This window comes from Streptomyces sp. NPDC047014 (genome assembly GCF_040644195.1).
Lineage (GTDB): Bacteria > Actinomycetota > Actinomycetes > Streptomycetales > Streptomycetaceae > Streptomyces.
In genome coordinates, this window is sequence record NZ_JBEYVX010000035.1 from 1 (window position 1) to 56133 (window position 56133).

The 56133-nt window shown below is 73.7% G+C and carries 51 protein-coding genes (1 of these 51 only partly in view); 19 read left to right on the plus strand and 32 right to left on the minus strand.

Annotated elements, in window-relative coordinates:
• Nucleotides 1–50: 50 nt before the first annotated feature.
• Entirely contained in the window at nt 51–731 is a 681-nt protein-coding gene (locus tag ABZ873_RS19820) for a response regulator transcription factor (protein ID WP_360873410.1), read from the minus strand.
• 135 nt (nt 732–866) lie between these two features.
• Between ABZ873_RS19820 and ABZ873_RS19825 the strand changes: the two genes are divergently transcribed.
• The gene (locus ABZ873_RS19825; protein ID WP_360873413.1) at nt 867–1520 is read left to right on the plus strand and encodes a hypothetical protein; all 654 of its coding nucleotides are present in this window, start codon (nt 867–869) and stop codon (nt 1518–1520) included.
• Nucleotides 1521–1542: 22 nt separating this feature from the next.
• On the opposite strand, the gene ABZ873_RS19830 is transcribed toward ABZ873_RS19825, so the two are convergent.
• Nucleotides 1543–3489: a hypothetical protein gene (locus ABZ873_RS19830; RefSeq protein WP_360873415.1), complete on the minus strand. Its 1947-nt coding sequence runs from the start codon at nt 3487–3489 to the stop codon at nt 1543–1545.
• Nucleotides 3490–4149: 660 nt separating this feature from the next.
• Between ABZ873_RS19830 and ABZ873_RS19835 the strand changes: the two genes are divergently transcribed.
• Together ABZ873_RS19835 and ABZ873_RS19840 are read left to right on the plus strand one after the other, a co-directional pair.
• Nucleotides 4150–4731, plus strand: a complete 582-nt coding sequence (locus ABZ873_RS19835; RefSeq protein WP_360873418.1) for a sigma-70 family RNA polymerase sigma factor — start codon at nt 4150–4152, stop codon at nt 4729–4731.
• A 953-nt stretch (nt 4732–5684) separates the two neighbouring features.
• Nucleotides 5685–6464 carry an IclR family transcriptional regulator C-terminal domain-containing protein gene (locus ABZ873_RS19840; RefSeq protein WP_360873575.1) on the plus strand — a complete coding sequence of 260 codons (780 nt, stop codon included), beginning with the start codon at nt 5685–5687 and terminating at the stop codon, nt 6462–6464.
• Here ABZ873_RS19840 and ABZ873_RS19845 read toward each other — a convergent pair.
• Entirely contained in the window at nt 6461–7375 is a 915-nt protein-coding gene (locus tag ABZ873_RS19845; RefSeq protein WP_360873421.1) for a tetratricopeptide repeat protein, read from the minus strand. The two genes, ABZ873_RS19840 and ABZ873_RS19845, sit on opposite strands and share 4 nt — an antisense overlap.
• Before the next feature lie 192 nt (nt 7376–7567).
• Nucleotides 7568–8398 (minus strand): ammonia-dependent NAD(+) synthetase, encoded by an 831-nt coding sequence (gene nadE, locus ABZ873_RS19850; RefSeq protein ID WP_360873424.1) that lies wholly within the window; start codon nt 8396–8398, stop codon nt 7568–7570.
• A gap of 231 nt (nt 8399–8629) precedes the next feature.
• Between nadE and ABZ873_RS19855 the strand changes: the two genes are divergently transcribed.
• Both ABZ873_RS19855 and ABZ873_RS19860 read left to right on the plus strand, forming a co-directional pair.
• Nucleotides 8630–9469 (plus strand): dienelactone hydrolase family protein, encoded by an 840-nt coding sequence (locus ABZ873_RS19855; RefSeq protein ID WP_360873427.1) that lies wholly within the window; start codon nt 8630–8632, stop codon nt 9467–9469.
• Nucleotides 9470–9768: 299 nt separating this feature from the next.
• On the plus strand, nt 9769–10608 hold the full coding sequence (locus tag ABZ873_RS19860; protein WP_360873430.1) for a class I SAM-dependent methyltransferase: 840 nt from the start codon (nt 9769–9771) through the stop codon (nt 10606–10608).
• A gap of 17 nt (nt 10609–10625) precedes the next feature.
• On the opposite strand, the gene ABZ873_RS19865 is transcribed toward ABZ873_RS19860, so the two are convergent.
• The 3 genes from ABZ873_RS19865 to ABZ873_RS19875 all read right to left on the minus strand — a co-directional run bounded on the left by ABZ873_RS19865 (nt 10626) and on the right by ABZ873_RS19875 (nt 12659).
• Nucleotides 10626–11525, minus strand: a complete 900-nt coding sequence (locus ABZ873_RS19865; protein ID WP_360873433.1) for a hypothetical protein — start codon at nt 11523–11525, stop codon at nt 10626–10628.
• Nucleotides 11522–11863 carry a PadR family transcriptional regulator gene (locus tag ABZ873_RS19870; RefSeq protein WP_360873436.1) on the minus strand — a complete coding sequence of 114 codons (342 nt, stop codon included), beginning with the start codon at nt 11861–11863 and terminating at the stop codon, nt 11522–11524. The genes ABZ873_RS19865 and ABZ873_RS19870 overlap by 4 nt, the downstream gene beginning before the upstream one ends.
• A gap of 70 nt (nt 11864–11933) precedes the next feature.
• Nucleotides 11934–12659: a hypothetical protein gene (locus ABZ873_RS19875; protein ID WP_360873439.1), complete on the minus strand. Its 726-nt coding sequence runs from the start codon at nt 12657–12659 to the stop codon at nt 11934–11936.
• Between the two features lie 9 nt (nt 12660–12668).
• Here ABZ873_RS19875 and ABZ873_RS19880 point away from each other — a divergent pair, with 9 nt between their 5' ends.
• Entirely contained in the window at nt 12669–12935 is a 267-nt protein-coding gene (locus ABZ873_RS19880) for a hypothetical protein (protein WP_360873442.1), read from the plus strand.
• Here ABZ873_RS19880 and ABZ873_RS19885 read toward each other — a convergent pair.
• Nucleotides 12893–13801: an MBL fold metallo-hydrolase gene (locus ABZ873_RS19885; RefSeq protein ID WP_360873445.1), complete on the minus strand. Its 909-nt coding sequence runs from the start codon at nt 13799–13801 to the stop codon at nt 12893–12895. The two genes, ABZ873_RS19880 and ABZ873_RS19885, sit on opposite strands and share 43 nt — an antisense overlap.
• Before the next feature lie 187 nt (nt 13802–13988).
• Here ABZ873_RS19885 and ABZ873_RS19890 point away from each other — a divergent pair, with 187 nt between their 5' ends.
• Nucleotides 13989–14543 (plus strand): TetR/AcrR family transcriptional regulator, encoded by a 555-nt coding sequence (locus ABZ873_RS19890; RefSeq protein WP_360873578.1) that lies wholly within the window; start codon nt 13989–13991, stop codon nt 14541–14543.
• Between the two features lie 241 nt (nt 14544–14784).
• Here ABZ873_RS19890 and ABZ873_RS19895 read toward each other — a convergent pair whose 3' ends face one another.
• The 4 genes from ABZ873_RS19895 to ABZ873_RS19910 all read right to left on the minus strand — a co-directional run bounded on the left by ABZ873_RS19895 (nt 14785) and on the right by ABZ873_RS19910 (nt 17933).
• On the minus strand, nt 14785–15216 hold the full coding sequence (locus ABZ873_RS19895) for a VOC family protein (protein WP_360873448.1): 432 nt from the start codon (nt 15214–15216) through the stop codon (nt 14785–14787).
• A gap of 218 nt (nt 15217–15434) precedes the next feature.
• Nucleotides 15435–16058 carry a ScbR family autoregulator-binding transcription factor gene (locus ABZ873_RS19900; protein WP_360873451.1) on the minus strand — a complete coding sequence of 208 codons (624 nt, stop codon included), beginning with the start codon at nt 16056–16058 and terminating at the stop codon, nt 15435–15437.
• A gap of 262 nt (nt 16059–16320) precedes the next feature.
• Nucleotides 16321–16977, minus strand: a complete 657-nt coding sequence (locus ABZ873_RS19905) for a response regulator transcription factor (RefSeq protein ID WP_360873454.1) — start codon at nt 16975–16977, stop codon at nt 16321–16323.
• Nucleotides 16974–17933, minus strand: coding sequence for a HAMP domain-containing sensor histidine kinase (locus tag ABZ873_RS19910; RefSeq protein WP_360873457.1), 960 nt, complete (start codon nt 17931–17933; stop codon nt 16974–16976). Before ABZ873_RS19910 ends, ABZ873_RS19905 begins: the two co-directional genes overlap by 4 nt.
• Before the next feature lie 256 nt (nt 17934–18189).
• On the opposite strand from ABZ873_RS19910, the gene ABZ873_RS19915 reads away from it, so the two are divergent.
• Nucleotides 18190–18660, plus strand: coding sequence for a TrkA C-terminal domain-containing protein (locus tag ABZ873_RS19915; RefSeq protein ID WP_360873459.1), 471 nt, complete (start codon nt 18190–18192; stop codon nt 18658–18660).
• A 4-nt stretch (nt 18661–18664) separates the two neighbouring features.
• Nucleotides 18665–19900 (plus strand): cation:proton antiporter, encoded by a 1236-nt coding sequence (locus ABZ873_RS19920; RefSeq protein ID WP_360873462.1) that lies wholly within the window; start codon nt 18665–18667, stop codon nt 19898–19900.
• 35 nt (nt 19901–19935) lie between these two features.
• Here the strand turns inward: ABZ873_RS19920 and ABZ873_RS19925 are convergent, their stop codons facing one another.
• Nucleotides 19936–20157, minus strand: a complete 222-nt coding sequence (locus ABZ873_RS19925; protein WP_360873465.1) for a hypothetical protein — start codon at nt 20155–20157, stop codon at nt 19936–19938.
• A 259-nt stretch (nt 20158–20416) separates the two neighbouring features.
• Here ABZ873_RS19925 and ABZ873_RS19930 point away from each other — a divergent pair, with 259 nt between their 5' ends.
• The 3 genes from ABZ873_RS19930 to ABZ873_RS19940 all read left to right on the plus strand — a co-directional run bounded on the left by ABZ873_RS19930 (nt 20417) and on the right by ABZ873_RS19940 (nt 22598).
• The gene (locus ABZ873_RS19930) at nt 20417–21283 is read left to right on the plus strand and encodes a 2OG-Fe(II) oxygenase (protein WP_360873468.1); all 867 of its coding nucleotides are present in this window, start codon (nt 20417–20419) and stop codon (nt 21281–21283) included.
• 181 nt (nt 21284–21464) lie between these two features.
• Nucleotides 21465–21701 carry a hypothetical protein gene (locus ABZ873_RS19935; RefSeq protein WP_360873471.1) on the plus strand — a complete coding sequence of 79 codons (237 nt, stop codon included), beginning with the start codon at nt 21465–21467 and terminating at the stop codon, nt 21699–21701.
• 363 nt (nt 21702–22064) lie between these two features.
• On the plus strand, nt 22065–22598 hold the full coding sequence (locus ABZ873_RS19940) for a hypothetical protein (protein WP_360873474.1): 534 nt from the start codon (nt 22065–22067) through the stop codon (nt 22596–22598).
• Nucleotides 22599–22661: 63 nt separating this feature from the next.
• Here ABZ873_RS19940 and argG read toward each other — a convergent pair whose 3' ends face one another.
• On the minus strand, nt 22662–24107 hold the full coding sequence (gene argG, locus ABZ873_RS19945; protein WP_360873477.1) for an argininosuccinate synthase: 1446 nt from the start codon (nt 24105–24107) through the stop codon (nt 22662–22664).
• Nucleotides 24108–24472: 365 nt separating this feature from the next.
• On the opposite strand from argG, the gene ABZ873_RS19950 reads away from it, so the two are divergent.
• Together ABZ873_RS19950 and ABZ873_RS19955 are read left to right on the plus strand one after the other, a co-directional pair.
• On the plus strand, nt 24473–25117 hold the full coding sequence (locus ABZ873_RS19950; protein ID WP_360873480.1) for a DUF4360 domain-containing protein: 645 nt from the start codon (nt 24473–24475) through the stop codon (nt 25115–25117).
• Between the two features lie 49 nt (nt 25118–25166).
• Nucleotides 25167–25832, plus strand: a complete 666-nt coding sequence (locus tag ABZ873_RS19955) for a DUF4360 domain-containing protein (RefSeq protein WP_360873483.1) — start codon at nt 25167–25169, stop codon at nt 25830–25832.
• 93 nt (nt 25833–25925) lie between these two features.
• On the opposite strand, the gene ABZ873_RS19960 is transcribed toward ABZ873_RS19955, so the two are convergent.
• Both ABZ873_RS19960 and ABZ873_RS19965 read right to left on the minus strand, forming a co-directional pair.
• Nucleotides 25926–26792 carry an AraC family transcriptional regulator gene (locus ABZ873_RS19960; RefSeq protein ID WP_360873486.1) on the minus strand — a complete coding sequence of 289 codons (867 nt, stop codon included), beginning with the start codon at nt 26790–26792 and terminating at the stop codon, nt 25926–25928.
• 30 nt (nt 26793–26822) lie between these two features.
• Complete coding sequence (locus ABZ873_RS19965; RefSeq protein WP_360873489.1) at nt 26823–27770, minus strand: LysR family transcriptional regulator; 948 nt, start codon at nt 27768–27770, stop codon at nt 26823–26825.
• Between the two features lie 148 nt (nt 27771–27918).
• Here ABZ873_RS19965 and ABZ873_RS19970 point away from each other — a divergent pair, with 148 nt between their 5' ends.
• On the plus strand, nt 27919–28950 hold the full coding sequence (locus ABZ873_RS19970) for a YncE family protein (RefSeq protein ID WP_360873491.1): 1032 nt from the start codon (nt 27919–27921) through the stop codon (nt 28948–28950).
• A 47-nt stretch (nt 28951–28997) separates the two neighbouring features.
• Here ABZ873_RS19970 and katG read toward each other — a convergent pair whose 3' ends face one another.
• The 7 genes from katG to cseB form a co-directional block, all read right to left on the minus strand.
• Nucleotides 28998–31187, minus strand: a complete 2190-nt coding sequence (katG, locus tag ABZ873_RS19975) for a catalase/peroxidase HPI (RefSeq protein WP_360873494.1) — start codon at nt 31185–31187, stop codon at nt 28998–29000.
• Between the two features lie 149 nt (nt 31188–31336).
• Nucleotides 31337–32902: a mucoidy inhibitor MuiA family protein gene (locus ABZ873_RS19980; RefSeq protein WP_360873497.1), complete on the minus strand. Its 1566-nt coding sequence runs from the start codon at nt 32900–32902 to the stop codon at nt 31337–31339.
• A 6-nt stretch (nt 32903–32908) separates the two neighbouring features.
• Nucleotides 32909–34996, minus strand: a complete 2088-nt coding sequence (locus ABZ873_RS19985) for a DUF4139 domain-containing protein (RefSeq protein ID WP_360873500.1) — start codon at nt 34994–34996, stop codon at nt 32909–32911.
• 64 nt (nt 34997–35060) lie between these two features.
• Nucleotides 35061–37628 carry an FtsX-like permease family protein gene (locus ABZ873_RS19990; RefSeq protein WP_360873503.1) on the minus strand — a complete coding sequence of 856 codons (2568 nt, stop codon included), beginning with the start codon at nt 37626–37628 and terminating at the stop codon, nt 35061–35063.
• Nucleotides 37629–37716: 88 nt separating this feature from the next.
• On the minus strand, nt 37717–38460 hold the full coding sequence (locus tag ABZ873_RS19995) for an ABC transporter ATP-binding protein (RefSeq protein ID WP_360873581.1): 744 nt from the start codon (nt 38458–38460) through the stop codon (nt 37717–37719).
• A gap of 186 nt (nt 38461–38646) precedes the next feature.
• A complete protein-coding gene (locus ABZ873_RS20000) occupies nt 38647–39909 on the minus strand; it encodes a HAMP domain-containing sensor histidine kinase (protein WP_360873506.1) in 1263 nt (420 codons plus the stop codon).
• 5 nt (nt 39910–39914) lie between these two features.
• Entirely contained in the window at nt 39915–40634 is a 720-nt protein-coding gene (cseB, locus tag ABZ873_RS20005) for a two-component system response regulator CseB (protein ID WP_360873508.1), read from the minus strand.
• Nucleotides 40635–40939: 305 nt separating this feature from the next.
• On the opposite strand from cseB, the gene ABZ873_RS20010 reads away from it, so the two are divergent.
• A complete protein-coding gene (locus ABZ873_RS20010; protein ID WP_360873511.1) occupies nt 40940–43078 on the plus strand; it encodes a SpoIIE family protein phosphatase in 2139 nt (712 codons plus the stop codon).
• Nucleotides 43079–43135: 57 nt separating this feature from the next.
• On the opposite strand, the gene ABZ873_RS20015 is transcribed toward ABZ873_RS20010, so the two are convergent.
• Together ABZ873_RS20015 and ABZ873_RS20020 are read right to left on the minus strand one after the other, a co-directional pair.
• Nucleotides 43136–44248: a mechanosensitive ion channel family protein gene (locus ABZ873_RS20015; RefSeq protein WP_360873513.1), complete on the minus strand. Its 1113-nt coding sequence runs from the start codon at nt 44246–44248 to the stop codon at nt 43136–43138.
• A 282-nt stretch (nt 44249–44530) separates the two neighbouring features.
• Nucleotides 44531–45823 carry a pyroglutamyl peptidase gene (locus ABZ873_RS20020; protein WP_360873516.1) on the minus strand — a complete coding sequence of 431 codons (1293 nt, stop codon included), beginning with the start codon at nt 45821–45823 and terminating at the stop codon, nt 44531–44533.
• A 223-nt stretch (nt 45824–46046) separates the two neighbouring features.
• On the opposite strand from ABZ873_RS20020, the gene ABZ873_RS20025 reads away from it, so the two are divergent.
• Nucleotides 46047–47441, plus strand: a complete 1395-nt coding sequence (locus tag ABZ873_RS20025; protein WP_360873519.1) for a serine hydrolase domain-containing protein — start codon at nt 46047–46049, stop codon at nt 47439–47441.
• A 207-nt stretch (nt 47442–47648) separates the two neighbouring features.
• Here ABZ873_RS20025 and ABZ873_RS20030 read toward each other — a convergent pair whose 3' ends face one another.
• The gene (locus ABZ873_RS20030) at nt 47649–48113 is read right to left on the minus strand and encodes a DUF2690 domain-containing protein (protein ID WP_360873522.1); all 465 of its coding nucleotides are present in this window, start codon (nt 48111–48113) and stop codon (nt 47649–47651) included.
• Between the two features lie 685 nt (nt 48114–48798).
• Between ABZ873_RS20030 and ABZ873_RS20035 the strand changes: the two genes are divergently transcribed.
• On the plus strand, nt 48799–49983 hold the full coding sequence (locus ABZ873_RS20035; protein WP_360873525.1) for a DUF4241 domain-containing protein: 1185 nt from the start codon (nt 48799–48801) through the stop codon (nt 49981–49983).
• Between the two features lie 20 nt (nt 49984–50003).
• Here the strand turns inward: ABZ873_RS20035 and ABZ873_RS20040 are convergent, their stop codons facing one another.
• From ABZ873_RS20040 to ABZ873_RS20065, 6 genes are all read right to left on the minus strand, one after another.
• Nucleotides 50004–50429: a hypothetical protein gene (locus tag ABZ873_RS20040; protein ID WP_360873528.1), complete on the minus strand. Its 426-nt coding sequence runs from the start codon at nt 50427–50429 to the stop codon at nt 50004–50006.
• Nucleotides 50430–50632: 203 nt separating this feature from the next.
• The gene (locus ABZ873_RS20045) at nt 50633–51064 is read right to left on the minus strand and encodes a pyridoxamine 5'-phosphate oxidase family protein (RefSeq protein ID WP_360873531.1); all 432 of its coding nucleotides are present in this window, start codon (nt 51062–51064) and stop codon (nt 50633–50635) included.
• Between the two features lie 152 nt (nt 51065–51216).
• Complete coding sequence (locus ABZ873_RS20050) at nt 51217–52344, minus strand: cytochrome P450 (protein ID WP_360873534.1); 1128 nt, start codon at nt 52342–52344, stop codon at nt 51217–51219.
• 477 nt (nt 52345–52821) lie between these two features.
• Nucleotides 52822–53232: a C40 family peptidase gene (locus tag ABZ873_RS20055; protein ID WP_360873537.1), complete on the minus strand. Its 411-nt coding sequence runs from the start codon at nt 53230–53232 to the stop codon at nt 52822–52824.
• Between the two features lie 479 nt (nt 53233–53711).
• Complete coding sequence (locus ABZ873_RS20060; protein ID WP_360873540.1) at nt 53712–54530, minus strand: ABC transporter permease; 819 nt, start codon at nt 54528–54530, stop codon at nt 53712–53714.
• On the minus strand, nt 54527–55576 hold the full coding sequence (locus ABZ873_RS20065) for an ATP-binding cassette domain-containing protein (protein WP_360873543.1): 1050 nt from the start codon (nt 55574–55576) through the stop codon (nt 54527–54529). Before ABZ873_RS20065 ends, ABZ873_RS20060 begins: the two co-directional genes overlap by 4 nt.
• A 200-nt stretch (nt 55577–55776) precedes the next feature.
• Between ABZ873_RS20065 and ABZ873_RS20070 the strand changes: the two genes are divergently transcribed.
• A protein-coding gene (locus ABZ873_RS20070; protein WP_360873546.1) for an MFS transporter crosses the window boundary here: on the plus strand, nt 55777–56133 show its 5' end (the start). 1032 nt of this gene lie beyond the right edge of the window; only the first 357 of its 1389 coding nucleotides appear in the window; the start codon lies at nt 55777–55779; its stop codon lies beyond the right edge, outside the window.

The window sequence follows — 56133 nt, forward strand, 5'->3', positions numbered from 1 at the left end:
GGGCGAGCCCGGCAGCCGCCCCGGCCGCCCGCCGCAGCGGGCCCGGTCGCTCAGCCACCGTCGGCCGCCAGCCGGTAACCGGCCCCGCGTACGGTCTCCAGCGCGGCCCGCCCGAACGGCGCGTCGATCTTCCGGCGCACGGCGCTGACGTGCACCTCCACGACATTGGGATCGCCGTCGAAGGCGCTGTCCCACACCTGCTCCAGGATGTCCCGCTTGGGCACCACCTCGCCGGGCCGCCGGGCCAGGCACTCCAGCACCGCGAACTCCCGCGCGGTCAGCCGGATTTCCGTACCGCCGCGGGAGCAGGAGTGCCGGGCCGGGTCGAGCAGCAGATCGCCGCAGCGCAGCACCTGCGGCCCCCGCCGCCCGCCCGCGCGGCGGCCCAGCGCGCGCAGCCGGGCGACCAGGACCAGGTAGGAGAAGGGCTTGGACAGGAAGTCGTCCGCGCCGGTGTCCAGGGCCTCGGCCTCGTCGTACTCGCCGTCCTTGGCGGTCAGCATCAGGATCCCCGACTCGTTGCCGGCCGCGCGCAGCCTGGCGCAGACCCGGTAGCCGTTCAGGCCGGGCAGCATGATGTCGAGGACGATCAGGTCGTAGGAGTGCTCGGTGGCCATCCACAGGCCCTGCGGCCCGTCGTGGGCCACGTCCACCGAGAACCCCTCCGACTGGAGCCCGCGTTGCAGGGCCACCGCCAGCCGCCGTTCGTCCTCCACCACCAGTACGCGCATGCCGAACAGGATCGCAGGGCCGCCGGACCTGCGGCTGAAGAGGTCTTCAGGTGGCTTCAGCGGGGCTTCAGCTTGCGCTCCGCATGCTCGGGAACGAGCCGGGCGCAGTGCCCGGTTGTCCCGAGGAGTGACCGTATGTCTGATTCCGTCCCGCCGTCGGATCCGTCCCGGCCGGCCGCGCGGCCCGAGCCGTCCCCGCCGCAGGTGCCGCCCGCGCTGCCCGAGAAGTCCCCCGAGGCGGGCCGGCGCGCGGCGCTGGGCCGTTTTGTGCCGCACGGCAGGACCGCCGCGTGGATCGCGGCCGGCGCGGCCGTGCTCGTGGTGGGCGGGGTGCTGACGGTGGTCGCCGTGGAGCACCACGACGGCCATGGCCGGGGCCCGCACGCCGCCGCCCGCTTCCAGACCGGCCCCGGCGGGGCCTTCGGGCAGGGGCCGAGGGGCGCCGGGCCGGGCGGTGGCGGGGGCCTCCGCGAGCGCTTCGGCCACCCGGACGGCCCGGGCAAGTCGGATACCCCCGCCAAGCCCGCCAAGCCCGCCAAGCCCGCCAAGCCCGGTGAGTCCGGTGGGCGGGCCCCCGCCCCGGTGCCCTCCCTGCCGATCGGGCAGGCGGCCGAGAAGGCCGCCGCGGCCGTGCCGGGCGGCAAGGTGGTCGGCCTCCGCGTGGTCGGGCAGGAAGGCGGCGGCAGCGCCTGGCTGGCCGTGGTCCTCGGCCCGGACGGGGTCCGCCACGCGGTCACCGTGTCCGGTACGGACGGCCAGATCACCGGGAACACCACCCGCGGCGGCTGAGCACCCGCGCTCCGGACTCCCGTCAGAGCCCCGCGGCGGCCGTCCGGAGCGCGGGTGTGGGCAGGGCGGAGCCCTGGAGGGCCAGCGCGGTCAGCACCACCAGGGAGTCCGTCCAGCCCAGGGGCGCCACCGCCGAGGGCAGCCCGGCCCCGTTCACCGTCTCGGGGAGTTCACCCAGGCCGTTCCGCTTGGACAGCACCCAGTCGAGCACCCGGACCGCCCGCGCCCGTTCGCCCGTACCGGCCCACGCGAGCGCGAAGAAGGACGTACTGGCGGTCCAGGCGTAGGAACCCCAGCTGAACGAGGGGTCGTTGCCGGGTGTGAGGCCGCCGTTGGGCAGCAGCAGCTCCCGGTACGTGGAGTCCAGCGCCTCCCCGAGACCGGGCGGGGCGGTGTTGAAGGGGGGCGCCATGAAGGCCGCCGCGCTGTCCCGGCCGTGCAGGCCGTCCACCGTCCGGCCGTAGCCCAGCGGGGCGAAGCCGGTGGCGATGCCCGCCGACAGCCGCCGGGCCGCGTCCGCCCAGCGCTCCGCGTCGCGGTGGGCGCCCGTACGGGAGGCCAGCTCGGCCGCCGCGTTGAGCCCGGCGAGCAGGGGCGCGGCCGTACCGATGTTGGTGGTCGCGGTGTCCAGCTCCCAGTAGTCCGGGGAGGCGGGCGGCAGCCCGTCCGGGCCGAGGGAGCGCGCGGCGAAGTCTGCGGCCTTGCGCACCATCGGGTAGAGCGCGCGCAGCCGCGCGTCCCTCCCGTGGCCCGGGGCGGCCCGGTACCACTGCCAGGTGGCCCACGGCACCCAGCCGTTGCCGTCGAGCTGCCAGGTCCGCGCGTCCGGCGAACCGCGGCCGTCCAGGGTGGTGCGGGCCTCCCAGGTGCCGTCGGCCCGCTGGGTGCGGGCGTCGTAGCGCAGGATCCGGTACGCCTCCTCGTCGTGCCCGGTGGCGGCGAAGGCCGCGGCCGCGAAGGCTCCGTCCCGGGGCCAGGAGTACGCCCACGCGGGCGACCAGGCGGCCGCGAAGGCGCCGTTCGGCTGCAGCAGGGCCCGCATCGACAGCAGGGCCCGCTGCGCGGCCGCCCGCTGGGTCCCGGTGGTGCCGGGGACCCGGCCCGCCGCGAGCCAGGCGCGGCTCTCGTTCACCTGGGCCGTCGCCGCGGGGTCGCCCGCCTCGACCACCACCGACGCCGAGGCGCCGTCGGGCAGATGGCGCCAGCGGCCCGACGGCAGCCGCAGGACGTTGCTGCCCTCCACATAGGAGGCGCCGACCGCGAAGGCGGGCGCCACGGCCTCGGTGGCCACGCGGTTGCTCAGCAGGCCCGAGGTGCGGGCGGCGAGCGCCGACACGGGCACGTAGCAGGGCTCGGTCTCCCCACAGCGCTCGCTGCCGGTGGGGTTGATGTGGAAGGCGAGCCGGGAGGTGGCCGCGTGCCAGCCGCCCCGGGCCGCGAGGTCGTAGTTCCAGCTGGTCAGCGCTCCGGGCTCGGGCCGCGTGGTGCCGTGCCAGGCGATCGGGGCGCTCTCGGTGGTGGCCGCCCGGAGGAAGAGGTAGTAGGTGGTGCCCGGGACCACGGCCGCGTGCAGGGGGAACTCCACCCAGCCGGCCCCGGCGCCGCCGAGGGCGCCCAGGTCCACGGTCCTGGAGGCGATCACCGAGCCCGCGTCCTCGCGCACCCGCCGGATCTCGGCGGTCACGGACCCGGTCGCCGCCCCGCTGCCCAGCCAGACGCCGACCCGGGAGAGCCGGGGGCCGTCCACCGTGAACGCCTGCGCCGCCGCGTTGTTGCCGGCCTTCACGCTGAACAGCGCGGTCTCGTGGGCGCTCTGGCTGTCGTAGGGCGGGGCGGGGGTGCCGGGGAGCGCGGCCGTGTCGGGGAGTGCGGCGGTGTCGGGGAGCGCGGGCGTGTCGGGGAGCGCGGCGGGGACGCCGGTCAGTGCCAGGGAGAGCAGAGCGGGCAGGACGGTCCTCGCGAACGCCATCGGGTACAGGGCCTTCCGTCGCTGGGCGGGCGCGGCCGGGGGTGCCGGCGCGCCGGGAGCTGCACCCACCTTGCAGGCATCCGGCCACGGGGAGGCGGGAGTCGGCACGTGTCCCCGCCGGATGGGGCCGTACCTGCATCCGTTCGTGTGACAGACCGTCTGACCGCAAGGACGGCCCGAGGGGGCGTGCGCAGGGGGAGCGGAGGGCGGCACGAGGGGGCGACCGGAGGGGCGTACGCGGGCGGGCCGGGGCGCGCGTCGATGTGGATGCGCTCACTCCGGAAGATTTCCGCGGACCGGCTTGCACGATCGGGCCCGCTTTTCGATGGGCTGGTAGTGGAGAGCGCACCTCGCTCCCCGGCAGCCCGTCAGGAGGCGGGCAGGCCGTCCCCGCACAGCCCACGGAAAGGTGCCGCACCCCATGAAGACCACCGAGAGGGCCGCCCCCACGCAGTCGGCCGCCACCGCGTTCCACGCCCGCGCCGCCGAGGCGCACCGCCCACCCGCGCGCCTGCCCGGTCCGGGCGGACGCAGAGGCAGCGGCGGCCCACCGGGCGCGCCGCGCCCAGCCGGCGGCCCGCGCCCGGGCGGTGGCCCGACCCGTCACCGAGAGGTCCCCGCCGCCCCCGCGGGCGGCGACGAACAGCTGTGGGGGAGCGTATGAACGAAGGCGAATGCGACCCGTCCTGGGACCGGGCGGCGGTCTCCAGCGAACTGGCCGGTGTCCTGCCGGTGGAGTTCGCCGCGTTCCACTCCCAGCAGCACCGCGCCTACCTGCGCTACGCCCATCTCCAGCTCGGCAACCGGAAGGACGCCGAGGAGGTCGTCGACGACGTCTTCACCTTCCTGCTGAAGGTGTGGCGCCAGGCCCTCAAGGAGGCCAGCCTGCACGGCTTCGCCTGGGCCGTGCTCCGCGAGCACGTCGAACGCCGGCTGGCCGTCCTCGGCCGGCAGGTGGCGATGGTGGAGACGGCCTGGTTCGCGGCCCTGCGCCGCTCCTCGCGGGAACGGCTGGAACTGCTGGAGTCGAAACTCGGCCTCTACGCGGCCATCGCCGGCCTGTCCGAGCGGCAGTACGACGTCGTGCTGCTGGCCTTCCTGCTGGGCAACGACTCCGACACCGTCGCCCGGATGATGGGGATCTCGCCGGCCACGGTCCGCTCGCACATCCGCGGCGCCCGCCGCACCCTGTCCCGCAAGCTCGGGGTCGAATGGGTCCCCGGAGAGGAGAAGGAGCAGTGAGCGACATGCCCCACCGCGAGATGCCCCACCGCGACACGCCCTACCGCGACGCGCCCCGGCGCGACCTGCCGCCGTGCGGACTGGACGCGGCCCTGGCGGACGCGACCGTGCTCGCGGAGGAGTACGCGGGATACGACGAGGGCGCCGCCCGGCGCCGGATCGCCCGCCGGATCGCCGCCGACCGGGCCCGGCACGGCAGCGCCTGCGCCGCGGCCCAGCCGGGCCGCGGCCGGGCCGCACCCGCCGCCTCCGACGCCCTCGTCCTCGACGCCGCCTGCCATGTACGGGCCGCCCGCGGCCTGGACGACATCACCTGGGCCCTGGTGGAGAGCCGGGACTTCGCCGCCCTCGCCCTGGACGCCGGCTGCTGGCCCCACGGCGCGGACGCCGCCCTGCTCTTCGGCTCGCTGCTGCACCTGGCCGAGCGGGCGGAGGGGGCCCGCTTCTGGTTCCAGTACGCCGCCGGGGCGGGCTCACGTACCGCCGCCCGCTGCCTGTATCTCCACCACCTGGCCCGTGCCGAGGCCGGGACCGCCCGGTACTGGCGGCAGCAGGCCCGCGCCCTGCCCGCCGAGGAGCACCTGCCCGCGCTGCCCCGGATCCCGGAGGACCTGGAGGGCGCCCTCGGGGCCTCCGTCATCTGGACCTCCCCGCCCATCACCACCCAGGACCTCACCACGCTGACCGGGGGGCCGGGCCGGGCGGAGCGGCCGCCGTGCCGGCTACCGGCCCGGCTGCGGCAGGCCGTCATGGCCCGCCCGGCGGAGGAACACCCCGATCTGGGGGAGGTGTTCACCCCCGGCCCGCTCGTCGCCGTGGCCGTCGCCCAGCACGCCCGCCTCACCCTGCCGCGCCTCTCCCTGGAGGCCGGCGCGTGGGCCCTCGAAGCGCCCCGGCGGGGCCCGTCACCCGCCTGCCGGAAGCCACCCGGGGAACGCCCCGCACCGGCGGCCCTGGAATCCGTCCACCAGGCGCTGCGGGTCCTGGAGGTGGTCGGCCGCTGCACCGGCGGAGTCAACCTCACGCAGATCGCCCGGGAGACCGGCCTGCCGCAACTCGCCCTCACCCGGGCCGTGCAGCAGCTGATCCGCGCCAACCTGGCCACCCCCGTCGGCCCGGACGCGTATGTCGCCGGGACCGCCCTGCCGCCCTTCGACCCCGTGGGCGGCGAAGGCCAGGGCCACCTGCGGGAAACCCTCGCGTGGGTACGGGACGCGGTCGGCGCCGCCGTGTATGTGGGGCGGTACACCGACGGCGAGGTGACCATCACCCAGTACGCCGACGGACCGGCCGCCCCCGTGGTGGAGGAATGGGTGGACCTGCGCGCGGCCGCCCACGCCTCCGCGGTGGGCAAGGCGCTGCTGACCCAGCTCGGCCCCGAGGACCGCCGGGAGCACCTGTCCCGGCACGGGCTCAGCCGGTTCACCGACCGCACGCTCACCAGCCGCCCGGCCCTCTTCCACCAACTCGACACCAGGCCGCCCAACGCGCCCCTGCTCGACCTCCAGGAGTACGCGCTCGGCACGCTCTGCGCGGCGGTGCCCATCACCGCCGGGCCGAATCCGGAATGTGTGGCCCTGTCCATCCCGGCGGTGGACCCGGGCCGGCTCAAGCACGCCGCCCGGATCCTCCAGAGCGAGGCGGCCGCGGTCCTGCTCGCCCTGGTCGTCGCGGGCGGCACCCACCCGCCGGTGTACGGGCCGCGCGACACGGCCCTGTCGACCACCGCCTAGCGGCCCGCACCCCGGCCGCCGTACGGGCGGCCGGGCCGGGGCCCAGCGGGTGCCGGGGTGCCGGGATGCTCGGCCGGGACCGGGGCGGCGAGCAGGGCGGCGGTGGCCCGGACATGGGGATGCCGGGCGCCCAGGACATCCGTACGCACCGCCAGCAGCTCCCGCAGCCGGGCCCGCGCCGGGGCCCGGCGGCCCGACGCCAGCTCCCAGACGGCCAGTTCGTGGCAGGTCAGCAGGGTCCCCGGATGCCGTTCGCCCTGTACCCGGCGGCGTACCGCCAGCAGCTCCGTCAGCAAGGCCACGGCCCGGGGCGGATCGCCCGCGGCACCAAGGCAGCGGGCCAGTTCGTGCCGGGAGGCGAGGGTGGCCGGATCCTCCGGCCCGAGCAGCCGGGCCCGCGCCGCGCAGACCTCGCCCAGCAGACGGGCGGCCGTCGCCGGCTCCCCGGCCTCGCCGATCCGCCGTGCCAGCTCGTGCTCCCCGGCCAGGGTGTCCGGATGGTCCGCGCCCAGCACCTCCAGCCGCAGCGCGAGCAGTTCCTCCAGGACCGCCAGCGCCGCGGCCACGGCGCCGGTCTCGGCCGTCCAGTACGCCAGGCCGTGGCGCGCCCGGAGGGTGTCCGGATGGGCGCCGCCCAGCAGCCGTTCGCGCAGCCGCGCCAGCTCCCGGTACTCCGCGACGGCCGCCACGGGCTCCCCGGCCTCGCCCGTCCACCGCGCCAGCAGCTCGCGCGTGGCGAGGCTTTCGGGGTGGTCGGGGCCCAGCCGCAGCTCGAAGGCGGTCAGCAGCCCGTCGAGGGCCCGGCGGGCCTCCCGGGGCCGGCCCGCGTCGCCCAGGGCGCGGGCCCGGTCGCGCTTCGCCGTGAGCCGGCGGTGGTCGAAGTGGTGCGCGTCGTCCCGTTCCACACTCACGTCCACTCACGTCCATGTCTCGTGACCGGCAGCTGAGAACCCGCTGTCCGAAGGCAGCGAGCAAGCCTACGAGCGGGGGCCCGCCCCGGAGAAGGGGGACTTCGGCCGCCCTCGGGGGCCACCGGCCCGGACGGCCGGCGCCCCCGTGGCCGGAAAGACCCGGTCCGGCGTCACGCGGTGGAGCAGGTGGAGTCAGGGGGCGACGGGGAGCTGCCGCTTGTGCTCGGTCATGCGGTAGCGGCGGACGATCACGGCGAGGGTGGCCTCGTCGACCGGCTTGCCCTCCAGGACATCGTCGATGTCGTCGTACGTGACACCCAGCGCGTCCTCGTCGGGCAGGCCCGGCTTGAGCGTCTCCAGGTCCGCCGTCGGGGTCTTCCGCACCAGCGAGGCCGGTGCGCCCAGGGCGTCCGCCGTCGCGCGGACCCGCCGCTTGGTGAGGCCGGTGAGCGGGACCACGTCGGCCGCGCCGTCACCGAACTTGGTGAAGAAGCCCGAGACCGCCTCGGCCGCGTGGTCGGTGCCGACCACCAGACCGTCGTGCGCGCCGGCCACCGCGTACTGGGCGATCATGCGCTGGCGGGCCTTGATGTTGCCCTGGACGAAGTCCTGGTGGTGCGCGTCGCGGAAGACGGTACCGCCCGCCACCACGGCCTCCAGGGCGGCGTCGCTCGCGCCCTTGATGTCCACGGTGAGGACCTGGTCGGCCCGGATGAACTCCAGCGCCAGCTGCGCGTCGGCCTCGTCGGCCTGGGTGCCGTACGGCAGCCGCATCGCGTAGAACGTGGCCTCGTGGCCGGCCGCGCGGACCCGCTCGACGGCCAGCTGGCACAGGCGCCCGGCGGTGGTGGAGTCCACCCCGCCGCTGATGCCGAGGACCAGCGCACGCAGGCCGGTGGAGGTCAGCCGGTCGGCGAGGAAGGCCACCCGGCGCTCGATCTCCTGCTCGGCGTCGAAGGACGCGCTGACCTGGAGATCACGGGCGATCTCCTGCTGCAGGGATATGGACGCCAGGTCGGTCACGGTTGCTCCTCGCTCGGGCCCGGACAGGATCGGTTCCGCGCCGGGGCCGGTGGCCTCGGGCGCGAAGAGGGGGCCGGAAGCACTCTAGAGGAAGGCGGCGCGCTCCCTGGTCAGGGGCTCTGCGGCGCCGGTGGTCCGCCTCCGGGTCCGCCCCCGCCGGTGGTCTGTCCAAGCGGGCTACCAGCCGGTAATTTGATCGCGATCCGGGGTGTCGAGGGAGAGGCCGGGCGCGTGGCGGACCATGACCTGAGCGGTTTCACCGCGAGCGCGTTCACCCACGAGGGGACCACCCGCCAGGTCCTGCGCAAGGGCTCGGGCCCCGCCGTGATCATCATGGCCGAGATCCCGGGCATCACCCCCAAGGTGCTGGAGTTCGCCGAGCGGGTGGCCGGCCTCGGCTGTACGGCCGTCCTGCCGGTGCTCTTCGGAGACCCCGGGCGCGACCCGGACCCCCGTACCGCCGGACCGCTGGCCGCCGGGCGCTACATGGCCTCGACCCTCTGGCGGGTCTGCGTCAGCCGGGAGTTCACCCTGCTGGCGACCGGCCGCAGCTCGCGGGTCGTCACCTGGCTGCGCGCGCTGGCCGCCGCCGAGCACGAGCGCTGCGGCGGCCCGGGGGTCGGGGCCGTCGGGATGTGCCTGACCGGCGGCTTCGCCCTGGCGATGGCCACGGACGCACGCCTCGTGGCCCCCGTACTGTCCCAGCCGTCACTGCCGCTGGCGCTCACCGCGCGCCGGGCGGGCGCGATCGACATCGCCCCCGAGGAGCTGGCTGCCGTCCGGGGGCGGTGCGAGAGGGAGGGGCTCCAGGTGCTGGGGCTGCGGTTCCGGGGCGACCGGCTGGTGCCGGGGGACCGGTTCGCGTACCTGCGGCGCGCACTCGGTGACGCCTTCGTGGCGGTGGAGCTGGACGACAGCGCGGCGAACCCGGACGCCGCCCTCGCACCGCACTCGGTGCTGACCGAGCACCTGATCGATGCCCCCGGGCAGCCGACGCGCGAGGCGCTGGACACCGTCCTCGCCCTGTTCCGCACCCGGCTGCTGGAGGAGCGCCCGGCCGCCGACGCCTGAGGTCCGCGCGCCGGCGGGCGGGCGCGTTGCGTAGGCCGGTGGGATCCTTGGTGGCAATCTGGGGCATATCGCCCAATTCGCCAAGCCTGTGACCGCTCTTTCGTTCTCACGTCTCGTGCCTATCGCCACAATCCGCCCAAACCGCCACCCCTCCCATTCCGTTGGTTTGTATATGTAGTTCACCGACGTATGGTGGGTTCGAAGATCCATCCCGACGAGGGCCGGCCACCGCATGCGGTGTGCTGGGCGCGTGGTGCCGCCTGCCGTCGGGATCCGCCCGCGACGCAGCCGGAGTGCTCATGGCCACCAGGAAGAACCTCACCGCCAACCGGGAATCCCTCGTCCACAAGGTCCGGTTCGCCGCGAGCCGCCCGCACCGCATCGCGCCGTACCTCAGGCGCGCGGCGCGCGACCGGTGGCTGGCCTTCAAGCACCCGGACCACGTGAGCTACTACCGGGCGGTCATGGCCTCGGACACCCGCCGCAACCCGGAGGCGGCCGTCGGCAGCCAGACGCACGACCGGTGGCTGGCGCTGGGCAAGATGCAGTTCGACTACCTGCTCACGCACGGGATGCGGCCGGAGGCGCGCATGCTCGACATCGGCTGCGGCAACCTCCGCGCCGGCTGGCGCTTCATCGACTACCTCGACGCCGGCCACTACTACGGCATCGACATCTCCCCGGACATCCTCATCGCGGCGAAGAAGACCCTCACGGACCGCGGCCTCCAGGCGAAGGTCCCGCATCTGACCCTCACGAAGAACCTGACGCTGGACTTCCTCCCCGACGGCTACTTCGACGTGGTCCACGCGCACAGCGTGTTCTCGCACTCGCCGATCGAGGTCATCGACGAATGCTTGGCGCATGTCGGCCGGGTCCTGGCCCCCGGCGGCCACTTCGACTTCACCTTCGACCGTACGACGGGCACCGAACACCAGGTCCTGCGCGAGGACTTCTACTACCGCACCCAGACCCTCGTCGACCTGGCCACCCGCCACGGCCTGACGGCCCGCTTCATGGACGACTGGGAGGAGCTGGGCCACGGCCAGTCGAAGATCCGTATCAGCGTGGCTGTCCCCGCGGGCGGGGAGGGGGACGGGGTGGCCGACGGCACGAGCAGCGGGGTCGGCGTGAGCTGAGGCGAGGCCCGGCTCGCTCAGGCCCGGTCCGGGGTGTCCGAGGGGGTGCGGCGGTGGCGCACGTGCAGGGCCGCTGCCGTGGCCGTGAGGAGGGCGAGGAGGGTGTAGGTGGCGTTGTTCTCACCCAGGACACCGGAGAAGTAGCCCGTCAGGAGGAACGGCGTCGCGGCCAGGGCCAGTCGGCCGGGGGTACGGATCTCCGCCAGGGCGGGGCGGCCCGCCAGGGCGAGGGCGGCGGCCACGGAGACGGCGTAGCGCCAGGATGTGACCATGCCGAGTCCGCCCGCGTCGAGCAGCGCCAGGATCACCACCGCCAGGGGGGTCCAGAGCAGCAGGGCCGCCCGACCGGCGGCGGTTTCGATGCGGGGAGGCGGACGCAGGTCCGGTGGGCAGAGGAGGGGGAGGGCGGCGATGGCCAGGGGTGGGAGCAGGTACGCCGCGTGCGCCAGCGGCAGGTCCAGTGCGCCGGGCCAGGCGGCGGCGAGCAGGCAGGCAGCCGTGCCCGCCGCCCCCGCGAAGGCGCAGCGGGAGCCCGTGGCGTAGCGGCCGGCCAGGGCCATGACGGCGCCGAGCAGGGTCAGCAGGTAGGACCCGAGGAGGGCCAGGCCGAACAGGCCGTCCACGTCGGGGCGGCCCGTGACGTACGCGTGGTTGAGCGTCGACGCGAGGAGGAAGGCGGCGCGGGCGCCCTCCGCCGCCAGAGCGAAGGGTGCGGCGGCGGCGAGCAGGCGACCGCCGGGCTGCGCGGAGCCCACCCGTAGCCGCAGGCGCAGCGCGTGCGCGGCGATGTCACCGGCCTCCCGCAGCCGGGTCAGCGGACCCGCGCCCTCCGTGGCCTCGCGGTACGCCTCGGCCAGCTCCTCGCCGAAGGCGCGGCGGAAGTCCGGGGGATAGAGCCGCAGCAGGCGGGTGCTCATGAGGCCGTGGCCGTCTCGCCGGACAGGCCGAGGCGGCGGGTCGCCTCGTGCGCGGTGGCGGCGATCCGCCGCGCCTCGGCGGCCAGGGTCTCGCGGCCGGTGGCGGTGAGGGTGTAGGTGCGGCGCAGCCGGCTGTCGACGATCTGCTCCTCGTGGACCTCGATCAGCCCCTGCCCCAGGAGTCGTTCCAGGGCCCCGTAGAGCGTGCCGGTCCGCAGGGTGACCCGCCCGCCCGAGATCAGCTCGACCTCGCGGGCGATGGCGTACCCGTGCCGGGGCTCGTCCGCGAGCGCGGTCAGGAGGAGGAGGGTCGGTTCCTGCATCGCACGATCACTCATGCGGGCATGGTAGGTCACCTACCGGCATATGTCGTCCGGGGGAATTGCTGCTCGGCTTCTGTGGCGCGGGTCAGGAGATCGCGTACCACTGGCTGGCCCAGCCGGTGTTGATGGTGCTGGTGGACTGGTCGGCCAGGTTCACGGTCGCCGGGAGCGAGGTCTGGCCGGTCAGGAGGTTGCTGTAGCGGAGGTTCGGGGGTGTCAGGCCCGCGTTGACGGAGATGCCGGCGCCGGTGGACTTGAGGGTGAGGAGGTTGGTGGACCAGTTGCCGTTGAGGAGCAGGGCGATGAAGTACGTGCCGGGGGGAGCCGTGAAGGGCTTGGAGAGCGCGAACGGCTTCGCGATGGCGTCGGTCATCAGCTGCGGGGAGACGTCGGGGGTGGAGCCGACGAGGGTGCCCTTGGCGTCGTACACGCCGAGGTAGCAGTTCGACAGCTGGGCGTTCGGGTCGATCCCGGCCAGGCCGAGCCAGATGTTGGACCAGGTGATCTGCTCGCGCAGGACGATCCGCACGAGGGTGACCCGTCCGCCGACCCCGGCCGTGGACTGGGCGGTGACGTGGCCCGCGTCATTCGGATCGCCCGTCCAGGCCAGCAGGTTCTGATCCTGCGGCCGGGGCCCCTCGAACCCGCCCCCACCGCCCTGCCCGGCCGGCGCGGCGGGCGCGGTGGCCGTCGCGGGGGAGGCCGCCGGGCCGGCCTTGTCCTGGCCGGTGCAGCCGGTGAGCGCGAGCAGCGCCGCGAGCGCGGTGACCACGCCGGTGGTGGCGGTGCGGATACGGGTGTGGGTGCGCATGGTCCCCCCATGAGGTGCGGATATACCGACGGTCATGATCACACGCCCCACAGCGCCCCGACCCGGGGGCGGCTGCCGACGGACCAGCGCGCCCGTTTCCTCCGGGTCCTCGCGGACCTGGCCGAGGTGGAAACGGACGCGGGGCGGCGGGAGTTCCTGGAGTCGTTCCCGGAGGCGTTCGGCCTCCTCGACGCCGACGACTCACGGCGCAGCGGACAACCCGGCCTGCCTGCCTACGCGGGCGCCGGGCCCGCCGGGGTCGGGGTCAGGCGGTAGGCGTTGCCGTGGGTGGTGACCCGGCCCGCCGTCGGTGGGGCGAAGTGGGTGCCCAGGACCAGGGCGTCCGTGTCCGCGAGGGACGCCAGGAGTTCGCGGCGGGAGGTCTCCGAGAGGGCCGGGTCGATGTCCACGCAGGCGCCGATCGAGGGGTGGGCGAGCTGGACCGGGTGGTGGATGCAGTCGCCGGTGATCAGGGCCCGGTGGCCCGCGCTGCTCACCTCCACGGCGACATGCCCGGGGGTGTGACCGGGCGTGGGGATCAGCCGTACGTACGGGGCGATCTCCACACCCTCGGCGGGTACGTCGACCAGATCGAGGAGTCCCGCCTCCTCCACCGGGATCACCGAGTCGTGGAACATCTGCCGCCGCGCGTCCTCCATCGGGTAGCCGGCCCAGAACTCCCGCTCGGTGCGCGAGGTGACGTAGCGGGCGTTGGGGAAGGTGGGGACCCAGTCGCCGTCCACGAGGCGGGTGTTCCAGCCGACGTGGTCGGCGTGCAGGTGGGTGAGGACGACCAGGTCGACCGATTCCGGGGGGAATCCGGCGGCGGTGAGGCGCTGGAGGTAGTCGGTGTCCAGGGCGTGCCAGGCGGGGTTGGCGCGCTCCTTGTCGTTGCCGATGCCGGTGTCCACGAGCACGCGGAGGCCGTCGGCGACGAAGGCGAAGGTGTGGCTGTCCAGGTGGAGGACGCCCTCCTCGTCGGCGAAGTGCGGGCGCAGCCAGTCGTGCGCGGCGACGACCGTGGCGGTGGCGTCCGGGAGCAGCCAGGGGCCGGTGGCGGGGGGCAGGAGCGTTTCGTCGATGCGGTGGACGATGACGTCGCCCACGGTCCAGGCGGGTGCTGCGGTCGGAGCGGTGGTCATGGCGCTTCGGTCCTCGCTTTTCGTTCCCTTGGCTTAACGCAACCCGTTTGCGTTAAGCCAAGGGTAGGTCGAGCCGTCCGATTAATGCAAACGCTTAGCTTTAGATGGCTGAAAGTGGCCCCTGCGTCTCGCCGAAACAGCCCTAGACGCAACAGATTCGCGTTAAGGTGGCTCCGTGAGCAGGCAGATGGTGCGTCCCGGCGGGCGGAGTGCCCGGGTTCAGGCGGCCGTGCACGAAGCCGTGCGTGCGCTGGTCGCGGAGGTCGGGCGGGATGCGCTGACCGTGCCGCTGGTCGCCCAGCGGGCGGGGGTGACCCCGTCGACCGTGTACCGGCGGTGGGGGGACCTCCAGGAGCTGCTGTCCGACGTGGCCGTCGAGCGGCTGCGCCCCGACACCGCCCCCGGCGACCACGGCAGTCTCACCGCCGACCTGACCGCCTGGGCCGAGCAGTTCCTCGACGAGATGGCCTCGCCCACCGGCCGTACGTACATCCGCGACGCCCTGCTCGGCGACCCCGACGGCAGCAACGCCGGCCAGTGCTCCGCCTACGCCGCCGCCCACATCGGCCTGATCCTCGCGCGCGCGGCCGAACGCGGCGAGACGCCGGTGCCCGAGGCCGAAACGGTCATCGACCGGGTCGTGGCCCCCCTGATGTACCGCATCCTCTTCCGCCCCCAGGGCCTGGCCCCCGCCTACGCCCGCCACCTCGTCGCCGACCTCCTCGCCCCCGGCGGCGGCTGAGGCTCGGGGCAGGTCCGTACGAGGATCCACGACCCAGTGGTTGCTCCGCAGGGCCCGCCCGGCGAAGGCCACCTCCACCCCTGGAACCCGGGGAGCACCATCCACCCGATCTCCGACATCGGCCAGACCGGCCGCCGCCCGCTCGGCGTCCCGGCGGACCTTGTCCGCCATCCCCTCCCGCGGCAGCGGCCCACCGGCCCACCGGCCCACCGGCCCACCGGCCACAGGGCAGCGCGCAGCGTCAGCGTTCGTCCAGTTCTGACGGGGCCTCCTGGACCGTCCAGCCGTTGCCGTCCGGGTCGGTGAAGGTCATGAAGGAGTTCCAGGTGCCGCCCTTGCCCTCCTCCCAGCCGGACGCGCCGATGTGCTGTACGGGCGAGACCTCCACGCCGCGCTCCACCAGGCCCGCGTGGGCGGCCTCGATGTCGGTGACGCAGATCTGGAGGCCGTGCAGGGTGCCGGGTGCCATGGGCTTCGTGCCGGGGAACGGCGGCATGCCCTCCAGGAGGGCGAGCGAGCAGCGGGAGCCGGGCGGGGTCAGCTGGATGACGCGCACCCCGGGGGAGACCTCGTCGTCCAGGTCGACGCGGAAGCCGAGGCTTTCGGCGTAGAACTCCTTCGCGCGGTCCAAGTCCGTGACGGGCACGGGGATGACTTCGACGGTCCAGTTCACGGGCTGTCTCCTCCGGGAGTCGGTGCGGCCGGACGGGCCGGGTCCACCGTCGCCCACCCGCCCCCGTCCGCGCACGCCGAAACGCCCGTCCCGGCCGGTCTGTTCGCGCCTCGCGGAATCGGAACGGCGGCAGGCGCAGGGAAATCCCGGTCACGCCGTGGCGAGCACCCCCGTGGTTCGCCACGACGTGACCGGAACCGCCCTGCTGCCCGCCGCCGTTATTCGACGGGCGTCCCCGCGGGCCGGAAGCGGCCCAGGCGGTCCTGCGGGACGATCGTCGGCAGCAGGAACCTCCACAGGTCCTCGACGCGCGCGTGCAGGTCCGCGCGGCGGGTCCGCACGTGCGAGGTGACCTGGATGCCGGTGAAGCAGCCCACCAGCAGCGCGGCCAGCGCCTCCACGTCCACCGCCGGATGGATGTCCCCCTGCTGCTGGGCCGGCGTCAGGCAGCTGCGGCAGGTGGCGATCCAGGTGTCGTACGGGGTGGGGTCCGGGCTCGTGAAGGAGCCGAACTCGATGACCAGGCGGATACCGGCCCGGATCCGGACATCGGTCCGCAGCCCGTGCGCCATCCGGTGCGTCAGGTCGATGATCGTCTGGAGCCCCGGGTGCTCGACGCCGGGGATGTGGTCCGCGACCTGGAACTGCTCGTCCATCAGGGTGCGGGCCAGCGCCTCCTTGGACGGGAAGTGGAAGTAGAGGGCGCCCTTGGTGACACCCGCGTGCTTGACGACGTCGCTGAGGCTGGTGCCCTCGAATCCGGAGTCGTCGAAGGCGGTGGCCGCGCCGTCGAGGATGGCCTGCCGGGTGATCTCGGCCCGTTCCTGTCTGGCCCTCGCCACGTCTTCTCTCCTCCTCCGGTACGGCCGGCGGAGCCTCTCCGCTGCGGTGTGACGTCAATGTAGTCAGGTAACCGGAAAGAAAACCAGTCGACAGGTACTTTTATGTGGAATGCGTGAGCGGTTCGCTTCCGTGTGTGCCTTTTGTGGTGCGGATTCCCCGCCGTACGGGATCGGCCGGATGCCCGAACAGGGCACTTTTGCGGATGAGTTGCCTCCGAATGGACCGGAACGCCCCCGCCGCCGACCTGCCCGACCGCCGGTCTCAGGGCTCGATCAGGCCCACGCGGATCGCGTACCGGGTCAGCTCCAGACGGTCGCGCAGGCCCAGCTTCTGCAGCAGATTGGCCCGGTGGCGCTCCACCGTCTTCGCGCTGATGACCAGGATGTCCCCGATCTCCTTCGAGGTGTGACCCTCCGCCACCAGCTTGAGGATCTCCTCCTCGCGCTCCGTGATGGGCCGCGCGGGCAGGTCCGCGCCGGTCCGGGCGCGGTCGAGATAGGTGCGGACGAGGGTGGTCTCGGCACCCGGATAGATGAACGGCTCGTCCCGCAGGGCCGCGCGGCACGCCTCCACCAGATCGCGGTCGGCCACCGACTTCGGCACGTACCCGCTGGCACCCGCCTTGAGCGCCTCGAAGAAGTACTGCTCGTTGTCGTACATGGTCAGCATCAGGATCCGCAGCCCCGGCCGCAGCCGCGACAGCTCGCGGGCCGCCTGCAGCCCGGTCTGCCGGGGCATCGCGATGTCCAGGATGGCCAGGTCCAGCCCCGGGTCCTCACGGGCCCGGAGCACCGCGTCCGCACCGTCGTCGGCCTCCGCCACGACCTCCAGGTCGGGCTCGGCGTCGAGGATGAGCCGTACGCCGCTGCGGACCAGGGCGTGGTCGTCGGCGAGCAGGATACGGGCCGGTGCGGTCATGGGCGGGATCCCTCGTGATGGTCGGCAGTGACGTTCAGGCGGACTTCGGTGCCACCCGCCGGACCCGCCCCGACGGCGAGATCGGCCCCGATCAGCAGGGCCCGCTCCCGCATGCCCCGGATCCCGGCCCCCTCCGGCGCGCCCCCGAGGCCCCGGCCGTCGTCGCGCACCAGCAGGCCCGTGCCGCCGCCCGGGACCGGCCGCAGGTGCACCTCCACCCGGGTGGCCCCGGAATGCCGGGCGGCGTTCGTCAGCCCCTCCTGCGCGACGCGGTACAGCACCAGCTCCGTGGCCCCGTCCAGCGGCGGCAGCCCCGGGGTGATGTGCGCACTCGCGCTCAGGCGGGAGGTGGTGAACTCGGCGGCCAGCGAGCGCAGCGCGCTGTGCAGGCCCAGCTCCTCCAGCACCCCGGGCCGCAGCCGGCGGGCGATGCGCCGGATCTCGTCGAGGCTGGCGCGGGTGGTCTCCTGGGCCTGGTGCAGATCCGCGCGGACCGGCTCCGGGACCCGGTCGGCGGCGTGCTTGAGCTGGAGCAGTACGGCCGTCAGCGTCTGGCCGATCTCGTCGTGCAGCTCCTGCGCGATGCGCTGGCGCTCACCCTCCAGCGCGGACAGCACGCGCCCGCTGCTGGTGGCCCGTTCCGCCTCCAGCCGGTCCAGCATCGTGTTGAACGTCGCGGTCAGCTCCGCGATCTCGCCCTCCCCGGTGACCTTCGGCCGGCCACCCGGCCGCAGCAGGTCCACGGTGGCCATGGCCCGGCTCAGCCGCCCGAGCGGCGCCAGCCCCACCCGCAGCAGTACCGCGTTCGCCACGAGCATCGCGCCCAGCCCGGCCATCAGCACCAGCGCCTCCCCGAACAGCACCGGGGTGGAGACGGTCACCGGACCGAGCAGCAGCAGGACCGCGACGACCAGCACGGCGGCGTTCAGCAAGAAGATCCGCCAGTACAGCGACATGGCCCCACACCTTTCCGGACGTACCCGTTCCCGCTAGCTAGGCTGCCCTGACCTGCGGCGGGACCTACTTCCCCGCCTCATCCTCACCACACCGCCGCGGCCCTGTCCATCCGTGCCGACACCCATATTCGCCGCCGTGCCGGACATGGCAGCATGAGGCCCGCCGCTCCGTTTCCGCCCGCCCGGATCCGGGGCGCGCCGCACCACCGTCACAAGGCTCACAACACAAAGGGGATGGGCTGTGCCTGCTCCACGGATGCGTACGACACCGCTGCCCGGCATCGGCGTCCAGTACGACCTCACCACCCGCGAACACCGCAACCTGTCGGTCATCGCACACCGGGACGGCACCCGCACGGTCAACCTGTACCGCGCCGACGACCCGGACGCCTGCGCGGAATCGCTGCACCTGACGGGCCCCGAGACCGCCTCGCTCATCGACGCGCTCATGCCGGCGCACCACAGCCCGAACCTCCTGCACACCACCGACCTGGGCCTCGTCGCCGAACGGGTGGAGCTCTCCGCGCACTCGCACTGGAACGGCCGCCTCCTCGGCGAGACCCGGATGCGCACCGAGACCGGCGTGTCCATCGTCGCCGTGCTGCGCCGGGCCGAGGCCCGCCCCTCGCCCGCCCCGGACTTCCGCCTCGCGGGCGGGGACACCCTGATCCTCATCGGCACCCGCGAAGGCGTGGACGCCGCCGCCGAGATACTCGGCCGGGAGTGATCGCGTGCATTCCGCCGTCTTCCTGATCGAATTCGGGGCGATCATCCTCGGTCTGGGCCTCCTCGGCCGGGTCGCGGGACGCCTCAAGTTCTCGCCCATCCCGCTCTACCTGCTCGCCGGCCTCGCCTTCGGCACCGGCGGCCTCCTCCCGCTCGGCGCCAGCGAGGAGTTCGTCGCGATCGGCGCCGAGATCGGCGTCATCCTCCTGCTGCTGATGCTGGGCCTGGAGTACACCGCCAGCGATCTGGTCTCCAACCTCAAGACCCAGTACCCGGCCGGGCTCGTCGACTTCACCCTCAACGCCCTGCCCGGCGCCGCCGCGGCCCTGCTGCTGGGCTGGGGGCCCGTCGCCGCCGTGGTCCTGGCCGGCGTCACCTGGATCTCCTCCTCCGGCGTCATCGCCAAGGTCATGGGGGACCTGGGCCGGCTCGGCAACCGCGAGACCCCGGTCATCCTCAGCATCCTGGTCCTCGAGGACCTGGCCATGGCCGTGTACCTGCCGATCATCACCGCACTGCTCGCCGGGGTCAGCCTGGCCGCGGGCAGCCTCACCCTGGCCATCGCCCTCGGGGTCGCGGGCGCCGTGCTGTTCGTCGCCGTCCGCTACGGCCGGCTGATCTCCCGCTTCGTCTCCAGCGACGACCCGGAGAAGCTGCTGCTGGTCGTGCTCGGGCTGACGCTGCTGGTGGCGGGGATCGCCCAGCAGCTCCAGGTCTCCGCCGCGGTCGGGGCCTTCCTCGTCGGTATCGCCCTCTCCGGTGAGGTCGCGGAGGGCACCCACACCCTCCTGAGCCCGCTGCGCGACCTGTTCGCCGCCGTGTTCTTCGTCTTCTTCGGCCTGCACACCGACCCGGCGAGCATCCCGCCGGTGCTGCTGCCCGCGCTCGCGCTGGCCCTCGTCACCGCCGGTACGAAGATCGCCACCGGGTACTGGGCCGCCAAGCGGGCCGGGATCGGGGTCAAGGGCCGCTGGCGGGCGGGCGGCACGCTCGTCGCCCGCGGGGAGTTCTCCATCGTCATCGCGGGCCTGGCCGTCACCGCCGGCATCGAACCGCAGCTGGGCCCGCTCGCCACCGCCTACGTCCTCATCCTGGTCATCGTCGGCCCCCTGACGGCCCGCTACACGCAGCCGATCGCGGCCTGGGTGGGCGAACGCCGCTCCGCGGGCCGCCGCCCCGCCGGCCCGGAACCGGAGGCCGTGGAACCGCTGCCGGAACCCGTCTCGCGCGAGCGCGGCTGAGCGCTCGCCGCTTCCGTACGGAGGCCGCAGGAGCCTCACGGCAGCCGGCGGCCGTCCCGCCCGGGCGCGTTGTCGCGCCCGACCGCGACGGCCGCCGCGACCAGACCGGCCGCGAGCAGCAGACCGTGGGGCAGGACGGCGCCGGCGACAACGGCGGCGAGGGCCAGGACGAGCGCGAGGGCCGGTACGGCCCGGAACCGGCCCTGCCCGGACTCCCGCTCCCGCCGGTGTGTCTCATGGGGTTCGCGCTGGGGCATCGCTGCTCCTCCCGTACCCGACTCCGTGCACTTCCGTCACGGGAGTGCTCCGTTTTCCCACCATCACCCGGTACGCCGGCCCCGCACATCGGGGCCGGCACCCATCTTCGGCCCCCGTCGGCCGCGACCCGGCGCGCGACCCGCCCGGTGGGGCCCGTACGGCCCACGGACGCGCGCCACCGCGTGCACTCCCGCGCACTGCCGTGCGCCCCCCTGTGCTCCTTCGGCGCGGACGGCCGCCGCCGTACGGTTCCGGGCCATGAGCGGATACACGATGGAACCGGCCACGCCGTGGGAAATCAGCCCCCGAGTCCTGCCGCCCTCCGACCAGTGGTCACCCGCGTTCGCGGTACCTGCACCCGTCTGCCGCTTCGAGAACTTCCTCGGAGCCGAGCGCGCCGCCGCCCTCCTGGAGTACGCGATCGCCCGGGAGGAGGAGTTCGCGCAGGGCACCGTCCTGGACCCCCTCACCGGCCAGGTGTCCCGCAAGGGGCGGGACTCGCTCGTCCTGCCCGTCAGCAGCGAGGTGTTCAGCTCCCACCTCGCCGACTGCCTCCCCCTCGTCCAGGACGTGATCGGCAGCCGGGCGGCGCTCACCCGGTCGCTGACCGTCCTGACCGCGCACGGCGAAGGCGGCCACTTCGGCATCCACACCGACGCCTCGCGCGTACGGGACGTCAGCACGGCCGTCTCCGCCGTGTACTACCTGCACCGCACCCCGCGCGGCTTCGGCGGCGGGCAGCTGCGCCTCTACGACACGGTGGTGCGCGACGGCCGGGCCCGGCCCGCCGAGTCCTACCGCACCGTCGAGCCCGACCACGACACCATCGTCTTCTTCCCGGCCGGGGCCTTCCACGAGGTCGTCCCCTCCACCTGCCCCAGCGGCCGGTTCCAGGACTTCCGCTTCACCCTGACCACCTGGATCTCCGGCGAGGAGCCCGCGCCCGGGACACCCGACCCGGCCGCGCCGCGGATCTGGCAGTGGCTCGCCGACGCGGCGGAGGGCACCCGCCCGCTGCACGACCTCACCGAGGACCACGACGGCGCCCGGCCGGTCCCGCTCCCGCGGCCCGGACCGCGCACCCGGCTCGGCTTCCCCGAGACATCGGGCGGGCCGGGAGCGTGACGTCCCGCCCGGACGGTCGTTGAGCCGGGCGGTCAGCGAAGTGACACGGTGAGGGCTCCGGGACGCGTCCCGGAGCCCTTGTCGTATGCCCGGCCGGCCCGTTGCGCTTTCCCCGAGCAACGATTGGATCTCGGAATGGCCGCTGCCGGTGGCGTGATGCGGCCTGTGCCGTTGACCGGTTATGGACACAGAGAGCATGCGGTTCGCGGAGGCACCGCTGGAGGGCGACTACTGGCTCGACTCCCTGGTGCACGATGACACGTGCGGAGGCTGCCTGGAGCTGCGGAAGTCCGACGGACAGCTGCCGGAGGAGCCGCGCCGCGTGGCATGGCCGACCGGGAACGCCCGCGAGTGGATGGTGGCGGTGTCGGTGGTCACCGTCGTGGTGGCGGCCGTACTGGCCGTGCTCGCGGAGTGACCCGACGCCCGCCACGCCGGGGTACGACCGGCTTGTACGAGGACCCGCGCCCCCGGCGGCGCCGACCCCCTCGGCGGGAGCACCGGACCGCGGAGTCCGCCCGCCGGAACTTTCCGGGCGCCCGCGCGAACCGCGATCGGCGGAGTTGCGTCGTACACCCGGAGGGGCGGTCGGGCGGGTCCCCGAAGAGCCGGTGGCGGCCGGCGCCTCACGGGCCGCGACACGGGTCACGGGCGCCGCGCGGAGGTGAGTCGGAGCGCGCCCAACCGCTGTTAGGGTGACGTGTGCCCGTCAAGAACGGGCCTTTCGTATCCCTCTCGGGATTCGCGTCATTCGCATTCTGACAGTGCAACGGGGTAGAGCGTGAAACTTCGTCATGTCCGGGCAGTCGCCGTCTTCGGCATAGCCGTCATCGCCCTCACCGGCGCCCGCGGTTCCCACGGCGGCAGCTGCGGCGGTGGCAGCAGCCACAGTTCCGGTTCGGGCTCCAACGGCTCCAGCACCACCGGAGGCAGCACCACCGGAGGCAGCCACGACAACGACAGCACGAGCGGCAGCAGTTCCGGCGGTACGACCGCCTCCGGCGTCTCCGGCAAGGACAAGGCCGAGCGGGACATCAGGATCGACGCCTGCAAGATGGACGCCTCGGGCAAGAACCTGGTCGCCAGGATCACCGTGACCAACAGCGGTTCGCTGGACTCCACCTACAACATCACCATGAAGTTCCGCGGGGACGCCACCGCGGCGGCGGCCGACGCCCAGGCCCGGGTCAGCGGCCTCACCGTCAAGGCCGGCGCCTCCCGCCAGACCGAGGCCACGACGCCCTACACGGGCAAGGGCGACGGCAGCGAGTTCAAGGAATGCGTCGTGTCGAGCGCTTCCAAGAGCTCCCTCTGACACACGTCCGGCCCGGCGCCTACGGGCGCCGGGCCGGATCTCCCGCTTCCGGGTGCGGCGCGATCAGTCCGTGCCGGACTCCATCGCCGCCCGGTCCAGCATCTCGTCGTCGGCCGAGACCTCGCCGCGCGAGGCGATGGCCTCCGCGCCGCCCTCCTGGAGGGTGCCGATCAGCCCGGTCGCGGCCGCCTGGGCGGCGCCGATCGCCGGGTGCGCGGTGCCGATCAGGCCGAGCGAGGCGTACTGCTCCAGCTTGGCGCGCGAGTCGGCGATGTCGAGGTTGCGCATGGTGAGCTGGCCGATCCGGTCCACCGGCCCGAAGGCCGAGTCCTCGGTCCGCTCCATCGACAGCTTGTCCGGGTGGTAGCTGAACGCCGGGCCCGTGGTGTCGAGGATCGAGTAGTCCTCGCCGCGCCGCAGCCGCAGCGTCACCTCGCCGGTGACGGCCGCGCCGACCCAGCGCTGGAGCGATTCGCGCACCATCAGGGCCTGCGGGTCCAGCCAGCGGCCCTCGTACATGAGCCGGCCGAGCCGCCGGCCCTCGTTGTGGTACTGCGCGAGGGTGTCCTCGTTGTGGATGGCGTTGACCAGCCGCTCGTAGGCCGCGTGCAGCAGGGCCATGCCGGGGGCCTCGTAGATGCCCCGGCTCTTGGCCTCGATGATCCGGTTCTCGATCTGGTCCGACATGCCCATGCCGTGCCGGCCGCCGATGGCGTTGGCCTCCATGACCAGGGCGACGGAGCTCTCGAACTCCTTGCCGTTGATCGTCACGGGACGGCCCTGGTCGAAGCCGATCGTCACGTCCTCGGTGGCGATCTCGACCGACGGGTCCCAGAAGCGGACGCCCATGATCGGCTGGACGGTCTCCACGCCGGTGTCCAGGTGCTCCAGCGTCTTCGCCTCGTGCGTGGCGCCCCAGATGTTGGCGTCGGTGGAGTACGCCTTCTCCGCGCTGTCCCGGTAGGGGAGGTCGTGGGCGAGCAGCCACTCCGACATCTCCTTGCGGCCGCCGAGCTCGGTCACGAAGTCCGCGTCCAGCCAGGGCTTGTAGATCCGCAGGTGCGGGTTGGCGAGCAGGCCGTAGCGGTAGAACCGCTCGATGTCGTTGCCCTTGAAGGTCGAGCCGTCGCCCCAGATCTGGACGTTGTCCTCCAGCATCGCCCGCACGAGGAGCGTGCCCGTCACCGCGCGGCCCAGCGGGGTGGTGTTGAAGTACGCCCGCCCGCCCGAGCGGATGTGGAACGCGCCGCAGGTCAGCGCGGCCAGGCCCTCCTCCACCAGCGCCGTGCGGCAGTCGACCAGGCGCGCGATCTCGGCACCGTAGGTCTTCGCGCGGCCGGGCACCGAGGCGATGTCGGGCTCGTCGTACTGGCCGATGTCGGCGGTGTAGGTGCAGGGGATGGCGCCCTTGTCGCGCATCCACGCGACCGCGACGGAGGTGTCGAGGCCGCCCGAGAAGGCGATGCCGACGCGCTCGTCGACCGGGAGGGAGGTGAGGACCTTAGACATGGGATGAGTATGCATTGATCTGCATTTTCATGCAAGGCGGCTGGTGGGGAGCGCGGCGGAGGGTCCCGAACCGGCCGGACCGGAGGGCGCGCGTCCGTGGGGTGGGGCGGCGGACGGGGCCGGTGCTCGCGGAATCCGGTCAATGTGGCCACGGGGGTGATTCCGCTTGCGGGCCGCCGGAGCGGGGGAGCGGCTGATGGGCGCCGTGCGCGGGCCGCGGCGGACTCGCCGGATCCGGCCAGGGGGTGCGGGACGGGGCGGGCCCGGGGGTGTTGTCCGTAACGCGTCCTTCCCCGTCGTGCGGGCCGCGTGGTGGCATGTGCATGCCCAAATTCGGAGGGCTCCCCGTGAATGGAGAGAATCGGATGGCATTCCGCAGAACCACCGTCGCCGCCGTGGTCGCCGCATTGTCGGCCCTCGCCGTGCCCGCCCACGCGGACAATGGCCCCACGCCGCCCGGAAGAATCACCGTCGACGTCGTCGGGGTCAACGGCTCGGGCTGCCCGCAGGGCACCGCCGCCGTCGCCACGGCCTCCGACAACACCTCTTTCACGGTCACCTACAGCAACTACCTCGCGCAGACCGGGGCCGGCTCCGGCGGCACCGAGTTCCGCAAGAACTGCCAACTGGCCCTCCAGGTCCACGTGCCCCAGGGGTTCACGTACGCCATCGCCCGCGCGGACTACCGCGGCTTCGCCCACCTCCAGCGCGGGGCCTACGGGCAGGAGCGCGCGAACTACTACTTCCAGGGCATGGCCCAGACGGCCCGCTCCACCCACCAGTTCACCGGCCCGTACAGCGACAACTGGCAGGCGAGCGACCGTACGGAGTACTCCGACCTGGTCTGGGCGCCCTGCGGCGAGGAGCGCAACCTCAACGTCAACACCGAACTGCGGGTCTACGCGGGAACGTCCAGCCCGCAGGCCCTCAGCTTCATGAGCATGGACTCCACGGACGGCAGCGTCAGCACGGTCTACCACTTCGAGTGGAAGCAGTGTCCCGCCGCCTGACGCGGAGGGGAGCGCAGGAACCCGACCCCGTACGTCAGGAGTGACAACGATGTCCCCTTCCCTGTCCCGCACCCTGCTCACGGCGGGCGCGGCCGCCGCCCTGATCGCCACCGCCACCCCGGCGGGCGCGGCGGGCACGCCCGGGCCGATCGTCGCGCCGCCCGACAAGATCGTGATCGAGCTCGCCACCGTCAACGGCTCCGGCTGCCGCGAGGGTACCGCCGAGGTCGCCGTGGCCCCGGACAACACCGCCTTCACCGTCACCTACAGTGAATACCTGGCGCAGGTCGGGCCGGGTGCGCCGCCGACCGGATTCCGGAAGAACTGCCAGCTCAATCTGCGGGTGCATGTGCCCTCCGGATTCACCTACGCGATCGTGCAGGCCGATTACCGCGGATTCGCCTTCCTCCAGCCCGGGGCGTGGGGCCAGGAACGGGCGAACTACTACTTCCAGGGAATGCCGCAGACCTCCCAGCGCACCCATACCTTCAACGGCCCGCTGAATGACAACTGGCAGTCGACGGACAAGACGGAATACGCCGATCTGGTCTGGGCGCCCTGCGGCGAAAAACGCAATTTCAACATCAACACCGAATTGCGGGTGAACGCCGGCACCTCCAGCCCGCAGGCCACCAGTTTCATGGCGATGGACTCCACCGACGCCAGCGTCAACACCCTCTACCACCTCGCCTGGCGCGTCTGCCCGACCCCCTGACCCCGATCCCTCGACTTCGCCCCCCCCGCCCGCCGCCGCCCGCCCCGAGGGCCGGGCGGCGGCGGGCGGCCCGTCCGGTCCCTGTGGGGCCGCTCAGGCCGGGACCCTCTCCACCGGGATCCACAGTTCCGCGTCCGCCCGTGTCCCGTCCGGCGACAGCCGGGTTCGCAGGATCTCCGGGCCGGGCCGGGTGCGGTACGGGTTGGAGGGGAACCACTGGGTGAAAACGTCCCGCCACACGTACTGGAGCGTCTGCGGGAAGGGCCCCGAGCTCGCGAAGACGGCCCAGGTCCCGGCCGGGACTGCGAGCGCGTCCAGGTCCGCGGGCGCCTCGGCGGCGGTCACCACCCCGTGCCAGTAGTCGAGTTCCGTGCCCTCGGCGCGGCTGCCGTCGAGCTTGTCGCTCGCCGAGACGATCCCGCGCGGCTCCTGGTCGGACAGGCTCTCCGCCCGCCGCAGCTCCTCCGGCGCGATGCCCCGGACGAACTCCGCGATGGCCGGGTTCATGCCCTCGTGCACGAGCGGCACCCGCGCCCTCCGGCCGACCACCCGGAACGCCTCCTTCTCCACGATCCGGTACTCCATGCTGCTGCTCCCTTCGACGACGAGACGGAAGGACATCCGCGGCTGGGACCGCAGGCTCGCGCCGTGCCGCCTGACCTCGCCGGGGCCGACCCCGTGCAGGGCGCGGAACGCGCGCGCGAACGCCTCCCCGGAGGAGTAGCCGTACCGCACCGCGATCTCCAGCAGGGTCCGCTCCCCGGCCAGCACCTCGGCGCCCGCCACGGTCAGCCTCCGGCGCCGGATGTACTCCGACAGCGGCATCCCCGCCAGCGCGGAGAACAGCCGCCGGAAGTGGTACTCCGACGTCATCGCGATCCGTGCCAGGTCGGCCGCCTCGATCCGCTGGTCGAGGCGTTCCTCGATGTGCTCCATGGCCTGGTTCACCTGCTCCAGCACCCGGGTCTCCTTCCCTTTCCACCGCTCACGCTAGGAGCCGTCCGCCCGCCCGGACCCGACATCCGGTGCCCGCTGCGGTCGGGTGCGGCCGTCCAGCGGCCAGGCCGCCCGGACCCGGTCGCGCAGCCAGCCGTGCTCCGGGTCGGCGTCGTTGCGCGGATGCCAGGCCATGCCGACGGCCACCTCCGGCAGCTCCAGCGGTATCTCGAACGTGTGCAGCCCCAGCACCTCCCGGTGGTACGCCGCGGAGTCGGCCGGCACCAGGGCGACCAGGTCCGTCTCCCGGCACAGCAGCAGCGCCGCGGACCAGCCCGGGACCACGGCCACCACCCGCCGCCGCAGCCCGAGTGCGGCCAGCCGCTCGTCGATCGGGCCCCGGACCCGCCCCTGCCGGGACACCCCGATGTGGTCCGCCGCGGCGAAGGCCCGCGCGCTCACCGCCGTACGGGCCGCCAGCGGATGCCCGGCCCGTACGGCGGCGAGGACCCGCGTGCGGCCGAGGGCTTCCACACGGGTCTCCGGGTCGGCGTGGCCGATCACGCCGATCTCCAGGTCGAGCCGTCCCTCGCGCAGCGCGGGCGTACCCTCCAGCGCCTCGGGCATGAACCGCAGGGTGACCCCCGGCGCCTGGGCGGCGACGGCCCCGACCAGCCGCGGGGCGAGCCCGGCGAGCACCGCCTCGCCCGCCTGGACGGTGAACTCGCGCGTCAGCCGCGCCGGATCCGTGACCGGCTCGGGCAGCAGCAGGGCCCGCGCCTGGGCGACCACGGCCCGTACGCGCGGCCGCAGTTCGACCGCCCGGGGCGTCGGGACGAGGTGCCGCCCGGCGCGCACCAGCACGGGATCGCCGAGGGCGGCGCGGATCCGCCCGAGGGTACGGCTCATGGCGGGCGCGGACACGTGCAGCCGGGCCGCCGCCCCCGTGACGCTCTCCTCCTCCAGCAGCGCGTCCAGCGCCACCAGCAGATTGAGGTCCATGGACCTGCCGATCCCGTCCACGCGATGTGTCCCCCCTCACAGCCCCGCACGCCCAAGGCCCGCGCGACCGGTGTCATTTCGTCCGGCGCAATGACACCTTGCCATACCTGCACTGGAGTCAATCCGCGAGGTCCCGCAGGCTCGGGCCATGACACAGAACACGCACGACGTCCTCGCCGTCGCCAGCCAGACCGGCCCCTCCGTCGCCTTCTTCGACGCCTCCGGCTTCCGCCCGCTCGGCGTGCTGGAGGTCCCCAGCGAGCCGCACGAGCTGTGCTTCGACCCCGTACGCCGGCGGCTCTACGCCACCATCACCTACCGCTCGGGCTACTACCGCGCCAACACCGCCCGCGCCCACGAGCTCGTCGTGATCGACCCCGACCGCCGCCGGATCCTCGACATCGTCGACCTCTCGCCGGAACGCGCCCCGCACGGCATCGCCCTCGACCCCTCCGGCAGCCTGCTCTGGCTGAGCGTGGAGGCGTACGAGGCCGAGGAGGGCGCCCTGATCGCCCTCGACGCCGACTCCCTCAAGCCCGTACGCCGGGTGCCCGTCGGGGCGTTCGGGCCGCACTGGTTCGCCCTCACCCCGGACGGCACCCGTGCCTACAGCGCGAACAAGGAGGCGCCGTTCCTCTCGGTGGCCGGCACCGACGGGACGGGCCCGGCCGGGCGGATCCCCGTACCCGGCAGCGAGGGCATCGCCGTCTCGCGCGACGGGCGCTTCGTCTACGCGGCCGCCCCCAAGGGCGAGTTCGGGATGCGCGGGCCGGTGCCGGACGCCGGGGTGCGCGTCATCGACACCGCCACCGGGGCCGTCGTCCGCACGCACCGCACCGACGGCGTGGTCTTCCCCGTGCACGTCACGGCCACGGACCTGCTGCTCGCCGGTGAACTGCGCGTACAGGAGACCGGATTGCGGGCGGGCGCGCCCGCGCCGGGGCTGCTGCACGTGTACGGGGCGGACGGCGCCGAGCGCGGCCAGGTGGAGGTGGGGGCCTTCCCCCTGACGATCGCCTCCTCGCCGGACGGCCGGTACGGCTACGTCTCCGCCGTCACCTCCAGCACGGTCACCGTGGTGGACCTGCCGAAGCTGGAGGTGGTGGCGACCCTGGACGTGGAGTGCCGGGGCGAGGCGGGCGCGCACGGGCTGGCCTACATCCCGGCCCCCGGCGCCTGACGCACGGCGGCCCCCGGCGCCCACGGGGGCGCCGGGGGCCGGGCGGCTCAGACCAGGTCGAAGCGGTCCAGGTTCATCACCTTGTCCCAGGCGGAGACGAAGTCCCGGACGAACTTCTCGCCCGCGTCCTTGGCGGCGTACACCTCCGCCAGCGCGCGGAGCTGGGAGTTCGCGCCGAAGACGAGGTCCACGGCGGTCGCGGACCACTTGTACTCACCGGTGGCGCGGTCCCGGCCCTCGTACACGTTCTCCGCTGTGGCGGACGCCTTCCACTGCGTCCCCATGTCGAGCAGGTTGACGAAGAAATCATTCGTCAGCGCCTCCGGCCGGTCCGTGAGCACCCCGTGCCGGGAGCGCTCGAAGCCGGTGTCCAGGGCCCGCATACCGCCGATCAGGACGGTCATCTCGGGGGCGGTGAGCGTCAGCAGGTTGGCCCGGTCCAGCAGCAGGGTCTCCGGGGACAGCTTCTCCCCGGCCTTGAGGTAGTTGCGGAAGCCGTCCGCGCGCGGTTCGAGCACCGCGAAGGACTCCGTGTCGGTCTGCTCCTGCGAGGCGTCCGTGCGTCCCGGCGAGAAGGGGACCGTGATCTCGTGCCCGGCGTTCTTCGCCGCCTGCTCCACGGCGGCGCAGCCGCCCAGGACGATCAGGTCGGCGAGGGAGATCCGCTTGCCGCCCGCCTGGGAGCCGTTGAAGTCCTGCTGGATCCGCTCCAGGGCCGCGACCGTCTCCGACACCTCGGGCAGGTCGTTGACCTTCCAGTCCTTCTGCGGCGCCAGCCGGATCCGCGCCCCGTTGGCCCCGCCGCGCTTGTCGGTGCCGCGGAAGCTCGCCGCCGAGGCCCAGGCGGTGGTGACCAGCTGGGGGAGGGACAGCCCCGAGCCCAGGACCGTGCCCTTGAGGGCGGCCACGTCCCCGCCGCCCACCAGCTCGTGGTCGACCGCCGGGACCGGGTCCTGCCACAGCTGCGGCTCGGGGATCCAGGGGCCGAGGTAGCGCGAGAGCGGGCCCATGTCGCGGTGCAGCAGCTTGTACCAGGCACGGGCGAAGGCGTCCGCGAGCTGGTCCGGGTTCTCGTGGAAGCGGCGCGAGATCGGCCCGTAGACGGGGTCCAGCTTCATCGAGAGGTCCGTGGTGAGCATCATCGGGGCGTGCCGCCGGGACGGGTCGTGCGCGTCGGGCACGGTGTCCCGGGCCGCCGGGTCCGTGGGGGTCCACTGCTTGGCGCCCGCCGGGCTGGTCGTCAGCTCCCAGTCGTAGCGGAACAGGTTGTCCAGGTAGCCGTTGTCCCACCGGGTCGGCTCGGAGGTCCAGGCGCCCTCCAGCCCGCTGGTGAGGGCGTCCGCGCCGACACCGCTGCCGTAGGTGTTGCGCCAGCCGCAGCCCTGCTGCTCGACGGGCGCGGCCTCCGGCTCCGGGCCGATGTACGAGGGGTCGACCGCGCCGTGGCACTTGCCGAAGGTGTGGCCGCCGATGATGAGCGCGGCGGTCTCCTCGTCGTTCATCGCCATGCGGCCGAAGGTCTCGCGGATGTCGCGGGCGGCGGCGAGCGGGTCCGGATTGCTGTTCGGGCCCTCCGGGTTGACGTAGATCAGGCCCATCTGGACGGCGCCGAACGGCCCGGTGAGTTCCCGGTCGCCGCTGTAGCGCTCGTCGCCGAGCCAGGTGTCCTCCGGCCCCCAGAAGATCTCCTCCGGCTCCCAGATGTCCTCACGGCCGAAACCGAATCCGAAGGTCTTGAACCCCATGGACTCCATCGCGCAGTTGCCGGCGAAGACGAGCAGGTCCGCCCAGGAGATCTTCCGTCCGTACTTCTGCTTCACCGGCCACAGCAGCCGGCGCGCCTTGTCCAGGCTGGCGTTGTCCGGCCAGCTGTTGAGGGGCGCGAAGCGCTGGGCGCCGGAACCGCCGCCCCCGCGCCCGTCCTCGATGCGGTAGGTGCCCGCCGCGTGCCAGCTCATCCGGATGAAGAGCGGTCCGTAGTGGCCGTAGTCGGCGGGCCACCACTCCTGCGAGTCCGTCATCACCGCGAAGACGTCCCGCTTGAGCGCCTCGACGTCCAGGGTCGCGAACTCGGCGGCGTAGTCGAAGTCCTCGTCCATCGGACTGGCCTGCGGCGAGTGCTGGTGGAGGACCTGGAGGTCCAGCTGGTTCGGCCACCAGTCGCGGTTCGTCCTGGGGCGGGTCGCCGTGGGGGCCGGGGAGGGGATTGCCGGGTTCTCGCTCTCGCTGCCGGACACGTCCGTCCTTCTTCCTGTCGCGCGGTATCCGTCCGCCGGGTCCGCCCGCCCGCGACCCCGGCGCTGTATCCGGTGTCCGGGATTCCGACTCGGCGTCCAAATGGTCGCGCACGGGGGACCGCACAGCTGAGAGAACACGCAGGGGCCGCTCAGATACCGGCGACCTTGCCGCTCGCCGCCAGCTCGTACACCAGCGTGACCGTACGCCGCCCCCCGGGCGGCAGCGGCACGTCCCAGCGGACGATGCCCTCGGCGTCGACCGCGTCCGGCGCGGGCGAGCAGGCTTCCTGGCGCAGCCGCACCTCCACCGCCGACACCTCGGAGACCGGGATCCGCTCCCGTACGGAGACCACGCGCTCCTCCTGCTCCCCGGGGGCCGAGAACCGCGACAGCGACAGCTTCACCGTACGGGTGACCACCGTGCGCTGCCCGAAGCCGGACGCGTCCCGGGACTCCTCGGCCTCCCGGACCACCCGGTGGTCGTCGCGGCTGCCGAAGGCCAGCTCGACCGGGGCCCCGGGGGCGGTGAAGTCCAGCGTCCCGCGCCCGGTGAACCCGCTGCCGCGCACCAGGTCCACCGGACCGGCGAGCAGCGCGTGCCCCGAGCGGTTCTCGGCCCGGACCACCTGCGTGACCAGCGGGGACAGCTCCGGGGAGCAGGCGTACTCACTGCTCGCGGCGGTGGTGAAGGCGGACAGCGGGACCCGGTGGGCGCGCCCGTCCGAGCGTACCGACACCGGCGCGGGGGATTCCAGCACCCGCGCCTCCCCGCCGTCGTCCACCCCGGGCAGGCCCACGACCCGGGCCGCCGGGCCGAGGTCCCCGATCTCCTCCTCGCGCAGTTCGACGTCGACCGTGCGGCGCTCCGCCGCCGTGCGGTCCTTGAGCGTCAGCCGGTCCTCGCCCAGCCGCGGCGGATCGGTGGCCAGCGAGGACCGGGCCGTCGACAGGGTCAGCCGTACGCCCGACCAGTCCTCGCCGGTGCGCTGCCAGACCATGGCGTCGGTCTCCAGGGTCAGCGCGTCCCCGTCGAGCACGGCCCGGTAGGCGGGCCGCCACAGGGCGCAGGGCACGAGGTGGGTCAGGCGCAGCGAGGCCGGACCGGCGGCCGCCGCGTCCACGGTCAGCTCGATGTGGCCCACCAGCTCGGCCGGTTCCTCCTCCGACAGCGCCATGGCCCGCTCGGTGTCGCCGAGTTCCACGGCGAGATCCGCCAGCCGGGCTTCCACCAGGCGCAGTTGCTCGCCGTGCTCGTCGCGCTCCCGGTCCACCCGGTCGAGCTTGCGGGCCCAGCGCGGGCCCTCGCTCTCCCCGGAGCCGGCGCCCTCCGCGATCTCCCGGAGCAGATCGGCGGCGAGCCGCCCGAGCAGGTCGAGCCGGGCGTGCAGCCGGTCCCGCTGCTGCCCGAGGGTGACACGCTCCGCCTCCAGGGCGTGGACGCGCAGGCGCAGAGCGGAGTCGTCCTCGGCCGAGGGCACCGGCCCGCGCGGGGTCCAGCCGCGGACGATGCGTACGTCGAGCACGGTGACCGGCTGGCCGGCGGTGACCTCGGCGTGCAGGGTGCGGTCGACGGCCAGCGCGCTGACCGGGCCGAGGCGCAGGCGCCGTACGCCGGCTTCCAGCTCCAGCACCGTGCTCCGTTCGACGTGGGCGCGGTCCTCCAGGCAGGTGACGGCGGTGACGGGAAGGGCGATCGGCTTCGGGGCCGTGGACATGGTGTGTCAGCTCCTGCGGTTGCCGCCGACCAGGGCCTTGCCGGCCGGTATGCGGATTTCGTAGCGGCCGTCGAGGGCGGTGGTGCCGCCGGCGGGCAGCTCCACCCGCCAGACGCGGATGCCCGGGGCGTGGTGCTCCGGGCCGGTGCCGGGCTCGGGTGCCGTCCAGTCGGCGCGCTCCTCGATCCGGACGTCCGCCTCGGTGGTGACGGGGACCCGCTCGCGGACCTCGACGGTGACGGGCCGCGCGAGCCGGTTGGCCAGCTCCACGTGGACGCGGTGATCGAGCACGGTGATGTTGTTGCGCAGGCCCGCGGTGGACTCCAGCAGGTTCGCCCGCCGGGTGACCCGGACGCCCTCCGCCGGGCCGAGCCCCACCCGGCTGACCCCGCCGGGGGCGAGCGTGGGCAGAGCCGCGGTCAGCAGGTACTCGTCGTCGACGGTGACCTCCACCGGGCCCGCCAGCAGCGCCTGGCCGGTGGCGTTGGACAGCACGAGCGTCGCGTACACGGTCTGCTCCACGGACGGCACGCACAGGTACTCGGTGCGCAGGCCGACCGGGATCTCGGCGACGGTGACGGTGTGCCAGGTGCCGTCCGAGGGGATGTCGGCGCGGGCGGCCGCGTCGAAGCGGTGGTCGAAGGAACCGGCCGACTCGCGCGGCCGCACGGCGTACCCGGGCAGCGCCAGCGAGCCCACCGCTTCGGCGCGGCGGCGCTGCGCCACCGCGACCGGGTCGGCGGGCGCGCCGGGGAACAGCCGGCCGCGGCGGGCGGCGGACTCGTCCGGGCCGGCCAGCACCAGCGCGGCGTAGTCCAGTTCGGCACCGCTCGGCTGCGGCGGGCCGGGAACCGGGGCGGGCCGCGGCGCGGCGGCGGGAGCGCCGGACCGGGCCCGCGCGACCGGGGCACCGGGGGCGGCGAAGATCCCGCCGCCCGCGCCACCGGCCGGGCGGCCCGGCATGGCCGACAGCATCGGCTGGCCCGGATCGGGCAGGGCGCCCCCGCCGAAGGCGTCGGGATGCGGCCCGCCGGGAGCCGCCGGGGCGGGCGCAGCCCCGTACGCCTGGGGCGCGGGAGCCGGTACGGGAACGGGCGCGGGCGGCGGGAGCGGTACGGCCGCGGTGGCGGCGGGCATGGCCGGGGCGGTGGCCGGGATACGGCGCGGGCCGGCCGCCTGGTAGCCGGTGAACAGGTCGGCGAGCCCCGCCGGGGGCTCGCGCCAGCCGGGCGGCGTCGGCTCGTGCTGGCGGCGTCCCACGCGGATCGACCGCAGCCGGGGCAGATCGGTACGGCGGTTCAGGTCGGCGGTGGCCAGGGCGACGCGTACGCCGGTCCAGTCCTCGCCGGTGCGCTGGGCCACGGAGGCGCGCAGCACCAGCTGCCCCGTACCGTCGCCCTGGCGGTGCGTCAGCCGGTACGTGGGCACCCAGACGGCACCCGGAACCCCGTACTCCAGCTCCAGTTCCACTTCCGCCCCGGCGGCGGCGCCAGTGACGTCGAGGTTCAGCACCGCGCAGACGGAGGTCTCCACATGTGCCTCCGGCGCGTCCGTGGAGGCGCGGGCCAGGCGGTCGGAGGCGACGCCGAGCGCGTGCTCCGCGAGGCGGACCGCCTCCTCCAGCTCGGTGAGGCGCGCGTGCAGCCCCGTCAGCCGCTCCTCCACGAAGTCCCCGAGCGCCAGCCACGCGTCGACGGGCGTACGCCGGTGCGGGTCCTCGGGCCGGGCGGCCGGCGGGACCGGGCGCAGGCCCGTGACCTCCGCGATCAGACCCCGCTGCCGGTCCCGGCGGGCCCGGGCCGCCGCGCAGGCGTCCCGCAGCCGCTCCACCTCGTCCCGCAGCCCCTCGGGGGCCTCCGCCGACACGGGCCCGGCCTCGACCTCCACCCGGGCCTCGGTGACGCGGATCCCGGAACCGTCCGGCACGGCCGCCCGCAGCGAGGCCGGGTCCAGCGAACGCGGCAGACCCGTCACCCGAACCCGGCCGTCCGGCGGGACCACGCCCCGGACCAGGCGGCGGCAGAGCGCGCCCTGCGCGTACACCACGACCGAATCGAGGGTCGAAGCCCACCGCTGCGCCGTACCCACCGTCATATGCCCCGCCCCCGTCGCGTCCGTGCTGAGCGAAGCCTACGCTCCGCAGGTCCGGGCCGGTGCGTCACGTCCGGGCCACGGCCTCCAGCGGGCTCAGGGCGGCCGCCCGGCGGGCCGGAACGGCCGCCGCGAGGGCCCCGGTCAGCAGGGACAGCGCGGTGACGAGCAGCAGCGTTCCCCAGGGCAGCACCAACGCGTACTGCGGCAGCGCCCCGTTGGCGAGGGCGCCGACCGCCCACGCGGCGAACAGGCCGCCCGCCAGGCCCAGAAGGGTGCCGAAGGCGGCCACGGCCACCGCTTCCAGGCGGATCGTCCGGCGGATCCCCGCCCGGTCCATCCCGATGGCGCGCAGCACACCGATCTCGCGGGTACGCTCCGCGACCGACATGGCCAGGGTGTTGACGATGCCGAGGGCGGAGATCACGGCGCCGATGGCGAGCAGTCCGTACATCAGGGTCAGCAGGCCGGCCAGGGAGCCGGCCGCCTCCGCGACGATCTGCCCGCGGTCCCGCACCCGTACCAGAGGGCTGTCGCCGACGGCGGCGCGCAGCCGGGCGGCCGTGGCCTCGGAGACCGCGCCGGGCTCGGTGCGGACGAGGATCCGCTGCACGGAGCCGGGCCGGAAGGCGTCCTCCCGTACCTCGGCCCGCGCGCCCAGCAGGTCACCGGCGGCCGGGTTGTCCGCGTACACGCCCACGACCGAGTAGGGCCTCGGCTGCTGGGCGCGGCCGATCCGGGCCTCGAAGCGGCTGCCCACCTCCAGGTGCTGCTCGCGGGCGAGGCTCCGCGAGACGGCGATCCGGCCGGGCCCGAGGTCCTTCGCGGAGCCGGCGGCGAAGTCCAGCCGCAGGACGGAGTCCACGGTGGCCGGATCGACGCCCGCGATCGCCCGGACCCCGCCGCCGGTACGGAAGAGCACGGAGTCGGTCACGGCCACCGCGGTCCGCACCCCGGGCACGGCGGCCACGCGCTGCTCGGAGGCCGGGTCCACGGAGGTGGTGGGGGTGCTGCTGCCGATCACGTAGTCGGCGCCGAGCCCGGCCGCCGCCTGCCGGTCCAGGGCCTGCCCGCCGGAGTGGCCGATGACGGCGAGCCCCGACACCAGGGCCGTACTGATCATCAGCGCGGAGGCGGTGGCGGCGGTGCGCCGGGGGTCCCGCAGGGCGTTCTCCCGCGCGAGCCGGCCGGCGATCCCGAAGCGGTCGGTCAGCCGGGCACCGAGCCGGATCACGGGCGCGGCCAGCAGCGGCGCCAGCACGATCAGCGCCACCAGGAGCAGGGCACACCCCGACAGGGCGCTGCGCAGGTTGGCCTCGGAGGCGTCCTCCGCCCCCGTCAGCGACACCAGCAGCCCGCCTCCGGGCACCAGCAGGAGCAGCCCCGCCACGGCCCGGACCCGGGAGGCGGTCGCGCCCGGCGGCTGCTCGGCGGCCCGCAGCGCCTCGATCGGCGCCACCTTCGCGGCCCTGCGGGAGGGCAGCCACGCGGAGAGCACCGTCACGCCGACCCCCACGAACAGCGCCGCCACGACGGGGAACGGGCCGATCACCAGCGGCCCGCGCGGCAGCACGTCCTGAGAGGTGCTCAGCAGACCGGGCAGGACGGCGGCGATCCCGAGGCCGAGCAGGAAGCCCGCCCCCGACGCGGCGAGGCCGACGAGCACCGCCTCCCACAGGACGGACCGCACCACCTGGCGGCGGGTGGCCCCGATGGCCCGCAGCAGCGCGATCTCCCGGGTCCGCCGCGAGACGAGCATGGTGAAGGTGTTGACGATGAGGAAGGAGCCGATGAAGAGCGAGACCCCGGCGAAGACCATCGGGAGCTTCTGGTGGCCCCGGGTCAGCGTGTCCAGGTACGTGGCCTGCTGCGCGGCCTGGGCGGCGCCGCTGATGGTCTCCGCCCGGCCGGCCGGCAGGGCGGCGGTGACCCGCTCGGACAGCCGGTGCGGGTCGGTGCCGGGCGCGGCCGCGAGGTCGACGGAGGTGTACTGCCCGGCGGAGGCGAAGAGCTGCTGGGCGGTGGCCGCGTCGAACACGGTGAGGGTGCCGCCCGAGGTCACCCGGGTGTCCCGGGTGGAGACGATGCCGACGAGCCGTTTGCGCAGGACCGGCCCGTCGGTGGCCAGGGTGACGGTGTCCCCGATCCGGTATCCGCCGGCGGCGGCGGTGCCGCGGTCCACGGCCAGTTCCTCGCCGCCGCGGGGGGCGCGCCCCTCGACCACCGGATGCCTGGGATCCGTACCGTCCGGGCCCGGCAGATGGGCGGTGGCCAGGTTCGCCCATGCCTTCCCGGCCCGCAGCGGAGCGCCGTCGGCCGCGTTGAGGGTGGCCGAGCCGTCGACGGAGGGGCGTACGGAGGCCACACCGGGGATCCCGGCGAGCGTGCGCACCAGGGCGTCGTCGAGCACCCCCGGGGCCTCGTCCGGCGCGGCGCCGGGCGGGGCGGGCTTCGGGGTGACGGTGAGGGCGATCCCGGCGAAGTCCTTGGAGGCGGCGGCACGGTAGGCCGCGGCGGAGGACTCCGCGAAGACGAGGGTGCCGCAGACGAAGGCGACACCCAGGCAGACGGCGAGGACGGTCATGGCCAGACGGGCCTTGTACGCCAGCACGTTGCGCAGGGCTGTTCTCAGCATGGAGGGGCTTTCGGGTACGGGGATCGGGGGATCGGTGGATCGGGGGACTGCTCGGGGGATCGCTCGGGCGGGGTGTGCGGAGCCGGGATCAGCGGGCGCGGGTGTCGAGGGACTTCATCCGGTCCAGCACCCGGTCCGGGGTGGGGCGGACCAGCTCGTCCACCAGCCGGCCGTCGGAGAGGAAGACGACCCGGTCCGCGTAGCCGGCGGCGACCGGGTCGTGGGTCACCATCACCACGGTCTGGCCGAGTTCGCGCACCGAGTCGCGCAGGAAGCCCAGGATCTCGGCCCCGGCGCGCGAGTCGAGGTTCCCGGTGGGCTCGTCCCCGAAGACGATCGCGGGCCGCGAGACCAGGGCGCGGGCCACGGCCACGCGCTGCTGCTGCCCGCCGGAGAGCTGGCCGGGCCGGTGGCCGAGGCGCTGGGACAGCCCGGCCATGGCGACCACGCGCTCCAGCCACCGCGGGTCGGGGCGGCGGCCGGCGATGGCCAGGGGGAGGGTGATGTTCTCCAGGGCCGTCAGGGTCGGCAGCAGGTTGAACGCCTGGAAGATGAAGCCGATCCGGTCCCGGCGCAGCTCGGTGAGCTGCCGGTCGTTCAGGCCGCCCAGTTCGGTGGTGCCGATGCGGACGGAACCGGAGTCGGCGGAGTCCAGCCCGGCGGCGCAGTGCATGAGGGTGGACTTGCCGCAGCCGGAGGGGCCCATGATGGCGGTGAACTCGCCCTCCCGGAAGGCGATGCTGACCCGGTCCAGGGCCACGACACGGGTGTCGCCGCTGCCGTAGGACTTGGTCAGGCCGGTGGTGGAGGCGGCGGCCGGGGCCGTGGTCACGGCGGGCGCGGGGTGCGGCGCGGGAGTGTCGAAGGGTGCGGCGGTCACGGGCGGGGACTCCTCTTCGGGGTGCGGGTCGGTGCACTTCGAAGGGTGTCCGGGCTGTGTATCGGTGCCTGGACCGGCGTGTATCGGTCCGCGCGCCGGTGTGCGGCGGTTGTGTACGAGCCGGCTCGCCCCCGGGGGTCAGGAGGGCAGGCGCAGGGTGGCGACGGCGCCGCCGTCCGGGGCGTTGGCCAGGACCAGTTCCGCGCCGAGCAGCCGGGCCTGGCCCAGGGCGATGGTCAGCCCCAGGCCGTGGCCGGAGCCGCGCTCCGCCGCGCCCGTGTGGAAGCGGCGCGGCCCCTCGCGCAGCAGGTCCGGGGGAAAGCCGGGGCCGTGGTCGCGTACGACGACGGTCCGGCCCGCGACGGTCACCTCCACCGGAGCCCGGCCGTGCCGGTGGGCGTTGGTGACGAGATTGCCGACGATGCGTTCGAGGCGGCGCGGATCGGTCTCCACCGGCCCTTCCGGCGCCTCCCCGGCCATGACCGCCGTAGCGAATCCGGTGCGCGCCACGGCCTCCCGGACCACCTCGCCCAGCGGCACCCGTGCCCGTACGGCCTGCTCGGCGCCCGCGTCCAGGCGGGAGATCTCCAGCAGGTCCTCGACGAGCCCGCGCAGGTCCCGTACCCGGGCCCGGAGCAGGTCCTCGGTCTCGCCGGGCGGCAGCAGATCGGTGGCGGCGAGCAGCCCGCCGACGGGCGTGCGCAGCTCGTGCGCCACGTCCGCGGTGAACCGGCGCTCGGTGCGCAGCCGCCGGGCGAGGCTGTCCGCCATGAGGTCGACGGTGGTGGCGATGCCCGCCACCTCGTCGTGGCCCCGGACCGGCCCGGTCCGCGCGTCGAGATCGCCGCCGGCGATCCGGACGGCGGTCTCGGATACCCGGCGCAGCCGGCGCCCGAGCAGCCCCGCCCCGTAGACCGCGAGGGGTACGGCCGCCGCCAGGGCGGCCAGCGAGGCCACCGCCATGCTCATGTCCAGCCGGCGCAGCCCGTACAGCTCCGAGCTCATGTTGACCCGGACGGCCAGCACCGGGCTGCCGGGCCCGCCGACCCGCTGGGCGCCCCAGACGCTCGGCCCGACGTTGTTCTCGACGTGCGCGTCGTCGGCCGTGTGCCGCGCGCCGTCCGCCGGCCGGCGCAGGGCCGCGGGCAGGCCCTCGGGGTCGAGCTCGGCGCCGTCCGCGAGGGTTCCCGTACGCCGGTAGGTCTCCATGGCCGCGTACACGCCGTTGAAGGCCCGCGCCCGGGCCCGGTCGCGGATGTCGTGCGCGGTCCACAGGTGTACGAGGACGCCGACGGCTACGGCGACCAGGCAGGCGGTGGCGGCGGCCAGCGCGGCGATCTTCCAGCGGAGGGAGGCGCCGGGGCGGGGGAGGGAGGCGCCGGGCCGGCGGAGGGCGGGCACCGCGCTCAGCGCCTGAACTTGTAGCCGAAGCCGCGGACCGTCTCGATCCGGTCGCGGCCCAGCTTCCGGCGCAGCCGCTGCACGCACAGGTCGACCACCCGGCTGTCGCCGTCCCAGCCGTAGTCCCAGACATCGCGCAGCAGGGTGTGCCGCTCCAGGACGACCCCGGGGTCGGCGGCGAACCGCAGCAGCAGCTTGAGCTCGGTCGGGGTCAGCGCCACCGGGGCCCCGGCGAGGGTGACCTCCAGGCCGCCGGTGTCGAGGGTCAGGTCCCCGAAGACGAGCAGGCCGGGGCCGGGGCCGCCGTCGGAGGGCGGGCCGGGCCGTTCCCCGGCCGCCGGGGCGGTGGGCGCGTAGGTGGCCCGGCGCAGCAGGGAGCGGATGCGGGCGACGAGTACGAAGGTGTCCACGGGCTTGACCACGTAGTCGTCGGCGCCCGCCTCCAGGCCGGCGACGACATCGAGCCCGTCGCCGCGCGCGGACATCATCAGGACCGGTACGAGGCTGCTCTCGCGGACCCGTCGGCACAGGCCGATACCGTCCAGGCCGGGCAGCATCACGTCCAGGATCAGCAAGTCGAACTCCTCCTCCCGGAAGAGCTCCAGCCCGGTGAGTCCGTCGGCCGCCGCCCGCACGGTGTAGCCGTAGCGCTCCAGGGCGACGGCGAAGGACCGGCGCATCAGCTCGTCGTCCTCGACCAGCAGCACGCGAACGGGGGAGGACACGGGGACGGACTCCTGCTTCGGGCGGGCCGGGGCGGCCGGCGATTCGGAGGGAACGATACGGCAGGGTACGGGCGTGGCGGGGCGGGCTGTGGAGGTGCTCCCAGGCCCGATCCGGTGGGAAACGTGCAGGTCAGGGGCCTTGCGCGGGTGCGTCGGCGTACTCGCTTCGACGGGAGATCGAGCCCTCGCTGATACGCGACAGATACGGAGCAAGCCGGCTTTCAAGTGAACGGGCATTCGATTGCGGGCGCCCTTGCGACCTGCGGATGCCGACAGGAGGGCCCGTCTGGAGAGAACATGGTCGGGTGCGAAGGGTTCCGGGCAGCCGAGAGCAGGAGGTGGGCCGGCGTGCGCTCCGCGAGGCGCTGGTCGCCGCCGGTGCCGAGGCCGGAGCGACCGTGGCCATGCTCTACCTGCCCGACCCCGACCCCACCCGCCGCGTCCTGCACCTGACGCTGGTCACCGGGCTGTCCCGCGAGTTCGCGGCGCCCTGGTCCCGGGTCGGCCTGGAGGATCCGCTCCCCGTCGCCGACGCCGTCCGCGAGAGCCGGCTGGTCTGGCTCGCCGGCCAGGAGGCCATCGCCCGCCGCTATCCGCGCCTCGGGCTCGTCCTCCCGTACGACTTCGCCCTCGCCTCCGCCCCGCTCAGCGCGGACGGCGCCGCCCCGACCGGAGCCGGGCTGGTGTTCCTGTGGCCCGGCGCCCACGAGCCCGAGCTGCGCGCTCCCCAGCGGCAGGCCCTCGAAGCGGCCCGTACCCGCCTGGCGCGGGTCCTGCTGCGCGCGGCCGGCGAGGGGAACCCGATCCTGCCGGCCGACCGCCCCGTGATGGTCCGCCCCCTGCCGCCGCCCACCCCGGGCCCGGCGGAGGCGGGGGCCGCGATGGCCTTCGTACGACGGCTCCCCGGGGCCAGCTGCTCGCTCGACCTCAACGGGATCATCACCTTCATCACCCCGGAGGCCGCCGATCTGCTCGGTACGCCCGTGGCCGAGCTGATCGGCTGCCTGCCGTGGGAGGCGCTGCCCTGGATGGACACCCCCACCATCGAGAACCACTACCGCGCCGCCGTCATGAGCAGGCTGCCGCGCAGCTTCACCACTCCGCGCCCCACCGGCGAGCTGGTGCGTTTCGACCTGTACCCCGACAACTCCGGCATCAGTGTCCGCATCACCGCGGGCGCCGACCAGCCCGCCTCCCCGGCCGCCTTCCCGCCGGGCGCCCCCGAGGAGGCCGCGCCCAGCCGCGCCACCGCCCTCTACCCGCTGATGCTGCTCGCCGCCACCCTCACCGAGGCGGCCCACGCGCGGGACGTCGTGGAGAAGTCCGCCGACCAGATCGTGCCCTCGCTCGGGGCCCACGCCATGGCCCTGCTGGCCCCGGAGGACGGCCGGCTGCGGATCGTCGGCCACCGCGGCTACTCCGCCGCGCACATGGCGGACCTCGACGGCACGCCCGTCACGGCCGACAGCGTCGCCACCCACATCATGCGGACCGCGGCTCCCCTGTTCTACGGCGACCGGGACGAGTTCCTGACGGCTCACCCTGAGGCGGTGATCGAGGGCGGCATGGAGGCGTGGGCCTTCCTGCCCCTCATCGCCTCCAAGCGCACGGTCGGCCTGCTCATCCTGGCGTATTCGCACCCCCACACCTTCGCCCCCGGTGAACGCGCCGTGCTGACCTCCATCGCCGGGCTCATCGCCCAGGCCCTGGACCGCGCCCGGCTCTACGACTCCACCCACCAGCTCGCGCACAGCCTCCAGACCGGGCTGCTGCCGCGCGAGCTGCCCCGCGTCCCCCGCCTGGACGTGGCCGCGCGCTACCTGCCCGCCGCCCACGGCCTGGACATCGGCGGGGACTTCTACGACCTCATCCGCATCGACGACACCAACGTCGCGGCCGCCATCGGCGATGTCCAAGGCCACAACGTGAACGCCGCCGCCCTCATGGGCCAGGTCCGCACGGCCGTGCACGCCAGCGCCGGAGCGCCCCCGGCCGAGGTGCTGGCCCGTACGAACCGGCTCGTCACCGACCTCGAACCCGGCCTGTTCACCAGCTGCCTCTACGTCCATGTCGACCTGGCCGCGCACACCGCCCGGCTCGCCACGGCCGGACACCCGCCGCCCCTGCTGCGCCATGCCCGCGGTACGACGGAGCTGCTGCGGCCGCCGCCCGGACTGCTCCTCGGCATCGACCCCGAGGCCGCCTACACCGCCGTGGAGGTCCCCTTCGGCCCGGGTGATCTGCTGGCCCTCTACACGGACGGCCTGGTGGAGGCGCCCGGCCGGGACATCGAGGAGGCCATCGGCGCCGTCGCCGCCTGCCTCACCGCCTCCCCGGCCGGACGGCCGCTGGGGGAACTGGCCGACGCGCTCGTGGAACACGCCCCGCGCGGTGCGCCCCGTACGGACGACATCGCGCTGCTGCTCCTGCGTATGGAGAGGTGAGCGGAGCGGGGTGCGGGCGCGGTCCGGGCTGCCGGACCGCGCCCGATGCTGTACCTCCTACCGGCCGCGCTCCGGGGACAGCGTCGGTGAGGCGTCGCGCTGGTGCGGGACCGCCACGCCCGTGGACAGCGGGCTCCTGAGCTCGCCCTGGTGGAGTTCGACCGTGCGGGTCGGCGCGGGGATGGAGATGCCCTCGGCGCGGAACCGCTCGTGCAGGCGCTTGATGAACTCGTGCTTGATCCGGTACTGGTCGCTGAACTCGCCGACGCCCAGGATCACCGTGAAGTTGATGCGGGAGTCCGCGAAGGTGTGGAAGCGGACGGCGGCCTCATGCTCGGGGAGGGCGCCGTTCACCTCGGCCATCACCCCGTCGACGACCTCCAGGGTCACCCGTTCCACATGCTCCAGGTCGCTCTCGTAGCCCACGCCCACCTGGACCAGGATCGACAACTGGGCTTCCGGCTGGGAGAAGTTGGTCATATTGGTCTTGGCGAGGCGGCCGTTGGGGATGATGACCAAGTTGTTCGACAGGTTGCGCACCACCGTGTTGCGCCAGTTGATGTCGACGACATAGCCCTCCTCGCCGCTGCTGAGCCGGATGTAGTCGCCCGGCTGCACGGTCTTCGAGGCGAGGATGTGCACGCCCGCGAAGAGGTTGGCGAGGGTGTCCTGGAGCGCCAGGGCCACGGCCAGACCGCCGACCCCGAGTGCGGTGACCAGCGGGGCGATGGACACGCCCATGGTCTCCAGGGCCACGAGGAAGCCCATCACGAGGACCACGATCCGCGTGATGTTGACGAAGATGGTGGCCGAGCCGGCCACCCCGGTGCGCGCCGCCGCCAGGGACTGGACCAGGCCCGCGATGACCCGTGCCGCGCTGAGCGTGGCGATGAGGACCAGCAGGGCGGTCAGGGACTGGTTGACGAGCCCGGAGACGCGGGTGGTGAGCGGGAGCGCGGCGGCGGCCACCGCGGCGCCGGCGATGAGGGCCGCCCCCGGCGCGATGGTGCGCAGGGAGTCGACGATGATGTCGTCCCCGCGCCAGCGGGTCCGTTCGGCGTGCCGGGCCAGCCAGCGCAGCAGGGCGCGCAGTACCAGGCCCGCGAAGGCGCCCGCGGCGAGGGCGATACCGGCGACGAGCCAGTCGTGCAGGACGAGGTCCCGGCTCAACGGACGCCCTCCGCTTCGCGGTGCCGGCGCGGGGAAGCGGTGACGGCCGCGGCCGGCCGTCGTATGAGGGGTGTGGTCACCTTGTCACCTGTCAGTTCGTCGTGCGGGAAGCCTCGTTCGGGCGCGGATACGCATTCCGGAACGGGCTGCCATCCTGCCCCATGACGGTGCGTCGGGCCGCAGGCGGGCCGGTTCGCAGGCCCGCCGCGGCCGGTTCCGCATGCCCGCCGCCGGGCCGGCGGCGGGCGTCGTCCGCAGGGGTCGTCGGGGGTCGGTTCGGCCTCAGCGCCGGGCGGCGGCGTGTTCCAGGACGGCCCGGACCTCCGCCGCGATCGCGCTCTCGTTGCGCTCGAACTCGGGCCCGGTGAGCTGCTGGGGGTCGGCCGGCAGACCGGTCAGGACGGGCGTGTGCAGATGGCCACCGGGGAGCTGCGGCGCCAGCTCGCCCCGCAGCCGGTTGGAGCGGTAGGCGACCTCGTTGGACAGGTAGCCGCCCCCGCCTCCCTCCACCGCGCGCGAGCCGGGCGTGGGGCCGTTCGCGCGGTCCACGGGCGCGGTGGCGCCGGCCGGGATCTCCACCACCTCGGTGTTGAGGAACACCGGGTACGGGCTCTGCACGGCGTCGGTCACCGCCTTCGCGGGCAGCGTGGTCGGGATGAACTCCGGCCCCGGACCGAGACCGGGCGCGGTCACCGGCCGCTCGCGCGTGCCCCCGGAGAGCGCCTGCCGGTTGTCGGGGTAGGGATCGGCCGAGCGGGCCCGCCCGGCCCACGCCTCCAGGGTGAAGATCCCGGGGTAGCCCTGGCTGACCGTCGTGATGAGGTGCGCCTGCGCGGGACCGGCCGCCAGGTGCGGGGCGAAGGCGCGCTCGACCATCCCGGCGTCGAAGTCGGCGTAGCGGACGGGGAGTACGACGGCCCGGATCTCGGCGGTCGTCCCGTCGGCGAGGGTCACGCGGCGGCCGTTGAGCTGGAGCGCGGCCGAGCCGGAGGGGTTGGCGCGGCGTATCTCGGCGTCGAGCCCGAAGGGGTCGAAGCCGCTGATGAACACGCGCCGTACGCCGGGCGCGGTCCGGAAGGCGTTGTTCGTCAGGCCGCGCGAGGCGTCCTCGAAGCGGGCCCGCAGCGCGGCCCGGTCGACGGCGAAGTCCGGCTGCCAGCGGGCGATCGCGGCGGTCATGGCGAGCCGCGCCCAGTACAGCGGCCGGTCGTCACCGGGGGCCAGGTCGCCGCCGGGGCGCTGGCCCTGGGCGCGCCGTACGGAAGCCTGCCACAGCGATTCGCCCCAGGAGTCGGCCAGTTGGCGGGCCTCGGCGGTGCTGCGGGCCGTGCACAGCCCGGCGGGGAAGCGCCGTACGAAGTCCCCGAGGCCGCCGCGCTCGACGAGGGCGGTGGTACGCGCGTCCGCGAGCCGCGCCTGTTCGGCGTCGAGGGGTGCGGAGGGCGACGTACGGCATCCGGCGGGGGCGTCGGCGGCGGGGGATGCCGGGTACGCGTACGCGGGGGAGGCGGCGACGGGCGGGAGGACAAGGGCGAGGAGGGCGGCGGCCGATACCGCGCGCCGTAAGAGCATCATGCGGCGTGACACTACTCAGCGTTTCCCGGCCCTCACCAGACGCTCCGGCCCCGCGCGCTCGCTTCTGTCTCAACTCCATTGCCGCGGAGGCTGACAAACGTCATGCCTGTCTCATGAGACAGATCCTCCTGAGGGTGGAGGGCCCGACCGCACGAACCGGCGACGATGGACGGGCAGCCGCAGAAGACTTCCGGCCACAGAGCCCCGGAGCCCCAGGAGCGCCATGACCAACGCCCGCCCGGCCCGTACCCGACCGCCTCAGGAGGGGGCAGGATCCCCCGCCCCGAGCGGCGGCCGCTCCTGGACCCGTCGCGGAACGCGGCTGACCGTCCTGGCCTCGGCCACGGTCCTGTCGCTCACCGCCCTCGTCATACCGGCCCAGGCGGCCGCGCCATCCCTCTCCGGTCCGGCCGGGGTCCAGACGCAGCAGTACGGCCAGCAGCCCCTGGACCGCGCGGCCCTGCGGACATCCCTCGACGCGGTCCGCACGGCCGGCATGTACGGCATCCACTCCTCGGTCCGCAACGGCTCGGCGAGCTGGCGCGGGGCGGCCGGGCTGGCGGACGTCGACACCGGGCGGCCCATGCAGCCGTACTTCGAGCACCGCATCGGCAGCATCACCAAGACCTTCACCGCCGTCGCCGTACTCCAGCAGGTGCAGGCGGGCCGGATCGAGCTCGACGCCCCGGTCGGCCGCTACCTCCCGCGCCTGATGGACGCCGAGCGGGGCCGCACGGTGACCGTACGGATGCTGCTGAACCACACCAGCGGCATCGGGGACTACGTACTGCCCGCCTTCCCCGGCCTGATCGAAGACCCGGGCGGCACCCTGGAGGCCAACCGCCACCGGCACATCGAGCCGCAGGAACTGGCCCGCCTGGGCCTGGCCGTGCAGCCCGCCGCCCCGCGCGGCTCGTTCGCGTACTCCAACACCAACTACATCATCGCGGGGCTGCTGCTGGAGAAGGTCACGGGCCAGGACGCGGAGGCGTACATCACGCGCAACGTCATCCGCAAGGCGGGCCTGAAACACACCTACTTCCCGCGCACGGCCCGCATCGAGGGCCCGCACGCCAAGATGTACGAGTCGATGTACGGGACCATCGACCCCGCCAGGGACTTCAGCGAGTACGACATGTCGTGGGCCGGCACGGCGGGCGCGCTGGTCTCGACGACGGACGACCTGAACGACTTCTACCGCCGGCTCCTGAGCGGCAAGCTCCTGCGCCCGGCCGAACTGCGCGCGATGAAGACGACGGTCCCCGCGTCCGACCCGGCCCCGGACGGCGAACCGCCCTTCCACTACGGCCTGGGCCTCTACTCCCTCCGCATGCCCGACGGCACCACGTACTGGGGCCACGACGGCGGGGTCTTCGGGGCGGGCACGTGGGCCCTGTCGACGGAGGACGGCAAGCGCCAGATGGCGGTGGCCTACAACCTGATGAAATACGAACGCTTCGACGACCAGAACCAGCCCAAGCCGGACCCGATCGGCCCCGCCCTCATCACGTACGTCACCACAGCCCTGAACGCGGGCCACACCCCACCCACCCCCCGCCTCTCCACCCCCCTCCCCACCCCGGACACCCTCCTCTCCCCCCAACAACTCCTCCACTAGCCCGGCCGGCCCCGAACCACCTCGCCATGGCCGACCAGGCCGGCGTTCAGCCGCGGGATGGTTCACTTGCTGGACCGGACGGCATGAGGCCGCACCCGGCAGCCACGCCATAGCCCTCGATGCCGTTCAGGCGACCGGATGAGCCCGGGTCCCGACCAAGACGGGACCCGGGCTCATCCGCCGGACGGAAACCCCGTCCCCAGTGCGTCAGCCGGCAGCTGTCTTCTCGACGCCGTTCATGGCGCAGTCGGCGATCGACGCCAGGATTCCCTTGTCACCACAGGACAGGGCGACTTCGGCCCGCACCAGCTTGACCGGGGAGTAGATCATCGGTGACCAGTAGGTCTCGTTCTCCTTCGCGCCCTCATTGAGCTTGAAGGTGTACGTCTGCGTGTAGCCGGTGTCCTGCACCGCACGCAGCGCCAGCGGGCTGCCGCCGAAGTACCAGCCCCGGGGGTACTGGTGGTAGCGGGCCCAGTTCGTCTTGCAGGTGGGGGAGTAGCGGAGCTCAAGAATCGCTCCGGTGAGCTCCTTGACCGCGATGGTCTTGGCGTCCTCCGCACAGCGAGTGGTACCCGGGTCCATGCCCGAGCAGTAGTCGCCGTAGCAGCCGACATCGGCCTGGGCCTCGCCGGCGAGGACAACGGGTGAAAGGACAGCGGTGATCGCCATGCCAACGGCGGTGAATGATCGACGGATACGCAAGGCTGCTCCTCGTGCTCCAGGCGCCAACGTCCCGAGTGGCGCTCCACAACCACGCTGCACCAGCCGCAACTCCGTTCGCATGTACCGGGTCTGACAAAAAACCGCCCCCAGATTCGTCACCCGGAGAACAGACCATCAAGATCCAAACTGTGGCAATTGCCATGAGGATTGGCGAGGGGCAACATCCGCGTCCGACCACACATCTGGAAGGCGTCGCCACCAGGAAGAACAGAACGATCCCCGGCTTCGAGCACGCAGTTGTCCGACCCGATGCTGCCTTATACCTCACCCGCGGCGTGGCAGCTCCGCTCCCGACCAAGATGGCGGGAAGCCAGCACCTCCCCACCTTCAACAGCTGTGGGACAACCCGAATCAGGGGCTGGTGAGGGGTGAGCGCCGTCCCACCGCGTGCCCTCCGGCGCTCTGCGCGGCGATCATCACCGGCGTGTTCACCCTCTGGCACGCATGAGCGAAGCCCGGCGCACCGCGAGTGCGCTGGGCTCCGCGCCGCTCGCGGTTGGCTCAGGTCCTGTCGCCGGTTGTGTTGTGGTGTACGCGCTGTCGTCGGGGCATCCCGGAGGTTCCATTGTCAGCCCCGGCGGTTACCTTGCAGGTCAGGGCAGAGTTAAGGCGGAGTGGGGGAGCGGTAGTGGTGGTCGAGTTCGTGGAGTCCTGGGACGCGGTGTCGCGGACCGGGGGTCCTGCGCTGTCACGCGAGGAGGCGCGGGCGCGGGATGCCGCCGGGCTTCCGTACGCGGTCGTGTACCGCATGCCGGGTCGCGAAGTCCCTCTCGGGGCGCGGTGGGTGGCGTGGCAGGCGGGGGTCCTGGACAGCTGGGCGTACGACGAACACGGGCGCCGGACCGCTGAGTCCGAGCTGCAGCTGCGAGAGGACGAGGGGCGGCTGCTGATACGGCGCCTGCTCGTGCGGCAGTACCCGGACGCGCAGACGGCGGAGTTCGACGTGCACTGTCCCCGGACCGCGGTGGACGTGTCGGCCGCCGGGACCGCGCGTATCTCGCACCAGCCCGAGGGCATGCGGGGCGCCTCGCTGGAGGGCAAGGTGGCGGTGGCCGAGGAGCACCTGTGGACGGCCCGCCCCCGCTTCGACGACTGGCCGGCGCTGCCGGTCTCGGACACGCTGCCGGGGTGGATCGCCGCCGAGCTGTCCGCTGCGGCGTCCGACTGGCGGCGGGAGCCGTCGCGGCTGCTCGGGTCCATCGACTTCGACCGGCTCTTCCGGCCCGGAACCCGCCTCGCCGACGGGACCGTGCTCGACGCGGTCCCTTGCGGCAGCCTGCGCGTGCCGAGCGGGGTGCTGGCCGTGGCCTGCCCGGTCAGCTGGGACGAGGGGCGGAGGATCACGGTGGCCGTGCCGCCGGGGACGTACCTGGTGAAGGCGGCCCTGGTGGAGGTGGCGGACAGGGGCTATGGGGCGTACGAGGAGGCTGTGGCCGTCCGTCTGCAGATCCGTGACGCCCCCGTGGCGGCCTGGGAGATGGCACTCGGCCCGGGTGACGACACGCTCCGGCTCCAGGCGGGAGAAGCCTTCGGCTTCGGCACGGACGGGGCTACGGGCGCCTTCGGCGACGCCGACGCCTGGCAGGACCTGCGGGACCTGCTGGAGCGGGCGAGCCGGCCGGGTGCCCCCGAGGCCGACCGGCTCACCGACGCCCTGGCGGGCGTACACGTCGACGGAGGCGACCTGGGCGCGGACCTGGCGGCCTTCTACACCGGCGGCGACGGGGTCTACCCGGTCTGGCTGGGCCGTTCCGCGTCGGGGGAGGTCGTCTGCGTCGATGTCGCGACCGCCTTCGACGTGGACCTCGTTTCCTGACGCCGTCGGCCAACCCATGGTCAGGCGGGGGAGGTAGTGAGCGTCGTCGGGACGGACTGCTTGCAGAGCCCTTCCGCAAGCAGTTCCACTTCCACACCGGTGCCCACCAGGCCGATCTCGCTCAGCTCGGCCGCCGTCAGCCGGGCCTCGCCCAGCGACAGCCGGCGTACCTCGCGCAGGGCTCGCAACACGGGGACGAGACTGCTCCCGTTGGAGGCGAGCCGAAGTCGAGCCGCCCCGTGCTGGGCCAGCAGAGCCTGCCGTACTTCTTCGGGGGCCGGCCCCGCGCCCCTCTCGCACCACCCCGTGGCGCATGATCCGCAACATCCTTCGACGCCCCAGCGGAGCTGCCCCCGTTCGATGTACTGGCCGACATCGCGCACCAGCACGTCGCCGCAGGTGGGGCACGGCGAAGTGATCTGCACTCCCTGAGTGGCGGTGATCATTGGCCTGTCTCCCTGCGAAGTCGATCTGTCCGATCCTGCCGTAGGCGTGGTGGTCGGGCGACTGGATTGTCTGAGTGTTCTCCTGAGTCGTTGGCGCGTGAGTACGAAGGCCAGCGGTCTGGCGTTGGGCAGGGAGCCGGCCGGGGCGCCCGGCTGAGGGCGCGGCCGGAGTGGGGATCCGGCCTGCGCCGTCTGCGGGTGGGTCAGACGTTGCCGAGGTCTGAGCTGATCCAGTGTTCCGGGCGCATGTGGATCACGATCTGTTCGCCGTGGTTCTTCCACGCGAAGTCGACGTAGCCCTCGACCTTGTCCGCCGGGAGGTAGCGGGCGGACATTTCCACCAGTTGCTCGCGCGTGGCGGGCACCGTGGAGGTGACCGGGCCTTCCACCGAGACGTAGCGGATGGTCGGGTCCAGGCGGTCCACCAAGAGGGTGAACCGGCCTGCGGCCTTGATCAGTTCGGCCTTGCGGGAGTCGCTGCCGGTCATGATCCAGATGTCGCCGCCGGGTGCGTACTGGTACCAGATGGGGACCGCCAGCGGTGCGCGGTCGCCCTCCCTTCCCGCGTTCACCGCGAGCGCGGCCACGTGGGGTTCGGCGAGAAACTGCTCACGTTCGGTACGGGACAGAGCCACAGCACACTCCTTCGTCAGCGGAACCGAATCCCTGGGCGGGATCCCTCACCCCATGAACCCTGCCCCGTTGCCCCCGCATTCCTCGTCCTCCTCGTACATCCGGTCGTCGCCCGGTCGGTCGAGTGCCGGTTCGGGCGGGAGACAGGCGAGGGTCAGGCCAGAGTCACGGGAAGGGCGGCCAGGCCGTGCGTCAGGCGGGTGCGGCGCCAGGTGAGCGAGTCGGTGGGGAGGGTGAGGCGGATGTCCGGGAAGCGGGTGAGGAGGGCGCGCAGGGCGATTTCGGCCTCCGCGCGGGCCAGTGGGGCGCCCGGGCAGCGGTGGATGCCGTGGCCGAAGGCGAGGTGGGCGGTGGCGTCGCGGTCGAGGTCCAGGCGCTGGGGGTCCGGGAAGGCGGCCGGATCGCGGTTCGCCGCGCCGGGGGCGATCAGCACCGGGAAGCCCGCCGGGATGTCCACGCCGCCCACGCGCAGGTCCTCCGTGCTGTGGCGGAACGTGGCCACGCTCACCGGCGAGTCGAAGCGCAGCAGTTCGTCCAGGGCGCCCGGGATCCGGTCCGGGGCGCGGCGGAGGCGGTCGGAGGCTTCTGGGTGCTGGAGCAGGGCCAGGACGGCGTTGCCGAGGAGGTGGGTGGTGGTCTCATGCCCGGCTACCAGGAGGAGAGCGGCGAGGGAGACGGTCTCGGAGCGGTCCAGTCCGCCCTCCTCGCAGGCGCGCAGGAGGGGGTTGGCGGCCGGGGATGCCGTGTCGAGGAGGTGGGTCAGGTAGTCACCGATCCGGTGGGAGGCGGCGTCGATGCGCGCGGTGTCGGTCGCGTCGAAGAGGTCGTGGGACCAGGCGGCGAGGGCGGTGCGGTCGGGTTCCGGCACCCCCAGGAGCTCGCAGATGACCGTGACAGGGAGCGGAACGGCCAGCTCCGCCACCAGGTCGATCTGCGCGCCCGGCCGCCAGGTCGTCATCAGCTCATCGACCACGTGGGTGATGTACGGCCGGAGCTCGCGCACGCGTCCCGTTGTGAAGAGCGGCGTCGCCACGCGCCGGTGGCGGGTGTGCGCCGGCGGATCGCTCGCCAGCATGTTGCGGGTGAAAGCGGGGTGCAGGGCGCGGTTCGAGGGGCGGTCGGCGAAGAAGCGGACCGTGTCCTTCGACAGCCGCGGGTCCATGAACACCTCCCGGGCCTCCGCGTGACCGGTGATCAGGTACGCGTACTGCCCGCCCGAGCCGGTGGGGACCCGCTGGACGGGGCGGCCCTCGTGCGGGGGGCCCTGCTCCGGTGCGGTCATGAGGCCGTGTCCGTGTGAGCCGGGCTGCGGCGCGCGAGACCGGCGTACGGCCGCTGTCGCGCCCGGCGGAGGGCGGTACGGCGCTCGGGGGACGGCGACGGCGATCTCACACGTCAAGTGAAACACGCGTGGGATGTGGGTCGCGTCCGATCTGTCGTGTGCTGCCGTGTGCTGCCGTGCGGGAGATCAACTACGCCGCTCAGCACGGCTTTTGTCGCGGCACCGGAGAAGCCCGACGGCCCGGGCCGACGTGTCCTCCGGTGCCCGTGAAGGGGAAGAACGGAGCTATGGCGGAACGGTGTTCACCTCGTGGTTCACCTCCTTCGGCGGAGCAGGGCGCGCATGCCGCGGCCAGGTCGACGGCAGCGTCGGCCGGCCCGGGAACGCCCGGGGGGAAGTCAGTGGTTCAGCGGTGAGGAGACGGCGGTCGGGTGCCGACCGCGGGGGCGCAGAGCAGACGCCGGGGGAGTCACCCCATCAGGTGGCGCGTCCGTATCGGACGGCGGAGCTCCAGATTCGCTCCAGGCGCACGCGGGTGCCGGGGCGCGGGGCGTGCCAGATCTTGTCGTGGCCCGCGTAGATGCCGACGTGCGACATGGTGGCACCGCTGGGGAAGAAGACCAGGTCACCGGCGGTGCGGTCGGACTCGGGGATATGCGTCGTCTGTTTGTACTGCTGCTCGGCGGTGCGGGGTAGCCGTTTGCCGGCCTTCTTGAACGCGTAGAGCGTCAGCCCCGAGCAGTCGAAGCGTCTGGGTCCCGTGGCGCCGTACGCGTACGGCGAGCCCTGTTTGGAAGCCGCCACCTCGACGGCTTTGGCCCCATACGACGGGGCGGCGTGGGCTGGGGATTCAGGGCCGGTCAGGGCGCCGGCCGCCAGGAGCAGCATGAAGAAGATGGTGCGTGCTCTGGGGCAAGGGCTCAGAGGAAGGGCCCCCTTGGGGGCCTCTCGGAAGTCGGTCCTGCTGCAGGACATCGTGATACCTCCGCAATCGGGTTGGCAGGCGACGGTTCAGCTCAGTGGCCTGGGTCCTGTTCTCGGTGGCATGCGTCGTTGCTCTGACGGCGGACCAGTTTTCTCTGACGTTCTGCGCCCGGCCGCATCGGACACGGTCTGATTTGTCCCGATTTTACGTTCGATTAGAGATCATGGGACGGGATGATCATGGCATCGACACGCGCGGGATTTCTGACGCGGCGTGAATGTGCGGATCACCGCCCGGCGGCTCGGAGCGGCGGTGAGCGGAGGCCGCGCGGGGGTGGCGAGGCGGGCGCGGAGCGCTCGTAGGCCCGTCTCGTACGGGCGGCCTGGCAGACCGAAGAAACCCCTCAACCACCAACCGCACAAGGTCCGTTAGGGGCCACCCGTCACCGGTTGTGGGACCGGTACGCGCGCATCGCCAGCGGCATGAAGACCACCGTGATGCCCGCCGCCCAGATCAACGACCAGACCACGGAGGACCCGACCGGCGTGCCGAGCAGCAGCGCGCGGAAGGCATCGGACAGATGTGTGACCGGGTTGACGTTCACCCATGCCTGGAGCCATCCCGGCATCGTGTCGACCTGAGCGAAGGCGCTGCTCGTGAACGTCAGCGGGAAGATGAACGTGAACGCGAAGACCTGTACCTTTTCCGGGTCCCCGGCCAGCATCCCGATCAGCACCGCCGTCCACGAGACGGCCGCCGCGAAGATCAGCAGCAGTGCCGTCGCGCCGAGGAACCCGGCGGCGCTCCCGGTCAGCTGGAAGCCCAGCACCGTGCCCAGCGCGATCATCAGCAGCATGGCCCAGAGCTGTTTCGCCAGGTCGGCCGTGATGCGGCCGAAGAGCGGGGCCGAGCGCGCGATCGGCAGGCTGCGCAGCCGGTCGAAGACGCCCTTCGTCAGGTCCGTGTTCAGCGCCATGGCGGTGTACGTGCTCATGAACAGCGTGTTCTGCACGATGATGCCCGCCAGCGCGTACTGGAGGTACGCCTGCGGGGAGCCCGCCATCTGCCCGCCGAAGACATACGTGAACAGGAACACGAACATGATCGGCGTGATGCTGTAGTCGACCAGCTCCAAGGGGTTGTGCTTCACCGAGACCAGACTCCGCCACGCCATGGTCGCGGTCTGTCGCAGGGCCGCCGTCGGCCGGACCCGGCCGCCGCGCCCCATGCCGTCGGTGAGGGTGGCTTCGGCGCCGGTCATGACGGGCTCCGTGTCTGCGCGTACCGGTCGTCCGGATCGGTGTCCCCGGCCGGAGCCGGGGCCGCGGCCGGATCGGGATCCGCCGTCTCCCCGCCCGCGGCCGCCGCAGTCTGCGGTTCCGCGCGGTGGCCGGTCAGGGCGATGAACACCTCGTCCAGCGAGGAGCGCCGCAGGGTCAGCTCCCCGACGGCGATTCCCGCCTGGTCGAGCCGCCGTACGACCCGGGGCATGAGCGCCGGATCGTTGACGGGAGCCAGGATCCCGTCGCCCTCGGTCGCGGTCTGCGGACCCGCCTCCTCCGCCACGAGCGCGTGCGCCGCGGCCAGATCCGCCGCTCGCACCGGCTGGAGGTACAGCACCTGGCCGCCGACCTGTGCTTTCAGCTCGTCCGGGGTGCCGTCGGCGATCACCCGCCCGTTGTCGATCACCACGATGCTGTCGGCGAGTCGGTCCGCCTCGTCCAGATACTGCGTGGTCAGCAGGGTGGTCATCCCCTCGGCCACCAGCCCCCGCAGCATGTCCCACACCTCGCCGCGGCTGTGCGGATCGAGGCCGGTGGTCGGTTCGTCCAGGAAGAGCACCTGCGGCCGCCCCACCAGGCTGGCGGCGAGGTCCAGCCGCCGCCGCATACCGCCCGAGTACGTCTTCACGGCCCGGCCGGCCGCGTACGCCAGATGGAAGCGGTCCAGCAGCTCGGTGGAGCGGGCCCGGGCGGCGCCGCGCGGCATACCGAGCAGACGGCCGATCATCAGCAGGTTCTCCGTGCCGGTCATGTTCTCGTCGACCGCCGCGTACTGCCCGGTCAGCCCGATGAGCGAGCGGACCCGCCCGGCATCGCGCACCACGTCGTACCCGCCGACCTCCGCACGGCCCCCGTCCGGACGCAGGAGCGTGGCGAAGATCCGCACCGCGGTCGTCTTCCCCGCGCCGTTGGGGCCGAGCAGACCCAGCACGGTGCCCGCGGGCACCTCCAGATCGACCCCGTCGAGCGCGCGGGTCTCCTTGAACCGCTTGGCCAGGCCCTCGGCCCGGATCGCGTACGTCACGGGATCACCTCGCTCCGCCGTGGAATCGGCATCCCCTCCACTGTGACGCATACCACTGACAGTCGGCCCGCGCGGGAGTCCGCGCAGGTCAGCGCGTACCGGCCCCCGGCCCCTCCCGCTCCGCCTCCGCCCTGCCCCCGATGTGCTGAAACGATGCCCCGGTACGCGTCGGCCCCGCGCCCAGCGGGCACGCAGCACGGGTGACCCCGACCGACCTGCTCCCGGCGCCCCCGCCGCGCGCCGCCGCCCGCCGGGCCCTCGTCGCCGGCTCGGCCGGCAACCTCGTCGAGTGGTACGAGTTCGGCGTCTACGGCTGCTTCGCCACCGTCATCGCCGCCCACTTCTTCACCCCGCCGCACGCCGCCACCGGATCCGCAGCCGGAGCCGGGCCCGTCACCGCCGGCGCCGAAGCCCTGGTCGCCACCTACGCCTCCTTCGCCCTCGCCTTCTTCTTCCGCCCCGTCGGCGCGCTGCTCTTCGGCCGGCTCGGCGACCGCCTCGGCCGCCGCCCCACCCTCGTCCTCGTCATCGGCCTGATGACCCTCGCCACGACCCTG

Bases quoted from the DNA above. Each gene is read 5' to 3' on its own strand.
- ABZ873_RS19820 (WP_360873410.1), bottom strand. From the start codon at position 731: ATGCGCGTACTGGTGGTGGAGGACGAACGGCGGCTGGCGGTGGCCCTG.
- ABZ873_RS19825 (WP_360873413.1), top strand. From the start codon at position 867: ATGTCTGATTCCGTCCCGCCGTCGGATCCGTCCCGGCCGGCCGCGCGG.
- ABZ873_RS19830 (WP_360873415.1), bottom strand. From the start codon at position 3,489: ATGGCGTTCGCGAGGACCGTCCTGCCCGCTCTGCTCTCCCTGGCACTG.
- ABZ873_RS19835 (WP_360873418.1), top strand. From the start codon at position 4,150: ATGAACGAAGGCGAATGCGACCCGTCCTGGGACCGGGCGGCGGTCTCC.
- ABZ873_RS19860 (WP_360873430.1), top strand. From the start codon at position 9,769: ATGGCCACCAGGAAGAACCTCACCGCCAACCGGGAATCCCTCGTCCAC.
- ABZ873_RS19865 (WP_360873433.1), bottom strand. From the start codon at position 11,525: ATGAGCACCCGCCTGCTGCGGCTCTATCCCCCGGACTTCCGCCGCGCC.
- ABZ873_RS19870 (WP_360873436.1), bottom strand. From the start codon at position 11,863: ATGAGTGATCGTGCGATGCAGGAACCGACCCTCCTCCTCCTGACCGCG.
- ABZ873_RS19875 (WP_360873439.1), bottom strand. From the start codon at position 12,659: ATGCGCACCCACACCCGTATCCGCACCGCCACCACCGGCGTGGTCACC.
- ABZ873_RS19880 (WP_360873442.1), top strand. From the start codon at position 12,669: ATGAGGTGCGGATATACCGACGGTCATGATCACACGCCCCACAGCGCC.
- ABZ873_RS19885 (WP_360873445.1), bottom strand. From the start codon at position 13,801: ATGACCACCGCTCCGACCGCAGCACCCGCCTGGACCGTGGGCGACGTC.
- ABZ873_RS19890 (WP_360873578.1), top strand. From the start codon at position 13,989: ATGGTGCGTCCCGGCGGGCGGAGTGCCCGGGTTCAGGCGGCCGTGCAC.
- ABZ873_RS19905 (WP_360873454.1), bottom strand. From the start codon at position 16,977: ATGACCGCACCGGCCCGTATCCTGCTCGCCGACGACCACGCCCTGGTC.
- ABZ873_RS19910 (WP_360873457.1), bottom strand. From the start codon at position 17,933: ATGTCGCTGTACTGGCGGATCTTCTTGCTGAACGCCGCCGTGCTGGTC.
- ABZ873_RS19915 (WP_360873459.1), top strand. From the start codon at position 18,190: ATGCGTACGACACCGCTGCCCGGCATCGGCGTCCAGTACGACCTCACC.
- ABZ873_RS19925 (WP_360873465.1), bottom strand. From the start codon at position 20,157: ATGCCCCAGCGCGAACCCCATGAGACACACCGGCGGGAGCGGGAGTCC.
- ABZ873_RS19930 (WP_360873468.1), top strand. From the start codon at position 20,417: ATGAGCGGATACACGATGGAACCGGCCACGCCGTGGGAAATCAGCCCC.
- ABZ873_RS19935 (WP_360873471.1), top strand. From the start codon at position 21,465: ATGGACACAGAGAGCATGCGGTTCGCGGAGGCACCGCTGGAGGGCGAC.
- argG (WP_360873477.1), bottom strand. From the start codon at position 24,107: ATGTCTAAGGTCCTCACCTCCCTCCCGGTCGACGAGCGCGTCGGCATC.
- ABZ873_RS19950 (WP_360873480.1), top strand. From the start codon at position 24,473: ATGGCATTCCGCAGAACCACCGTCGCCGCCGTGGTCGCCGCATTGTCG.
- ABZ873_RS19955 (WP_360873483.1), top strand. From the start codon at position 25,167: ATGTCCCCTTCCCTGTCCCGCACCCTGCTCACGGCGGGCGCGGCCGCC.
- ABZ873_RS19965 (WP_360873489.1), bottom strand. From the start codon at position 27,770: ATGGACCTCAATCTGCTGGTGGCGCTGGACGCGCTGCTGGAGGAGGAG.
- ABZ873_RS19970 (WP_360873491.1), top strand. From the start codon at position 27,919: ATGACACAGAACACGCACGACGTCCTCGCCGTCGCCAGCCAGACCGGC.
- ABZ873_RS19980 (WP_360873497.1), bottom strand. From the start codon at position 32,902: ATGTCCACGGCCCCGAAGCCGATCGCCCTTCCCGTCACCGCCGTCACC.
- ABZ873_RS19985 (WP_360873500.1), bottom strand. From the start codon at position 34,996: ATGACGGTGGGTACGGCGCAGCGGTGGGCTTCGACCCTCGATTCGGTC.
- ABZ873_RS19990 (WP_360873503.1), bottom strand. From the start codon at position 37,628: ATGCTGAGAACAGCCCTGCGCAACGTGCTGGCGTACAAGGCCCGTCTG.
- ABZ873_RS20020 (WP_360873516.1), bottom strand. From the start codon at position 45,823: ATGATGCTCTTACGGCGCGCGGTATCGGCCGCCGCCCTCCTCGCCCTT.
- ABZ873_RS20025 (WP_360873519.1), top strand. From the start codon at position 46,047: ATGACCAACGCCCGCCCGGCCCGTACCCGACCGCCTCAGGAGGGGGCA.
- ABZ873_RS20030 (WP_360873522.1), bottom strand. From the start codon at position 48,113: ATGGCGATCACCGCTGTCCTTTCACCCGTTGTCCTCGCCGGCGAGGCC.
- ABZ873_RS20040 (WP_360873528.1), bottom strand. From the start codon at position 50,429: ATGATCACCGCCACTCAGGGAGTGCAGATCACTTCGCCGTGCCCCACC.
- ABZ873_RS20050 (WP_360873534.1), bottom strand. From the start codon at position 52,344: ATGACCGCACCGGAGCAGGGCCCCCCGCACGAGGGCCGCCCCGTCCAG.
- ABZ873_RS20055 (WP_360873537.1), bottom strand. From the start codon at position 53,232: ATGCTGCTCCTGGCGGCCGGCGCCCTGACCGGCCCTGAATCCCCAGCC.
- ABZ873_RS20060 (WP_360873540.1), bottom strand. From the start codon at position 54,530: ATGACCGGCGCCGAAGCCACCCTCACCGACGGCATGGGGCGCGGCGGC.